The sequence below is a fragment of the Acetivibrio straminisolvens JCM 21531 genome (assembly GCF_000521465.1).
Taxonomy (GTDB): domain Bacteria; phylum Bacillota; class Clostridia; order Acetivibrionales; family Acetivibrionaceae; genus Hungateiclostridium; species Hungateiclostridium straminisolvens.
In genome coordinates this window covers 1-57,671 of sequence record NZ_BAVR01000017.1, presented here as the reverse complement: position 1 = coordinate 57,671, position 57,671 = coordinate 1, and the positions used below count along the sequence as shown (strand labels likewise).

The following is a 57,671-nucleotide window of genomic DNA, read 5'->3' as shown; positions in this document are numbered from 1 at the left end:
CAATGGTGTCCATCTGTAGTCGTGAATCTTGTGATGCACCATTCCTGCTATGGAAGCATCTTCTTTATCAGTAACCTGCATCTTCATAAAGAACTCGATTTCCCATCTTGCTTCATCAAGGATGTCCGGATAACCGTTATTTTTTCAGGTATGTTCATTCCGCCGTCTATATAAGCACCTTGATTTGCAAGACCCATAATTTTTGCTCTTTCATACATGTTCATCAATGTCCAAACAGCAATACCGCCGTTTACAACATACTTACCGTGGTCACCGGCATCATACCATCCGCCGACTACGTTCTTTGTATAGCTCTTCTGAGGTATTCCTGCATATTCATCGGTCTGAGGCCATGTAGGAACACTTGTATCTCCCGTGTTCGGAGCAATACCAATGTGTCCTGCAGGTCTGGTCCACTGTTCTCCTCCTGCATACGGCATTTCAATCGGAATACCGCTTCTCTTGTGATAGAAGAATGTCAAAGCATCAAATTTCATCTTTGAATAAATTTTTGTGCTGATATCAAAAGGATGACTGTAGTTTGTATCGGTATTTACAGTAGGAAGTTTAAAATGATAATCTGTTCCTTCTGTTTTAAAGTCTGAGAAATCAATCCAGTGTACATTATCCTTTGAGTCTTGGTCAAGTCCCTTCGGTATTGTGTTACCTTCCATAACAACTTGACCTGATGAGTTAAGAAGTTGCCATTTCAAAGGACTAGTTGAATCGGATACAACTGTTGCAAATTTCTTCGCATGTGGCAAATATCCTACTTGGTTAACACGTACATCAGGTTCCGGAAGTATAAATACCGGAGGTTTTGTAAACTCAGGATCGTAAAGGGATACATCATCAAGGTAAATATTGAAAGGTGTACCTGCAGCCAATTCGCCACCTACATGGAATGTGAATTCACATGTATCATCAGTAGGCTTATCCATTACGAAAGTCTCTTCAACTGTAAGTTTCTGTCCTCCTGCTGGAATGGAATATGGAGTCCAATTGTTGTTGAAGTATTCTTCATAAGGTAAACCCATTTGACCTACTTTAATATACGCTCTGCAGCTTTATCTGCCCAAACTGTAAACTTAATCGTGTATGTATGTCCCTGCTCGAGGGTGATACCTCTGTGTCTCATCTGGACACTCCACTTGTTTTGTCCCGGTTCGAGAACTGTTATACGGAAAGCTCTGTTTCCAGGCTGTCCGGGAACATCAACAACTTGGAATTGACACTTTCCACCGCTGTCTTCACAAGTATGCCACGGATAGCAAAGACCGTTGTCAAATGTTCTTTCATACAAAAGGTCGTGGTCATAATCCGGCAAATTTGGAGAATTGTCTTTTGCCGCAAAAACGACCGACGGCAACATCATGGACAGCACAATTGCAAAAACAATGGCTGCACATATTGTTTTTCTAAAATTCATAATTCTACCTCCCATTAATTAATATAAAGCATTAGAAATTGAAGCTTTTTCTCTGCATTCTTTACAATATTCTTTTTTGTCCAATACCTTGAATATTATAAAAAATGCAACAACTTATTAAGTCCAGCATCAAACCAATAAATACCGGGTCTTATAGCCCTATAATAAGAGTACACCTCCTTTATAGTGTTTTTATTTATTAGTTTGAAAAGCTTTAAGCTTCACTCTAAACAACATAAATATTTATAATGCTATAAAAAAGTGCGCTGAATAAGTAGTGCTGAATAAAGAGTATTTTTTGATGGATTGATAAATAGGAAAACTACTTTAAAGATAAATAGATGTATTGGTACGTACAAAACAAGTTATAGAAACTCTATATTAAAAAATATAAAAAATTAATTAGTATGTATACTTTAAATATATTGGTATACGGTGCAAATGTCAAGTGTTTTTTGCAATTTTGATTTGAAAATCAAAGCATCTGCAGCATTATAGCCTTGTCTGGAGCATAACAATTTTTTTCTAAATTTTCTAATAATAATATGTACTTATATCATAACAACATGACGTGTTATGTCTAGTTTTGAATTTGCTATTAGTTTTTACATTTATCGAATTATTTTAATACAATAATTAACCTAAAAATAATGTACTATAAGTTAAATATATGGTATAATTATCAATAAGCTAAATTACGTTATTGAATTTCAACGCTGCACCCGACGATGTTTTCATTACACCTACTCTTCCCCGCACTGATTATACCTCAGGCAATACCTTTGCAAATGCAATTTTATTATACAGAGATATAAATTAATATTTTATACTGTATTTGTTTTTCATGTTATCATCTTATCTGCGGGCACTGTGTTATAAACCCAATGATTTTTTAAAGGAGTGATTTGTATGGGTAATAAGAAAGACATCAACTTATTACCGGAAGAATATCGTTTCGCATCATCAAGGCCATCATCGGACAAACGAAAAGATGATGGGGGAATTAAAGAAGTTGGGAACAGCATTAAAGGGCTTATGGATATAATATCATCAAAAGTGTCATCTCTTCAGAACGAAAAAGCTAAAGGCTCAAACTTGAATTTGTCAAAAGGACTTAAAGATAATATCACTGAAAATACATCTCAAAATTCCGAGAAACCTACCGGTTTACTTTACTCCCTCAAAAAAGCCAGACTCAAAAATCTGGAAGATATATTAAACCTTGACAAAAAAGACCTGGTAGTATCCAGTAAATTTAACTATGTATATTGCACGGATTTCGGAAAGGTTGTCATTATTGACAAAGACAGTGAAGGTCATGCGAAAACTGTTACCATAAAAGAAGCAGACAATATTTCCGTTAAGACTATCAAATTCCATAATGCGCACCCATTTCTTTACCCAAAATATGATGAGCGCAGTTTGCCCGGGCAGATTATTCACATGAGCAAGAATGAAATATGGTACATGGCTGACTCTGAGGCAATAATCGTAACGTTCCACAACGACAGTCCGAATTTTCTCAAAATCAGCCTCGGCAATTTGAAGCAACCTAGCAATATAAAAGCTGTTTTAAATTATATCGAATGTCATAAATTTCTCTATCAGAACAATAAAATAAAAACATTACTCTTGGAAGAAAGAAAAGTTAACACTGATGATATAATAAGGGTTCAATCCCATTATGCATTATATAAAGAAGACAGCAGTATCTACAGAGTCCTTTTGTTTGACGAGCTCAAAAACGTATCCAATGAATTTACCCTGACCGAGCTTCCGAATGTCAATGAAGAAGCATGGGATGTTCTGTTTACAAATGACATTTTTGAATATGTAAAAGAAAACGGTTATTCTTTCAGCAATTTCAGGCAGGACAATGACTATATTGAATACTGGCAGAATATCGGTTCAAAAAGTGTATGTGTTATGAGATGCAAAATTTAGCAATAATCCAAAAATATAAAAAAGTCTGATATTGGAGAAAAATCAGACTTTTTTTATGCAACTCTTTATATATCCGTCTTATGTCGCTTGTGTAATTGATTATTGGCTCATTCTTCTGCTTTATGAAAGCTAATTTCTAAGGCTGTTAAGAGGTGCCGGTATTCTTCCTCCTCTGTTAATAAAATCCTTGCTGCTGAACTTGCTAACCTTCATTACCGGACCGGAACCCAACAGACCTCCGAATTCAACAACATCTCCAACCTTTTTACCCGGTGCAGGAATTATTCTTACCGCAGTCGTCTTGTTATTTATTACTCCTATTGCAGCCTCATCCGCTATAATAGCTGAAATTGTCTCCTCGCTTGTGTCTCCCGGAACCACTATCATGTCCAAGCCTACAGAACACACACAAGTCATTGCTTCAAGCTTTTCAATAGTAAGTGCACCTTGCTTAACTGCATCAATCATACCTGCATCTTCACTTACAGGAATAAAAGCGCCACTCAGCCCGCCAACTGAAGAAGAAGCCATCGTACCTCCTTTTTTGACAGCATCATTAAGTAGTGCCAAAGCAGCAGTAGTTCCGTGAGTCCCGCACTTTTCAAGGCCCATTTCCTCAAGAATATGAGCAACACTATCTCCTATGGTTGGTGTAGGTGCAAGGGACAAATCGACTATACCGAAGGATACTCCCAGCCGTTTTGAGGCTTCTCTGGCAACCAACTGCCCCATCCTGGTTATTTTGAACGCGGTTTTTTTAATAGTCTCCGAAACAGTCTCAAAATCAGCTCCCTTTACTTTCTCAAGGGCGGATTTAACAACTCCGGGACCGCTAACTCCCACATTTATTACACATTCCGGTTCTCCTACTCCGTGAAAAGCTCCCGCCATAAACGGATTGTCCTCCGGAACATTTGCAAAAACAACCAGCTTGGCACACGCCAATCCTCCACTATCGGCACTAAGGTGAGCAGCCTTTTTTATAACATATCCCATCTCCCTGACTGCATCCATATTTATGCCAGCTTTGGTACTTGCAACATTAACTGATGAACAAACCTTTTTTGTACTGCTCAAGGCTTCCGGTATAGAAGCTATGAGTTTTTTGTCTCCAACAGTATAACCTTTTTGAATCAACGCTGAAAAGCCGCCAATAAAATTGACTCCGACCGCATCTGCCGCCTTGTCCAAAGTCTCGGCAAACTTTACATAATTCTCCTCATCACTACTTTCGGCTACAAGCGAAATTGGGGTGACGGAAATTCTCTTGTTTACTATTGGAATACCATACTCCTTTTCAATATCCTCTCCAACCTTTACAAGATTTGCCGCAAGCCTGGTAATCTTGTTGTAAATTTTCTCCCTTGATTCATTTGCACTGGAACTGGCACAATCTCTCAGGGATATTCCCATTGTAATTGTCCTTATGTCAAGATTTTCCTCCTGAATCATTTTTATTGTTTCAATTATTTCAAAAGGCATTAACACCTGAATTTCCCCCCTTATATACGATGCATGGAATTAAAGATATCTTCATGCTGAATCCTAACTGAAAGCCCCATTTCAACGCCTTTACTCTCAAGTTGGTCGGACAACTCCGAAAATTGAATAGAAAGCTTGGATATATCTACAAGCATCACCATGGTAAAAACATCCTGCATGGTGGTCTGAGAAATGTCCAAAATATTTACATTGCAATTGGCAAGAATGTTGCTGATACCTGCAATAATGCCAATTTTGTCCTTTCCGATAACAGTTATAACAGCTCTCATCACAATTACCTCCCTCTTATAAAGAGTATTATACTATCGGGAGACTGTAATATCAATACCGTAAAATCAATTGTCAGCATTCTCGTCGATAATAAAACATTCTTTATTTCTCAACATTTTTTCAATTTCCTCTGCAGGCAACGGTTTACTGAAGAGATACCCTTGAACCTTATCGCATCTCTCCTTTTTAAGGAATAAAAACTGCTCTTTTGTCTCAACACCTTCCGCAACAACAGTAAGATCAAGTTTGTGGGCAAGGCTGATAACTGTTTTTGCAATAGCCTCTTCTTTAGAATTGGCCGTTATGTCGCGCACAAAACTCTTATCGATTTTGAGAGTATCTATAGGAAGCTGTCTTAAATAGTTTAATGATGAATAACCGGTTCCAAAATCGTCAAGAGACACCCTTATTCCTTTTTTTCTCAACTGGTTTAAAACATCTATCGTAAAACTCAAGTCTTGCATAGCAGTACTCTCTGTTATCTCGAGCTCCAAAAGCTCCGGTTCCAATCCTGAGTCACTTCGAATTTTATCAATCACTTCAACAACGTCATTCCGTTGAAATTGCCTTGCAGACAAATTTACCGATATCAAACGCGGCTCCAATCCCGAGTCAATCCATTTTTTGTTTTGCCTGCATGCAGTTTTAAGAACCCACTCTCCGATAGCCACTATAAGACCGGAATCTTCTGCTATGGGTATAAATTCCATCGGAGGTACAAGTCCGTAACCCGGATGATACCATCTTAAAAGTGCTTCAAACCCCACAATTTTACCGGTTTTGATGTCAATCTGAGGTTGATAAAAGAGTACAAATTCTTCTCTCTCTATTGCCCGTCTCAAGCTGTTTTCAATATCCAACCTCTGAAGCACCTTTTGATTCATTGACTCGGTATATAACTGGTAGTTATTCCTTCCCAACTCTTTGGCTCTATACAATGCCGTATCCGCATTCTTGAAAATAGTTTGCTGATCTTCTCCGTCATTGGGATAAATACCAATACCCATGCTCGCAGTTATATAATATTCCTTGCCTTCAAGTATCCACGGCTTCTGGAATTTCTTTAAAATTCTGTCGGCAGCTCTGGTGGCATCGCTTATTTCCTTTATTTGAGGCTGAATAATTATAAACTCGTCTCCACCAATCCTCGCAACCGTATCGACTTCCCTTAAATAGCCCTTGATTTTTTCCGCAACCTGCTTTAAAAGCATATCTCCAACCGAATGTCCCAGTGTATCGTTGATCGCCTTAAAATTATCAAGGTCCAATATAATAAGCGCACACATCTCATTATTGCGTTTTGACTGAGCAAGAGCCATATTCAACCTATCGGTAAACAAGCTCCTGTTAGGAAGTCCTGTAAGCGGATCATAATACTCCATATTATATAGAATTTCTTCCTTCTTTTTAATTTCCGTAATATCTTTTAAAGCAATTACCGCTCCGATAATCACACCCGAATCGTTTCTGATTGGTGCGGCGGTACCTTCCACAAGCTTTTTTCCGTGCGGGGTCATCAGACTCAAGTCAGTTTCAAGTTTTATCAGTTCTCCATGATTTATGACTTTTTCAATTGGAATTTTGTATACATTTTCATTCTTATTTACCAAACCAGAAAGCAGCTTGTCCAGCTTCCTTCCTGATATTTCATCTTCAGACAAACCCAAAAGTTTTTGAGTCTCATAATTGCTGAAGGTTACAATCGCGTTTTCATCAGTTGTAATCACTGCTTCTCCGATACTTAATAAGGTTATTCGGAGCCATTCATGTTGCTTGCGAAGTTCCCGGTATGCTTTCGATACTTTTTTCTTAAGGTGCCTTATGTAAACTTGTAAAAGGACCAAAAGAACAAACACTACAAACATTCCGGCAAAATTTTTAATTTTCTGCTTTGTTTTGTAATAGTCCGAATGTCGAAAAAAATGCTTCCTAAACAATTCTTCATATGTACCGCTCTTTTTCACTCTGTCCAAACGTTCGTTAATATATTGAACAAGCTGGGGATTCTTTTTGCTCACTCCATAAGCAACTTTAACAGGAAAAAGATCAGTCTTGTGGGTAATTATTTTACCCGTTAACCCTTTTTTAATCAGGAAGTGATTCACTGCATCCTGATTCTCAAAAATTACATCTATTTCTCCATGATTTAAAGCCTCTACCGCCTCTTCGACATTTGTAAAACACGTGTAATTGCTAATACCTACAGTATTTTTTAAAATATGTTCACTGTACTGTTCTTTTCCAACACCCACACGATACTTTCCAAGGTCTTTTATGTCAATACGCTCTTTTCTCTCTTTGGAATAAATAGATATATATATACTCAAAACCGTATCGGAAAATAAAATATCTTTTTTCCTCTCTTCGTTTACCACAAGCAGTCCACAAGTATCTATTTCTCCATTTTTCAGTTTTTCATAAACTTTTTCCCATGTGTCAAATTTATACTCAAATCTATAGTAATTGTCTGAGAATATGAGTTGGTTTAACTCAATTTCAAACCCATGGATTTCATCATCCTCTAAAAACTTAAATGGAGGACCGTATAATTCTGTTTCATAGATAATTGAATTTGCCCCAGCATACACTGGCTGAAAAAATACCAGTAACAGCAAGAAAATGCAAAGATTTATTTTCAAACACTTGATTATCATCTTATTCCTCCGGATTAAGATTATAAAGCATAAAATTCATACGAAACAATGTTGGACCTGCAATGCTTGAATATAGAAACGATACATAAATATTAATCAACAAATACAGCTTTTAAAGCTATACATAAAAAGGACTATATAATTATATTATATATAATCTTTGATGCTTTTTTCAACCTATTTTCAATAAATATGACCTAATTTGCATATAATATTCCGAACAAACGTTTGATTTTCCCTTTACCTTGTGGTAAAATTTATTTAGCAACTTTCGGGAGGTACATTTTATGGAGCTTCAAAAAAAGCTTGAAATATTATCTGCCGCCGCAAAGTACGATGTTTCATGTTCTTCCAGCGGCAGTAACAGAAAAAATACAAAAGGCGGACTTGGAAATGCAGCATCCTGCGGTATATGTCACAGTTGGGCGGATGACGGAAGGTGCATTTCCCTACTAAAAATTCTTCTTTCCAATTACTGCGTATATGATTGTGCCTACTGTGTCAACAGAGCCAGCAACGATGTCCCGAGAGCTGCTTTTACACCCCAAGAAGTAGCCAGTCTTACCATAAACTTTTATAGGCGAAATTATATTGAAGGTTTGTTTCTCAGTTCTGCAGTAACAAAAATCCCAATCATACGATGGAGCTCTTATATGAATCACTAAGGATTTTGCGAAAAGACTATAAATTCAATGGATATATACATGTTAAGGCCATTCCGGGAGCTGACCTTGACCTTATTGAAGCTGTCGGGAAATTGGCTGACAGAATGAGCGTCAACATTGAGCTCCCTTCCGAAAAAGGACTTAAGCTTTTGGCTCCTCAAAAAGATAAACATGCTATACTAAAACCAATGAATTTTATATCTTCCAAAATAGCCGAAAAAAACGACGAAAGAAAGGTATTCAAAAACGCACCTTTGTTTGTTCCCGGAGGCCAAAGTACCCAGCTCATCGTAGGAGCTACCAAAGACAACGATATTAATATCCTAAAACTTTCAGAAAACCTATACAAAAAATACCATCTGAAAAGGGTCTATTATTCGGCATATGTACCTATATCCACAAATCCGCTTCTGCCTGATTTAAAGACTCCTCCGCTCCTTAGAGAGCACAGGCTTTACCAGGCCGATTGGCTCTTAAGATTTTACGGTTTTTCAGCGGACGAGCTCTTAGATGAGAACAATCCCGATTTTGACCCTAAACTTGACCCTAAAGCCAACTGGGCAGTTAATAATATTTCCCACTTCCCTGTTGAAGTAAACCGTGCAGATTACGAAATGCTGCTTAGAGTTCCCGGCATTGGAGTGCGTTCTGCCAAAAAAATCATTATGGCAAGAAAAGTAAAATCATTATCTTTTGAAGACCTGAAAAAATTGGGTGTTGTTTTAAAACGCGCAAGATTTTTCATTACCTGCAACGGAAAGTATTTTTATAACTATGACATGGATCGGCTTTTAATAAGGCAAAACCTGATTAATGGCTGGGAAGGCAGCGAAAAAAAGCAAGAATGGGAGCAAATCTCTATTTTGTCCCTAATACCGGAAAAGCCCACTCTTCAAGACCAAATAATGAGTATAACCGGAGAAATATAATTATGCAGGTGATATACAATGGTAAACTATTTCTATGACGGAACCTTTGACGGACTTCTGACTTGCGTATACGAGTCATATTACAGTGTTGAACGTCCTGACAAGGTTTTTCGCTCAAAAAATGTACAACAAAGCATCTTGGATAAGAATATAGATATTGTCACCGATAGTGAAAAAGCTTCAAAAGTTTATCAAGCCATACATAAAAAGATTTCATATGATGCCTTGAGAAATGTGTACCACGCATATTTGTCCGAGCTTGATGACATCGATACTTACATATTAGAATATTTAAGACATGGCTTTAAAATAGGCAAAACCGTAGACCTTTATCTCACTTCCGAAGAAGTGCTAAAGGTTCATTCGGCTGCCAAAAAAGTACGTACTGAAACTCATCTTATGCTGGGTCTATTGAGGTTTAAAAAGCTAAATGGGGGCATTTATTATGCCCCTACAGCCCTGTCTACAATATTACTTTCTTAATATTCGATCATTTTGTCAGGCGTCTGTCCGACCAATTCTGGGTAATCCACGACACCAAAAGAAACCTTGCCGCTGTATACAATATGGTAGAATGTGTTTTCACAGACCTCCCTTCAGAACTTCAACACCAATCTAATGCTGTCGACGACGAGTTTGAAAAACTTTGGAAGAAATACTTTGACAGCATATGCATAAAGAATAGGATCAACCCCAAACTACAAAAGCGCAATATGCCCACAAGGTATTGGAAATACCTGGTCGAAAAACAATAGACACAAGCTTTACATTGTCATTTTAAGAATTTTTCTCTTTATAGCTGTCATATCTGAAGAATTAATCTTCCCATCATCATTCATATCTGCTGCCTGTTTTCCAGTAGGAGTTGGAAAGTCATCAACCAATTTAAGCAAAAACCTTTTCATCCACATAGCATCAGTTGAGTTAACACTACCGTCACCATTTACATCTCCTTTTTCTATTTCGGGAGAAGGGGATGGTGTCGGTACAGGCGTGACAGTAGCAGTCGGTGATGGCTCAGGAAAATCACCGCCATAATATTCGGTTACGGTAATTCCGTTTGAACCTAGAGGTATCTGATGGTCAAGACCTATAAACTTTCCATCGGATGTCTGCCATAATGAAGGTTTTAGCAGAGCATACTTTTCTTCATCCCAAGTGATGAAATCATAGTATACCAGTCCGCCGGTATCACCGGAATTTGCATTATAGCACCAAAAAGTATGGGATATTTTATTTTCAATCATATAATCTCTTATCGCAGTCATCCATTTCTCGTTGTCTCCGCCATCCATGAATCCTCCCCATTCACCCACCAGCAATGGAGCAATGTTTTCTTCGTGTATGTACGCCCAGTTATCTCTCCAGCAATCATTATACAAGGTGTCTTTGTTAAAGCCTTCGTAAAACCAAGATTGTTTGTGTACAAGGGGACCATAATCATGAGGCGAATACACAAGCTGTTTCTGATGTTTGCCAAGATTAATGGGATAATCCCTAACTCCTCTTAAATTTCCTCCCCACCAGTTGAAGAAATATTTACTCTCTTTCCCCCATTCATCCACTGCTGTATAATCATAGCCAGGCTTTGGATAAACCTCAACTCCCTCTACACAATAAGGATATTTGGGTTTATTGCAAGGATTCTCTTTGCACATGTCTCAGCAGCATGTTTCCAGTTGTTCAGATCGGTAGAACCGTCCCACTTGGCCATTAGTTCACTACCAGGTGTACCGTGGGCTCATTCTTAAGATCTAGCGCAAGGATTGTATCATCATTTTTATATCTTTCCGTTAACCATTCTAGAGTCGAAATCCATATCTCTGTTGTAAATTGACCATCATACCATACAGGATAGATGTGTCCCATAGCATCCGTTGCTGGACTGTGTATGTCCACCATAATCTTTATTCCGAATTCCTTACAACACTGAACGGCAAAGTCAAAAAGCTCAAGGCTGTTCATACCTTCCAACTCCGGATTTACAAAATCATTAACATTTGCTGAAGGATACACTCCCTGAGACCACTGATATAAAAGTTCGGTTGAAATAGGGACTCTCAAAAAGTTTATTCCCCTATCTGCCATGCCTTTGATAGCCTCTCGCATATTACAGCTCCATACTCCATCAAACACATTTGTACCGGTATTGAACCCAAACCAGTTGCAGCCTGTCAGCCAGACCTGATTACCGTACATGTCTACTATCTTATTGCCCTCAACATGCAGCCAGTCATCATTATTTGGGTCGGCTGCAATGGTTGGAGCCCTATAAGATGCCGTTGGTGACAAGCTACAATCAAGATTGCCAATGCCAGCAACAAAGCTTTAGTTTTTTTCAATTTTATTACCCCCTTAAAAAAATTTTAATAATTATTTTTATAGTAAATTCGTAACAAAATTAAGTTTAAGGGGAGCTAATTATGGCTCTCTCCCCCATTTTAAAATTCCGGAAATATATGCTGTAATCTTATCCCAGTCCATATATTCATAATAATGGGAATTAAATGAATAATCATCCGCTTTATTATACTGTGTATTGTCGGTTTTTGAAAAACGTGCATTAAGTTCAACGCTTTCGCCGGGCTGAAGCTCTCCCGCACCTTTGACAAAACCTATTTCAACATAGGTATCTGCTCCGGTTTGAGGTGAATTCATTTTAACAAACCTTCCGGTTACATTATGAGCACCTATAGAAGACCAATCACAGTTAAACCTCTGCTCACTATCGCTGTCAATAGTATAGTAATATCTTAATTTCAGGTCTGAAAGGTTAAGGGACGTATTCCCGGTATTTATAATATTTAATCTAACGTAAATTACACCGGTTTCGGACAATGTATTGTTGTTGTAAAACCTTACCTTGACACTCTGTTCTTGGCCCGGTGTATTCATTGGAGTATCGATAGGTTTAACCGGTATCTTCGTAGGTGTAGGTGTAGCCGTAGCTTTAACAGGTGTCTTCGCGGGTGTAGGCGTAGCCGTAACTTTAACAGGTGTCTTCGCGGGTGTAGGCGTAGCCGTAACTTTAACAGGTGTCTTCGCGGGTGTAGGTGTGGCCGTAGCTTTAACGGGTGTCTTCGTGGGTGTAGGTGTGGCCGTAGCTTTAACAGGCACCTTGGTTGGTGTAGCTGTGTACTTTATTGGCGCCTTCGTTGAAGTAGCTGTAGGCTTAACCGGTGTCTTCTCCGGTGTTACCGTAGATTGCGCCGGCATATCTGTCGGTGCAACTGTAACCGATGCTTTTGTTGGAGTTGCCGCAGGTTTAGCCGATGTCTCTGTCGGAGTCATTGTAGCTGCAACCGCCTTCGTTGCCGTAGCTACCGCAGATACACTCGGTGTGCTCACCGGCTCAATTGATGCTGTTGCAGTCTCAACCGGTAACAACTTATCCGTCTCAATAACCAAACCAAAGTTTGATCTAAAAGCAAATCTTCCAACGGTTCCGACACAATAGCCTCAAGGGTCACGTCTTTTCCTTCCTGTTTTGCCCTTTCATAAATCATGTACTTACCCACGGATACTTTATTTTCAAGAGCTTTCTTCCTTTGCTCTTTTGATGCAAATACAAACCTCATTTCAATATTAACATCCAAGCTCTTGAAATCTGACATTAAATTATAAACAAGCTTGTCTTCGAAATCGTTTTTCTCCTTTGGCTCTTCACTGTATAGCACCGCCGAAATCAATACTATATTCTTTTTATCATCCTCTGTGATAAAGCCATACTTTCTTGACTTATCAATCAAGTCTAAAATTGCATCCTCCAGCAAAGTATCCTTATATGTTAACTCTTCCAAAATCTTTTTTCCGTCCTCATTAAGGGGCTCAGCACCTATAATAATGCCGTCTCTGTTTACTGCAAATTCAACACTGGGATTTACATCCACATCAATATAAGCAAAAGTAGCTTCAAAGTTAAGCAAGCTAAAATATGTAAACATAAATACAAAAACAGCAACTACACCTGCAACAACAGCAGAATACATAAGACCTGAACTTTTTTTATTGTCTTCAATTACATCTTGTTGACTAAATATAATCTTCTGTCCCAAAAACATACCATCCCTGGTATTTATTGCTTTAAACTCTCCAGTTTCCGTAACAATTATAGTCTTCTTCTTTTTTATTTTTATTACCACCCCAAGATTCATTATTGTCCCCCCCTTTCTTCATGTTCTTTGAAGAATTGCTTTATCTCATCAAGGCCGCTTCTTAAAACTAGGCTCACCGCTATAATGAACTTTCTGTTCCTTTCTACAGTTTTTCGGTGAACACTAACAAAGCCCATTAATTCAGATAACGGGATGCATTTTTTACGAAGCATTTTTTCAAATAACTTATCATTTTCTGCCAAAACCCTGGCTATATTGATACAAAGTTCCCTTGAGTCCTTATGTTTCGGTGAATTCACCACCAGATCCTCAAGGGTAATTCCAAACTGTTTTAACTGCTGTTCTAATTGCAGTATCTCTTCTTTTACTTCTATATTCTCATAAAGGTAATGGCTATCGGAGACTAGATATTTTTCTTCGAAATCGTTTCTTTCTTCAAAGTACGAAAAAGGTATGACATTGCTGTATTTCTTATTTTTTCTTATGTAATCAATAATTCTATGGTTAACCACCATATTGCAATAATTCGTGAAATTCCCATTTATATCGGGATTAAATCCATCTATAGCTTCATTAAAAGCCATAAGCCCTACACTATATTCCTCGCTAACCTCCGGATCAACATATCTTCCGATAGTACTGGATATAATCTTTAATAAATACGGTTTATATTTCTTTATAAATTTTTCCTTTAATTCGACGTCTCCATTTTTAATCTGTATGACAATATGATTGATAGAATCAATGCGAGACTTTCTTCCTCTTTTCTTTATTCCATACATTAAGTCGGGCTCAAACAAATAAACCACCTCTAAATAGATTAATGCGATGTGGCAACAAACTTTTAGTTGGACGTTTATATTAAATTCGATAAAATTATTCAAAATCCCTTTAAAATATCGCAAAACTAATTAAATTGATTTGTTATCGCAAAAAGGGAATATCCTTTTGAAGGATACTCCCTTTTGCTGATTTCATTAAGTCAAATTGGATTTCAAATTAATTAATATACAATATATCTGTCAACTGGAAGTCCACTACCAAATCTACGAATTCTTTAGTTTTGAAATTATAAATATACAAAATCTTTTTATTTGTAAACGGTGTCTTTGGTTCCTTTTCTACTCCATACACAATATAGTAATCACCTTTTGCTTTTATGACCTTATCAGCATCAAAATAATCTCTCAACTGCTCGCTGTTTCTGGAATTTATGTAATGGAATGAATCCACTTTGCTGTCGGTATCGGTACCTGATGCAAATATAAAGTCACCAATTTTTTCCCAGTAGTTCACCTGAAAGTTTCCTAACAGTTCTTCAAATTCGTTTGAATAAAGATAAACCTTGTTCCTCTTAATATCTGCCTCATAGCCATTTATAGCAAGACTTCCTCCCAATTCATCCCAAACCTTTGTTTCCATTCCTAATACCAAGTTTCTAATTCTCAAATTAGGAGCGGAAACATCTTGATCATATATCAACAGTGCCTGCCTTTTGTTGCCGGTTATTCTGTCAATGTCCTCAGCAGCTATAAATGTCCTTTGTCCAAGCGTTTTAATGTTGTTTATTTTGACTATATCACGGGCCAAAGATATTTTGTCTTTATCATATATATAAAGCAAGTAGTCCTTGTTATCTTTGTCTTCTAAATGCATCAATAAATTGTCATCCTCAATCAAAAAGCTTTTTAATGTTACACCAGCATATATCGTTTTAACATCTGACAATTCCAAGCATCGTGTATTGGGATATGTAAACAGAGTCTCCGGCTTTATACCTGAAGGAATACCAGTAGTCCTAAACGACTTTGCAGTTATTATACTTTTCGTCTGATTTAAGGCTATAAACAGCTTACCATTGTAGTCTACAATACCATCTACTTTTACCGAATTACCCTTCTTCATACCTACATCTTCGTATATCGAAGTGGGAACAAAGAGGTCATAAATAGTATATTTTGCTGTATTTTTTGATGTGTTTCTTAATACCAAAAAATAATTTTTTCCATCTCTTTTAGCTACCGTAACTATGTTATTTGAACCGTCCTTATCTTTAAACTGTACTGTTCTGCTAAGGTCAATATCAAGATCTTTATGTATTTCTTCACACTTGTTGCCATCATAACATATAAATGGTTTAGCATTTCCCTCTGAGCTGTCTCCGCCAATAAAAAGAATATTGTCCTCAATCATTGTTTCCCTAATAATAAACTTATCGTGCAATAACTTCGGATTCCATGAAGATTTGTCAAAAACCAAGAGAGAATATCTTCTCAAATCATCATATTTGTTGATTATCAGTTTATCTTTATAAATTACATACTGACCCATTGCAAAATTATCTGCAATAAGATAAATATTCTTGCCGTCAAATCTGTACAGACTGTCCCTCTTTTGTCTTCTGTCATAGCCGTGTAAAAGAAGGTTTCCGTTGAACTCTACCTGTCCCTTTATCTCAAAGTTGTTTATAAGAACTTCAAAATCGCCGTTTCTGTATGTAACAAGATTATTTGTATCGTTATCCTTATCGAACAAAGTTATAAGGAGCCCTCCATTATAGGTAATGGCATTTTTGATTTCATTCCCTTTTAAAGAAATGGAACTAATCGCCTGGCCGTCATAAATATATACCATTGGTACTTTTCCTTTTTGGTCATAAAAGAGAATAGTACCGGTATTAAATTTCCCCACTCTGCTTATTGAAATGGATTTATCCTCGGGATTCCAGTTTACAAAAGAACCGGAATTCTCAGCTACAAACCGAAGCGGAACAACAGTACTGGAATTCACTATTGTAGGTGCAACATCAAGAGGAATCTCATATCCGTTAACAAGAGCCTTGTTAGAACCTATTGTAAGTTTTATCACATTTCCGCTGTATGTCGCAGTAACAGTTTTAGTTGCTCCATCCCAATCAACGGTATAACCCAGTTCCTCAAAAATTGCCCTGAAAGGAACCAAAGTTCTCCCGTTAGATATGAAAGGTGCAACCTCAAGTTTCTTTGAAACTGTTTTTGAAGTATAATTCTTTTTGTCAATAGTAAACTTCAAATCAATAAAGTCAGAAGTAACAACCTTTCTAGAATCGTTTTGCTCAGTTTCAGCCGCATATCCGCAGATAGCCCCCGTTGAAATTACCGTCAGAAAAACAAGAAAAATCAGCCCTCTGCCCAATACTTTTGCCAAACGATTTTTTAACATGCTTCCCCCTCCAAATCCATAGAAATTAATGAATTGCAAACCTGTATCAGACCAATATGAATTTTATGCAAATCATTACACATATATCAGCTCATAAGTTAAATATTAGCATACAATTATAACCAAGTCAACATAGATAATACAGCACAAACAGGGCTAACTGCCCCTTTTAGGCAATTAACCCTGTTCTAAACCTTTTCGTGTAATATAATTTTTTTAATTGCAGCAACATAAATTATGATATTTCTTCTGCTTTTTTCTTAAGCTCCTGCGACAAATTAAGCAAGTTGGCAGTTTGTTCCAGCAACGACTCTTGGCATTTTATCTGCTCGTTCATTGCTGTACTAACATCAGATATATCTTGAATATTCGACTCGGAACTTGCACTTATATATTCTATTGTAGATACTATTTCCCTGACAAAGTCGTCTATATGTGTAAATACCTGCTTTATACGAGATACATTTGACGTTATGTCATTCAAAAACTCAATATTCTTGTCAAAGCTTTCCGTTACATCCTTTATGGAATTCTCGGTATTCTCAGCAACCTTATCCAACTTTAGTACGACCTTGTTGGTATTATTAATTTTTTCAATCAGATTTTGAATTATCTGGTCTATGTTGCCTGACAGGTCTTTTGTCTTCGAAGCCAAGGTTCTGGTTTCTTCCGACAACAAATGGAATGTCTTTCCCTGGGCTCCCAATCTGGCTGATTCAATAGCTGAATTTAATGCAATCAACTTTGTTTGTTCCGAAATCTCCTTTATCTGCCTTGTAAATTTTGTTATTTCTCTCGAGGTTTCAATAAGCTCTTTAGATTCTGCACCTATTTCATTCATTGCAGTTCTAATATTTTGAGACATTTCATGCAGCAAACTTACCGACATCCTATTATCTTCGCTGATTTCCTTAGATTTTGAGATTATAAGATCTACATCTTTCATGGTGTCTTTTGCCTGATTTACTTCATTTTTTGTTAAAGCAATCTGCTTCTCACCTTCTTTTACAATCTCACCCTGTTGAAAACTCTTTTCTTTTATAACTTCCAAAACAGCATTTGTTTGCTCAATAGAAGCATATGTCTCCTGAATCTTTGATGATACATTTGAAGATGCATCAACCGTAACATCCGAAGCATGTTTAACACTCATAATCAATTCATTCAGATTACTCAGCATCTTCGCAAAGCTTTTACCGAGCTTACCTATTTCATCTCTTCTCTCTTCTACCTTAAACTCTATCGATAAATTACCGTCGCCCACTTTTTCCATCGTTCTTACCAATTTCTTTATATTCTTTGTAATATCCTTATTAATATATTGAGATAAAAGTATTCCCACTGCCAAACAAATCAACCCGATAATTATTACCTGTGCCGAAACTCTGTTGACTCTTGCCGTAATCTTATTTATATCTGTTACAGTTACAAAAGTCCATCCTAACTTCGTACCGTTAATTTCATCTATCGATGAAAAGTTACCAGCATTTCTTTCCCATGCAACTTTGTTGTAAATGCCCCGTTCGGTTCAGATTTGACCCTTTTTAATATCTCTTCGTTAATATAAGAACTCTGTTCCTTTTCTTCCTTGCTCATTTCATCGATAGATAAAGCCATATGTTCTCTTTTCATGGATTCATTACAATATTGTAGTCGTTTCCAACAATATACATAATCCCATCATATGACAAATCTACATCACTAAATACTCTTCCTAAATTTTCATAGTTGATATAGAAGAATAACTGCCCCTGACTTTTAAGCTTTGTCTTGGAAAAAATACTCTTTGCCAAAGTAACTACTTTACCGGATAAACCGGTTGTATCCTGATGAATTTCAACATCCTGTATATATGGATCATACCACTTTGAATTTTCTCCACTTTCCAAAAAAGTTTTAACGCTTTCAATTTCTTGGATATTCGTATTGTGACTCAATATCTGTTGTCCGGAAATGGAAGTTATGTAATTATTGGAAATCGCTAAAATACTGTAAAAATGATTGCTTTTTTGCTCCGTATAATCTGTCAATAACGCTTTCAACTGACCGGAATATCTACTTTGCAATACCTCATCCTCTACCTCGTTCAAATTTGAAATAATATCCGCTATTTGCTCGTCCCTGCTTAAAACCATAGCCTCCTGTTCTACCGTTTCAAGGAGCATCCGCATATTCGAACTAGTTTGCTTTGAAACCTGCAATGTCCCATCTTTTGCCTGCTCAATGAGGATATTTCTCACAATTCCAAATGAATAAAAAATCACTATCGATAAGGATACTGTAAGAACTAAAGTAACAATTACATTGAGTTTAATTCCTATACTTACATCTTTCAACCTGAAAAAGGGCATAAAAATGCCTTTTCTTTCATTGGTCTCTTTCTCGTCTGAATTCTTTATGAAATGTGATTTTAATATCACCATTTCTTTGAATTTCTTCAATTTTTTTAAACTTAAGGTTTTAATTCTGTTAAAAAAACCTTTTACATCAAACCTGATTTTCATAATTTGCATCTACCCTTTTGGTGTAGTAAATACCCTTCAACAAAATCATCGTCTAATTATTCAGTACGTATTACAATTAAATTTTGAGAAATTCAAATGACTTCTTGTCTGCCATTATGCAAAAAACATCAGTTAAAGACAGCTTACAAAGCTGCAGGCAGGCACACATTATAAAAGAATACAATTAATTATTCGCAATGCGGAAATATTGCCGTATTTTTCAAGCACACATTAATGTAGAAAAATTATACTGTAAGCGGAAATGCAATATTATAACTATTTACCTTCTATCTAAATTATAACATAGATATTCTCTTTTGTTAATAACAATATATTACAGTGCATAGCATTTATTAAGATATTTATCGCTATGGTTGACAAAAATTACATATAGGCATCTGTTCCATCTCGTTTATCAAGAAGCAATTATATTTGTATATGCTTGCTTCCAGCTGTCACAACTGTTTGACACCTATTTTTTTTGACTGTATAATTTAACTGAGTATAGCAACTTGTTGTATTTAGCTTCATTATATTGACTTATTGGCAAAAACAGAAAACAAATTTTAAGTATGCTGTTCGAGTAATCACTACACTGAAAAAGGAGGATATGTATGACCTCAGTAAAAGAATACAAATGCCCCAGTTGCGGTGCAGGTTTGGATTTTGACCCCCCTTCTCAAAAATGGAAATGTCATTATTGTTTCAATGAGTACGAAAAAGATCAGTTTGATATATCTGATAACGAAGAAATCCTCAATGAGGAAATGCCCGAATTGGACTCATATATTTGCAACAGCTGCGGAGCTGAGTTAATTGCCGATAATACTACTTCTGCCACCTTCTGCATTTATTGCAAAAGTCCTGCAGTTATAAAATCAAGATTTTCCGGTCGATTCAAACCTAAAAGTGTAATTCCTTTTAGATTGACAAAAGAGCAGGCAAAGGAAATCTATCAAAAGTGGATAAAAAAACGCATATTTGCTCCCAAAGAATTTAAACTTAAAGAAGAAGTTGACAAAGTAACCGGAATTTATGCTCCTTTCTGGTTGTTTGACTGCAAAGCGGACGGATTCATCAGCGGAGAAGCCACCAGGGTCAACTCTTGGAGCAGGGTGATTACAGATACACTCAAACAAAATATTACCGTATCGTAAGAAGAGGCCATGCCCGTTACAAAAGAATTCCTGTGGATGCATCCAAAAAGCTGGACGATAAATACATGCATATGATAGAACCCTTTGATTACAACGATTTAAAAAACTTTTCCATGAAATACATGTCCGGTTTTATGGCCGAAAAATATGATGTTGAGGCAAATGATGCTGCGGCTATCCTCAAAGACAGAGTAAGAGATTACCTATCGGAAAGGCTTAGAGGCACTGTTAATGGTTACTCTTCCTGCAGCATAACAAGCAAGAATGTAAACATATCCGAAGTAAAAGGGAACTATTCAATGTTGCCGGTTTATCTTCTTGTAAATAAATACAAAGACAAAAGCCATATATTCATGGTAAACGGACAAACCGGCAAGGTAGTTGGGGACACTCCCCTCTGTCTTCCAAAGCAAATACTCTTTGCTGTTGCAGTTTTCTTAATTGTATGGATTATAGGTGTGTTTGGAGGTGCCTTATTTGCATAAAAAGACAAGAATTTTAGTATTGGCTCTGTTCTTTCTTACTTTTATTTCATATATTGCACAAATCATAGCTTTTGCCGAAAGCTCCAACAATGTTATAGACTATTTAAATTATCTTACCGATAGTGAAGTTTTAACTCTTCAGACTGAGATTGACAGCATTAAAAAAAACTATCGGCTTGATGTTGTTATTGTCATTACCGACGACACTCAAGCAAGTCTTCCCGCGATTTTGCCGATGATTTCTTTGATTATAACGGATATGGCATAGGCAGCGACTACTCCGGTCTGCTGATGCTTGTCAACATGCAAGATAGAGAAATGTTGATATCTACATCCGGCAGAGCTATTGATATTTTTACAGACAGCAGAATTACCAGAATGGAAGACAATGTAATCAGTTCTCTTTCCAACGCCGATTACTATAATGCATGCAAAACATTTATCAGGGATGTCAAAAACTATGCCAATGCCGGCGTTCCATCGGGACAATACAGGGTTGAGACCGAAATAACATATGCTAACAAAGTATCCCGTAGGATGAAATCCTTACCAATATATATAACTGCCCTTGTTATATCATTGGGGGCTACATTGATTTTGTCCTTGTCCAGTAAAGGTAAGGTTACAATAAATTCCGGCACTTACGAAGAAACCGGTTCATTTGTACTTTCCGAAACAAGAGACGATTATATTAGAGAATCGACAACACGAACCAGAATCAATGACAGTTCAAGTTCGGGGGGAAGCGGAAAAAGCAGTACCCACATTGGAAGCAGCGGCAGAACACATGGCGGCAGCAGCAGCGGCAGAAAATTCTAACGTTAGATTTACCAAGCCTGTGAAACTGCCGGATTTCACATCAAGTAGTTTCACAGGGCTTTTAAATTATACTCAAATCACGATTACTCAATTACCACTGCAGTACCCGAAGCCGTTACCATAAGCATATTTCCTCCCTGTCCGAGCACCTCATAGTCAATATCCACTCCTATTACCGCATTGGCACCCATCTGGGCTGCTCTCTCTTTCATCTCCCGAATTGCTCCTTCTCTGGCATCAATCAATTCACCTTCATAAGACTTTGAACGACCACCAAAAAAGTTTGTAAGACCGGCGGCGAAATCTTTTATAAAATCCACACCGGAAATAACTTCTCCACAAACTATTCCTTTATACTCAACAACCCTTCTGCCTTCTATCCCATTCGTTGTGGTTATAATCATCTAAAATCCCTCCAATTTAAAATTTTGAACTGCAATACAATTACATTATATAATAGATATATTATATATTGCCATCATCAAACCAATATTACTTCTATTTTTTCTTATAATCATTAGCAAGGCAACATAAATTTCATTTCATTGTTCAAATTGACTATTATATAAATTGGCATAAAAGCCTTTTTGCGAAAGCAACTCATCATGAGTACCCTGCTCTATAATATCACCGTCTTTCATAACGAGAATAATATCTGCTTCTCGTATTGTAGACAAGCGGTGTGCAACAATAAAACTTGTACGGCCTTGCATAAGTCTTGCAAAAGCCTCCTGGATTTTAACTTCGGTACGGGTATCAATGGAAGACGTCGCCTCATCCAGGATAAGCATCGGCGGCAAGCAAAGCATTACGCGGGCAATACTGAGCAATTGCTTTTGTCCCTGCGAAAGGCTTCCTCCTTCTTCACTGATTACGGTGTCATAACCGTATTCCAGCCGTTTGATAAAGCTGTGAGCATGAGCAGCCTTTGCGGCAGCAATAATCTCTTCTTCCGTTGCCTCGGGCTTGCCCATAGTGATATTTTCACGAATAGTACCGGATTTCAGCCATGTATCCTGCAATACCATGCCATAGTTTTCTCTTAAGCTGTTTCGGGTAATGTCCCGAATGTCTATTCCCTCCACTTTTATGCCTCCGGAATCAACATCATAAAAACGCATCAAAAGATTAATCACTGTAGTTTTGCCGGAACCGGTGGGGCCTACAATCGCCACACTCTGACCGGGTTCTACTTTTAAGTTTAAATTCCGAATCAAAGGACGTTCAGAAACATAAGAAAAAGCCACATTATCAAAAAGGACATTGCCACTCGCTTTCTCAAGTATAATTGCATCTTCCGCATCCGGAATTTGAGGTTTTTCTTCAATCAACTCAAAAATACGTCCGGCACAGGCAATAGCATTTTGCATCTCGGTAATCACACCGGAAATTTCATTGAAAGGTTTTGTGTATTGGTTTGCATAACTTAAGAATATGGAAAGACCGCCAACTGTCATTGAACTGCCCACATCACCGCCAATAACCGCTATTGCTCCTGCAAGGGCAACCGCTGCATAGACAAGGCTGTTGATAAAACGGGTCAACGGATTGGTCAGGGATGAAAAGAAAACTGCTCGAAGTGAGCATTTTTCAAGCCTTCTATTAATCTCATCAAACTTTCTAAGTACTTCTTCCTGATAGGAAAAAGCCTGAACTATTTTTACATTGTCAATCATCTCTTCTATAAGCGAGGTTTGTTCGCCGCGGGTTTCGGACTGCAGCTTAAACATGGAATAGGTACTTTTTGCAATAAAATTTGCAACAAAAAGTGAAAGCGGTGTAAGAACAACTACAATAAAAGTAATTTTTACATTTATGGTCAGCATAAAAATCAATGTACCGATAATTGTAACAACACCTGTGAAAAGCTGGGTAAATCCCATCAAAAGTCCTTCAGCAAACTGATCCGTATCAGCAATCACACGGCTTACAATTTCACCGTGGGGATGAGAATCTATATATGAAAGGGGCAAAATCTCAATTTTTCGAAAAGCTTTTTTGCGAATATCCCGCACAACTTGGTAAGTAATATTGTTGTTTATTGTGTGCATAAGCCATTCGAGTATTGAAGTAATCCCAACGGCAAAAGCTATTTTGACAAGAATTTTAGCCACCGCTTCAAAATTAACATTGTCCGGTCCTATGATATAATCAATGGCATTACCGATGAGAATAGGCACATAGAGAGTTAAAGCAACTGTAGACGCAGCAAGGACAACGGAAACCGATAGTAGGATGCGATAGTTTTTAATATATTGAAAAACCTTTCGGATGGTATCTATTTGAATCTTCTGACTTTTCATATATTATTTTTCCTCCTTCTTGAATTGGGAGTCATAAATTTCACGATATACCTCACAAGTTTCAAGCAACTCGTCATGCTTGCCTATGCCGGCAATTTCTCCGTCGTCGAGAACAACTATTTTATCCGCAAATTGAATGGATGAGGTACGCTGTGAAACAATGAAAAGGGTCGGATTGTCCGGCATCTCGCGAAGAGCCTTCCGAAGAGCTGCATCGGTTGCAAAATCAAGGGCCGATGCACTGTCATCAAGGATTAAAATTTCAGGTTTCTTGACTAAAGCACGAGCTATGGTAAAACGTTGACGCTGACCTCCCGAAAGGTTTTTTCCCCCCTGTTCGATAGCAAAATCGAGACCATCCTTCTTTTGAGCCACAATTTCTCCAGCCTGAGCCATATTAATGGCTTCCATAATCTCTTCATCGGTTGCATTATTATTTCCCCAGCGCATATTTTCCCGGATACTGCCTTTAAAAAGCACAGCCTTTTGGGGTACGATACCGATTTTGTCCCGAAGCTCTTTTAACGGATAATCCTTAACATTAGTGCCGTCCACAATAACCTCTCCCGAGGTAGCATCATAAAATCTCGGAATCAAATTCACCAGTGAAGTTTTACCGGAACCTGTACCTCCAATAATTCCAACCACCTCTCCCCGGCGAACGGAAAAATTGATATCCGTTAAAGCTTCACCGCCGGCATTTTTGTACTTTAATCCCACATGACGAAATTCAACAGCATATTCGGACCCACTGTTTTGAGATATGGATTCTTTTTCAATTAAACTGGATTTTACATCAAGGACTGCACTGATACGATTTGCACTGGCAACAGCCTTTGTAATGCTAATGATCAAATTTGCAAACTTTATAAGTTCAACAAGAATCTGGGACATATAATTATATAGTGCCAGAACCGCACCTTGCGTAAGAACTCCCGCTGATACTCGAATTGCTCCAATATGGATAAGCCAGATAATGGCAATATTGATGATGACATAAGTCAAAGGATTCATTAGTGCAGAAATCCTGCCTACAAATTTCTGTGTTGCAGTTAATTCTTCGTTGCGTTTGTCAAATTCTTCAATTTCTTTTTCTTCAAGACGAAACGCCCTGATGACTCGAACGCCCATCAGGTTTTCCCTTGTTGAATTCAACACTCTGTCAAGCCTATGCTGTACTTTCTTGTAAAGGGGAATGGACAGCAGCATAATGGTAAAAACAACTATAAAAAGCGCCGGAATCGCTACAACAAAAGTAAAAGCGGCCTTAGCATCTACGGTAAACGCCATAATCATTGCACCAAACACAATAAAAGGCGAACGCAGCAAAAGTCGCAGTGTCAGATTTATTCCGGTCTGCACCTGATTCATATCGCTCGTCATACGGGTAATCATACTGGATGTCCCAAGGGTATCAATCTCAGTATAAGATAAATAACTGATATGTTTAAATAGTGCACGGCGAAGCTTTGTCACAAAGCCGACTGATGCTTTGGCGGCAAAGTACTGGGCTGTTACCGAACACACCATTCCTACAACACCTAAAAGCATCAAAATCAAGCACATTTTAATAATATATACTTTGTCAGCCCGCCCAATGCCAATGTCAACTATAGATTTGATAACAATAGGCACAAGCAATTCAAACGATGCCTCCAAAAGTTTGAGCAAAGGGCCAAGGATACTTTCTTTTATATGCCCCTTTAAATAAACCAACAACTTTTTCACAACCGTCCTCCAAGCTGCTTTTTTTACACATATATATTACCATGATTTATAGTGTACTGTACGTGTAAAAATAATTCAACTATGGAGCTTAATTTTAAGAGTTTATGTATAATTGATTCTAACTATATAATTTTATAAAAATTCAAAACTTATAACACGATTTACCTTATCTATTTCTCCCGGCAGTTTTTAATTATATTTTCTATGAATTCTTACGAAAGATTAAAATCTCTCCTATCCTGTCAAAATAAATAAAAAATTCTCTTCCTCACTATAATATCATTTTGGCATACGCGGCTATAATTAACAAGAATACCGTCTTGCCAATTTATGTGTTGGGATTAATTCTTATAGATCAAAAAAGCACTGGGGTGAAGGTTCTCCCAAGTGCTTTTTGAGAAAAGCAAACTCATTCCAAATTCTCACAGTACCAGCGGGGGCCTCCGGCACTTACAAGAATTATATTTGAATTTGCAGTAAAATCGCCGGTTCGAATTGCAAACTTAACTTCCTTTGTAAGAGTATCGCGCAAAGTAGAGTGTTCTACAATTTCACAAGGCATGTTTTTGTCAAACAAACTCAAATATTCTTTATACCTTGATGGACTTACATCAATTGTTGCCTGACTTAGAATGAGTTTTTCAACACTGAAATGTTTCAGTAGTACTTTTAATACATCGATAGTTGTAGGAACGTTTATATCAAGTGAAATGTCGATAACTTTTGTAGTGTTGGGTATAGCCAGTCCTGCATCTGCAATAAGAATGCGGTCCGTATGTCCCATTTTGGCAAGTTCTGCAACAATATCCCTATTTAAAATCCCTGTTTCAATCAATTCTCGTCCACCTCATTCTTTGCGCTCATAGCAATTTATCAGAATTTCATACATCTCATCAATTGTTGCTACACGAGGATTGTTGAGATAGTCCCCTAAAACCTGGCCATCGTCTGCTATTTGACGAATTTGCTCTTTAGTTACATTCATATCTTTAAATCCAATCCACAAACCTATTTTTTTAAGAAAATCATCAATTGCCCTACAGGCTTCTTTTGCCGCCTCTTCATCAGAAAGTTCATTCAATTCCGGATTAAGTATTCTTCCAACTTTTGCAAACTTTTCAACTGCCCATGCATATGTGTACCTTGTAAATTGGGGATATATTATTGCCAAAGCCTGACCGTGAGATACATGGGGAGCATGTCCCCCAACTTGCATTCCCAGCCCATGGGGTAATGTTACTCCTGCGTTGGAGTTGGTAAGTCCCCCCAACGTGTCGGCCCACGCCATCTTCGAACGGGCTTCCATGTCCTTCGGATTTTCCAAAGCCTTCGGCAAATATTCCCGAATTATTTTAATCGCTTCTATCGCCATCATCTCAACCAGCGGACTTGTGTTGACCGAAAGATATGCCTCAAAATTATGGCAGAACGCATCAAAACCGGTTTGTGCAGTTACACTTTTGGGCATCGTAGCTGTTACCTCGGGGTCAACTATCGCAACTTTGGGAAAGATGTTTCTGTGCCAGATTGCCGATTTATCCTGTTCACTTGTTTTTGTAATAACAGCACATTGGGTACACTGGCTTCCGGTTCCCGCTGTTGTCCCTATTGCAATAATGGTAGTGTTGCAGATGTAGGCCCTGGAGTATGGCAATTATAATCCCAAGCAGTCCCCGGGTGAGTTGCCTCAACCGCAATGGCTTTTGCAGTATCCATTGAGGAACCTCCCCCCAACCCGATAACCACATCAACACCGAATGCCTTTGCAATATTTGCTCCTTCCGTTACAACATCAGTAGTGGGGTTTGGGATAACGCCGTCAAAATGCACTACCTTCAAACCGCTTTTTTGGAGGGATTCCTTTACTTTTTCATAGAGCTCTTTTACTTCCGGAAATTCCGGTACGGTTACCAGCAAAGCTTTTTTACCGTATCGAGCAGCTATTTGGCCAATTTCCAGAACTCTGCCGCATCCGAAAACAATCTCAGTAGGTGCATAATAGTTAAAAGCTTTCATAATCTATTTTCCTTTCATGTTGATTTAATTTTACTTTTACTTCTTTGGATAGTACTCATCAACATTATCCTTAGTTACTATTACAACACCTGTGTCAAGATTACCCGGAAGAGCCTTGTCCGAAAGACCGTTTGCTTCTGTATAGAGCATCATCATGCTCCAGTAACCCATATTGTACATTCCCTGGGCAACTGTACCGTCAATTTCACCGCTCTTAACTTTATCAAGAACCGTTACGTCAACGTCAAACGCAAGAACTCTCAAATCTTTCTTTGATTCTGCAACTGCTGTCGGTCCTGCAGTACCTGCAACACCGTCTACGCAGAATACACCAACGATATCGTCGTTTGCCTGCAATGCAGCAGCGAGGTTGTCTGTAGCAACAGTTGTGTCACCCGCATCATTAACTTTAACCAGGGAGATTCCAGGAGCATTTTGCTTACACCAGTCTTCAAACCCCTGAACACGGGATTCACTGTTCTCTGCTCCGACTGTATACAGCACAGCAATTTTGCCTTTATTGTTTACCAAAGGTACCAAAAACTCAGCTGCCTTTTGGCCTGCTGCATAGTTACCGGTTCCAAGATATGCGGAACGGTTTGAAGTAGGAGAGTCAGAGTCAAAGCATACAACTGAAATACCTTGTTTAATAGCTGAATTAATTGTATCTGCCAAAGCAGTGGAATTAACTGCGGTTACTGCTATACCTTTTGGTTTTTGAGCAATAACTTGTTCAAGTACTGCAACTTGACCTGCAACGTCAGTATCTGTCTGCCCGGTATATTTTGCGGTTACGCCAATTGCATTTGCTGCGTCCTCAAACCCTTCGAAGCAGTACTTCCAATAGTCTATACCGGAAAGGAAAGTCACCATGTAGTACTCATCTGAAGGATTGCCTACATAACCGTTTGCTTGTCCGTCACCTGCACCGGTACCTGAATTGCATGCTGTAAATGTAAACAACAGTGTTACTGCAAGGATTAATGCAAAGAGCTTTTTCATAAGACTTCCTCCTTATTTTTTGCTATTATCTTTCAGTGCATGATGCACTAAAATCCTTAAGATTAAATTCACTTAGAAGATTTTGCTTGTGATTTTGCAGTTAATTTGTCCAATCCGAAAAATTTCATTATAAAACTTGCCTTTCCGCTCTTGCGGTGACTTAGATAGTCAATTGTAACAGCCAGTACAAGTATTGCGCCTTGCACAAACTCCTGCCAGTAAACTGAAATGTTCATCATAACAAGTGCTGAATTAACTATCTTTAACAGGAAAATTCCCATAACGGTTCCCAAAACACCTCCAGAACCGCCCGTCATTGATGTTCCTCCGATAACAGCCGCAGAAATTGCCGTGGTTTCGGCGCCTTTGCTGAGTTCAGGAGTTGCAACATTAAAACGTGCCAATGACAATATGCCTGCCAATGTGGAGATTAATGCAATTGTTACATATACACCGATTTTCACTCTGTCCACATTTATACCTGAAAGTCTTGCGGCATTTTCATTGCTGCCGACATAGTATATATTTCTGCATGCTTTCGAATATTTCAAAAAGATAAATGCAATTGCTGAAATAATTATAAATATTATGAAGAGCACAGGTATTCCAAAAATCGAGCCTGTCGCAAAATAGCGGAATGACTGAGGTAAATATCCTGAGACAGAAAGCGGCGAGCCCGTTGTTATAATATAAGCCATACCCCGTGCAAGATTCTCCATACCCAATGTGACAATAAACGGCGGCAAGCTATTTTTGAAATCATAAAACCATTGAAAAGACCTACAACCAAACCACTTGCAATACTAACAACACAAGCAACCCAAATGTTAACACCCTGCAATGCCAGGTAACCCGTTATGACACATGTCATAGCAGCAACACTGCCTACGCTCAGCTCTATTCCACCTAAAATCAATGCCATAGTCAAGCCAATTGCAAACAAGCCGTCAACAGAAACACTTAATGCTATTGATCTCATGTTGTTCGAGTTTAAGAACTTAGGTTGAATAATCGAAGTAATTGCCACAACCAAACCAATTATTAAAAATACAGTTACTTCGCGTTGTAAAAATAGCTTTTTTACTATTCCCGTTATTTTGCTTTTCATTGTCTTTCCTCCTATGACAAATTTGCTCCGGAAGCCAATTTCATTATATTTTCTTCAGATACCTGTTCTCCCTGTAGGAATCCTGCCAGTCTTCCTTCATGCATCACCGCAATTCTGTCAGCCACACCGATGATTTCCGGCAATTCACTGGAAACAATTATTACACCAACACCTTGTTCGCTTAATGAACGCAACAGATTATGAATTTCACGTTTGGCACCCACATCAATACCCCTTGTAGGCTCATCCATAATTATCACTTTGGGATTTGTTGAAAGCCATTTCCCAATCAGGCATTTTTGTTGATTGCCGCCGGACAAATTACTGATAGGATATGACAATCCCGGAATTTTTATTGACAATGCCTTAACATATTTGTCTGACAAACTGTACTCACGTTTTTTTATGATCCATCCGCGTTTTGAAACAGCTTCAAGGTTTGCACTGCTGATATTTTTTGCTATGCTCATATGCAAAAACAAACCCGAATTTTTTCTGTCCTCCGTAAGATAGCAAATTCCCCTTTTTACTGCATCCCTATAACGTTTGAACTTTTGTTTTTCACCATTTAGATAAATCTCCCCGTTCCGTATAGGTCTATTGCACATAATCCTCTCATTACCTCGCTGCGGCCTGCTCCTACCAAGCCTGCAAAACCTAGAATTTCTCCTTTTCTTAATGTAAAGCTTACGTTATCAAATCCATTCCCGCTTAAATTTTCGACCTTAATAATATAGCTATCTTCCTCAATTTTTGAAGCCTTATCCGGATAAAGCTCACCAAGGTCACGTCCTACCATTGCTCTTATTACATCTTCATGCGCAATTTCGGAAACATTCATGCAGCCAACATACGCTCCATCCTTTAAAACCGTGACCCGGTCGCATATTTCAAACACTTCTTTCATGCGATGAGATATAAACAGCGTCGATATGCCTTTTTTCTTAAGGTCTTTGACCACCTGAAACAGTTTTGCGGTTTCCTTGTCAGTCAAGGAACTGGTAGGCTCATCCAAAATAAGGAGCTTACAATTAAGGGAAATAGATTTTGCTATTTCAACCAGTTGCTGTTCACTGACTGTTAAATTACTCACAAGAGTTTTGCTGCTGAAATTGGCATCCAAAGTTCGGAGTATCTCATCGGCGTCTTCATAAAGTTTTTAAATCGATTTTACCGCCTTTGCTTGGCAGTCTCCCAATAAAGATGTTCTCAGCAGCGGAAAGATGCGGACACAAACAAAGCTCCTGGTGAACAAAACCTATTCCGGCATCTTGAGAGTCCTTTGGATTTTTGGGATTGAAAACTTTACCGTCAAATTTCATAATGCCTTCAGTTGCAGGAAAAACTCCACCAACAATATTCATTAAAGTACTTTTCCCGGCTCCATTTTCTCCGCACAAACCGTGTACCTCACCCTTTCTTACTTCAAGGCTAACACTATTTAGTGCCCGTGTCCCCGGAAATACTTTCGAGAGACTTTTAACTTCCAACAGTAAAGCATTATTCATGTACGCTCCTCCTCGGTTAACCAACTTCACCATAGTTTTCATCTGCCAATAAGCGGTCTATATTAAGTATTTCCTGTAAGAATATAATTAGAGTATAATTTTTGAATTGATATCTGACTTTTTTATGCAAAGGATAAAAATGATTATGAGTATTTGCTAAGAGGGTAATTACTTAGTTAACTTAACTAACTATAACTTTATTATATCCCCTTTGTTTACATAAAGTCAATGGCTATTTTGAATTTAGATATTTAGGCACAAAACAGATTGGACGCAAAAAAATATATAATAAAATTTATAATAAAATTCATTTGTGTAAGTACTTAGTTATTTGACAAAAAGTCAATATTATTTACTACAATCCATGCACCGCCTATGGCAGTAGCAAAAAGTCCACTCTTACCAACAACAATTTTAACATTTCCCCCGGCATAACGCATCTGATACTTGGATACAGCTTTTTTAATCATGTCTATAAAGAAGTCTCCATTTAGCGTTAAACCGCCGCACAAAATGATTTGCTCAGGGTCAAGCATGTTTATGGCAATTGCCAAGCCTTTGCCTATATAATCAGCCGCCTTTTTGACTATGGATTCAGCCAAGTTATCACCTTCTTTTGCGGCATCAAAAACCATTTTGGCTTCAAGCTTCTTCAAATCACCATCGCATTTTTCCACAATGCTGGTTTGTATTTTATTCGCAATTGCAATACGAGCTTGGCGTGCTATTGCTTCACCGCTTGCAATGGACTCAATACATCCATAATTGCCGCACGAGCAATACGAACCGTGATTTTCAACAATAATATGGCCAATTTCGCCACTTGTTCCACTTACTCCATAATATAAACCGTTTGGCAAAACTATTGCCGATCCGATACCGTATGCAAGGTTTACCCCAATAATACAAGATGTAGAATTGGGCTGCATATTCTTTATCTCCCTATAACCAGGGCACGGTTTGCATTTTCAACCAACACATTGAAAGGAAGTCTCTTTTTAAGCTCATCTTGCAAAGGAATATCATTCCATCCAAAGTTCGGGCTAAACAGTACCCTGCCGGTACCTCTCTCAATTAAACCGGGCATTGCAACACCTATGCCAACAACTCTGTCATGGGGTAATTTGGATTCGTTTATGCTGCTTATAGTCATCTCGGTTATCTGACCTATTAATTCTTCAGGTTCCACCGATTCCGTGGGCTTGCTTACTTTGTAAATAATATCCCTGCAGTTGTTCATCACAACTACTCTGACAGATGTTCTTCCTATATCCACTCCGATAAAGAAAAACCTGTCCGGTACTACCGCAAGCAATTCAGGGCGTTTCCCACCGCTAGATTCACCTTTTCCAACAGCGTAGATAATGCCTTTATCAATCAAATCCTCAGTAATGGACATGACCGCCGGAATGCTCAGACCTACTTCTTTGCAATAACAGCCCTGTTTATTTTATTTCCTTCAAGAATGCAATTGAAGACATTTATTCTATTGTTGGTAGTTACACTGTTTAAATCAAGCTTTGTAAACTTGCTCATTTTACCCCTCCCTTCCTGTATTTACACCAGCAAACAAGGCACATATTTCATTTTTTTACTTCCCATTGGACGCTTCTCTTACAAAAGTATCTATCGTACCTAAATCAGGCATTGCAGGAATTGCGCCTTTTTTAGTAGTTACAATGGCACCGGCAGCATTTGAAAACGCCAGAAAGTTTTCCCATTGCTGCGAGCATGTCTTGGATATCTCTTCCAACGACATATCTTTTAGCTGCCATAGCATGGCTCCCACAAACGCATCTCCAGCTCCTGTAGTATCAACTGTTTTTACATTGTATCCGCCATGGCAGGCATGACAAGCTTTAGTAAAAACGTAAGAGCCTTTTTCGCCGCAAGTAACAAAGATGACTGACGGACCGAGGCCAAGCAGTTTGCCTGCCCCCTGGAAAAAATCCCTGCTTTGGGTCAAAAGAAAAAGTTCATCTTCACTAACTTTCACCAAATCGGCATATTCCATTGCTTTTAACATGTATTTGCATGCTTCTTGTTCATCACTCCACAACGCCGGACGGTAATTCGGGTCATATGAGATTATCGCCCCGGCTTCTTTTGCAATTCTTGCAGCCTCTAAAGTCGCAGTACGGCTCGGCTCATCAGTTAAAGAGACAGCTCCAAAGTGCAAAAAACGACATGTTTTTAATAAATCTTTATTAATTTCACCTACATCCAAACTGACATCAGCACAATGCTTTCGATAAAAACTAAAGGATCTGTCACCCTTCTTATCCAGATGAACAAACGCCAAAGTCGTCATTTCCTTTGAACTCATCAAGAGGTTGGTTGTATCGATTCCGGCATTATCAAGAGTTGCTTTTAAGAACTGCCCAAAACCGTCTTTTCCTACTTTTCCGATAAAGGCGGTTTTTGCGCCCAGTTTTGAAAGCATTGCAAGAACATTCGCCGGAGCACCGCCAGGATTTGATGAAAAAAGAGGCAATCCATTTTCATTCGTACCAGCGGGCAAGAAATCTATCAGCAATTCTCCAACCGCAATCACATCAAGCATAAATTCCCACCCAATTATTTAATTAATTTTTTATTCAAATTAATTCTAATCCTCATCATTATTAACATCAACTAGAACTTTCATAGTAGTTTCACGATTATTGTCAATGTACTCATAAGCCTTTTCCCAGTCCTTGAAGCAAAATGCCGGCTCATCAATGGAGTTAAGCTCACTTTGCCCGCCTCAACAAGCTCAATGGCTTCCAAATAGTCCTCATGGCGATACATCATTGTTGTATTCAAATCCAACTCCTTGTCATTAAGCGTTGCAAGGTCAACCGTTGCCATATTCTCAAATACTGCAACCAGTACAATTATGCTTCCTTACGGGAATGGCGTATGGCTTGGCCTATTGTTATATTATTCCCAGCGCAGTCATATATAATGTCGGCTTTGTCAGGTCCAAAACAACGGAGCACAGCTTCTGCGAAATCCTCATTTTTGGTATTGACTGCAAAATCAGCGCCGCATTTTAGCGCTAATTCCAAACGGTAACAGCTTATATCTGTCACCATAACCTTCCTTGCACCCTTTGCTTTCAGGGTCTGTACAAGCAAGATTCCTATTGGACCTGCGCCAATCACCACAATGTCCTTATCTTTAACATCACCAACTCTGTTCGCCGCATGAACGGTAACAGCTAAAGGTTCAATCATTGCTGCCTCGTCATAGGAAAGATGGTCAGGGACAGGTGTTACATTTTTAGCATCAATAGCAAAGTATTCACTGCCTGCTCCAACGGTCTGGAATCCCATAACTTTTAGTTCTTCACAAAGGTTATATTTCCCTGTACGGCACGGATGGCATTTACCGCATACAACCTGCGGCTCTATAGTCACTTTCTGGCCAACTTTCAGATGTTCCACACCTTTTGCAACTTCAACGATTTTTCCACTTACTTCATGACCCTGAGTTACCGGATACTTTGTGAAAGGATGTTTGCCATGATTTACATGAATATCCGAACCACAGATGCCAATTCTCATAACCTTTATAAGTACTTGACCTGATTTTAATTCCGGTTTTTCCACTTCGCGGAACTCAATCTTTCCGGGAGATACCATTACCGATTGCAACATAAACATGCCCCCTGACTTACTTAATTTACTTACTTAACTAACTTAAGTATAACCTTTTTTACCCCCTCTTGTCAATATCTTTGATTTTCTATTATTTGCACTTTGTTGGTATTATTTGCTGACATAAAAATCCACCTATGCCTATAAACAACATAAGCGGATTTTAAATTCATATTTTTCTTGATAAAGCATTGTTTAAAATAAAGACTTAGTTAACAAAGTTTAAAACACCACACTAATATTTAACGCCATTATACAACAACCTAAGAATAGTATTAACGGTTTCAGGTGAAATTTTTAAACTCTTTGCTCATTTCATCATTTTCTACCACTCTGCCTTTCCTGCCTTTTTGCATATATTTCATTTAACCTTTCTTAGTACAGGCAATTCCTGCACTTTTTTAATTATTAACTTCACTCCTGTCCCAATACTTTTGCCTACGACAAGCTTACAGTTTTTTTAGTAAAAATCAACCAAAATCAATTATGTTTATATCTTCTTTTGCTATCAACATGTGCTATTTTCATCGATTAGATATCAAATATTTTTCCATCTAACCAACTCGTACTCAAACTTCAAAGTTCTTATTTTGCTTACTGAAAACATTGCATATAGCAGCATTTATACATCCCGATGCCGCAATAACCAAAATATCTACCGGCGCAAGTACAATACCCGGCAAGCCATCAAATAAAAATCCGGAGCCAAAACGGTACAAATGCCCACTTAAAAGCACCATCTCACCGATATACATAACAATTGTAACAGCTGATGCTACAAACGATGGAAGCAATACCGAAAGCGTTTTCTTCTTCCCAAGCAGAAACGAACCGGCATATACGCCTGCTGTCACGCCAAACACAACAAAGAACAAGCTCATAAGCACCGCAGAAATTGCAGATACCGTAATTTCTCCATCCCTGAAAAATGCAGTAAAACATGCAAAAATGCATAGTCCCAGAAATAAAGCAGTCAATACCGACTGAATAACCAACGCCTTTAGCCTACTTTTATTCTTTGTAATAATCATTTGGGCAAAACCATAAAAACAGTTTACAAGAGCAAATATTAGAACTACTGAAATAGCATAAAAGTGAATTTTAAATGCCGGACTGTAATCTCCAATGAGCACATCAACCGGCCTCCATGTCCTTGTCTTAAAGTTTTCCGGCGGTACATAGCACATAAACATTTGCCAGCTTTCAAGAGTTGTCTTAATAGTATCTGTAACAATGACCATATTCTCGAGCAAAAGTTCCGATACAAAGAAGACCAGAAGAGATATTGCTGTAGCTACTGCCAATGCAAACTTTTTGGCATACTTCATCATAACCGGTAATAATAAAACAGCAACTATAATTGCCAAACTAATTGGTGTATACGGTATTATGTACTTAGGATAGTTTTCTGCCAAAACCGTTCCGTCCCGTACCATATCATCAATAACTTTCAACCCCATAAAAATGGATAAATCGATGCAATTAACACTCCAATCACAGAAAACAGATAAAACTTTTTAAATTGAGTCATTTATACCCCTCCTTATAAACCAAATCAGCATATATTTCTCTGAACGGAATATAATCCTCCAGCCTGGAACTGGTAACTCCATGCATAATATCGTCCCAAGTCACTTTATCATCATTTACCAGCACATATCTTGCAAACGAAGTAAAAGTAGAATAGGGATTTTCGGATTCTCCCTCGTACTTTACAAGATATTTATATTCCGACGCATGCAATTTTTCCTTTTCGTAGTGGACCACACGAAATGTTTCCCCGTTATAATCAACTTCTAAGATAAACATCATCGGATAATCATCTTTTATGCTCTCATAATATTCCGGATCGTAATCCGACGGGTCTCCGATTGTGTAATAGTGAACAACCCGGATTTTGCAAGGTATTTTCTTCGAGGACAAATCAACAAAATTCTGCCACGCTTCTTGTCCGCAAGTTGCATCACCGTCCTCTATCACGACATAACCCTCACGTTTTGCATCCTTCAATGTAAAACTGTCGGCTACATATTTCAGCTCCTTCCATTCATCGGGCAATAGTTCCGCTTTGTCGCAACCGGACAGCATAAGAATAAAAAACACTACGGCGCAGCAAGTATAAAGGATTCTTTTCATATCCTCCCCCCTTTTTAAGAAGCATTTGTCAGAAGCACATATCCGATTGCAGCAGCAAATACTATAAAACTTACAACCGAAATGATTGACAGCTTTTTATAGGACAGAATGCGGTCGATGCGCACCCGTATCTTTGCCCCACCAAACGGTGAGACAAAAACATTTGTGCTTTCCGCACAATCAACAAGAGCCAGTGCATAAGCCTTTTTCTCATCTTCTCCACAGTCTGCCAGCACTTTCTCATCACAGGCAAGTTCCGTATCTTCCAAAAACTTTTTTAAGAACAACCAAACGAAAGGATTAAACCAATGAATAGAAGCGGAAATAACGGCAATGACACGCCACAAATTATCCTTACGGCGAATATGAGCCGATTCATGGGCTACAACGTAATGCAAATCCCGTAACTCATAACTTTTCGGCACAATAATCTTCGGACGGAAAACACCGTATATTGCAGGCGAGGTTATTTTATCCGAAACATAAATATTATCCCGTAAAAGACCGGCATCTTTTAATTCAGATTTTGTAACAACGTAAAGTATTGAGAAAACTAAAACCAGAGCAATAGCGACAATAATCCAAACTATCGCTGCAATACCGATTAAGCTTTCAATCATATTCACCTTGTAAGTAATCGGAAAGTAATTATCTGCAGCCATAATATAGTTTGCAAAGGTAAAATTCAAAGCTCCATCATATAAAACCACACTCCTAGTAGTAAAAAACTTTGAAATCACCGTCATCAAACTATATTTGCTTGGAATTCCAACCGGAATCCACATTCTAAGAAAAGGAATCACCCATAATATATGTACCAAACGCCGCGGTAACTTTTTTATCTTTCCTAAGAGTAAAACAATAACACCCACAACAGACGCCGATATACTCATGTTGAAAAGGTAATAGAATACTTCAGAAAGCAACACCTTCACCTCTCTTCAATCATCTTTCTAAGTTCATCCAAATCATCGGAAGAGAGTTTTTCATCCTGAAGCAAAGCAGAAAAAAGAGCTTTTTTCGAACCGCCGAAAAACTTGTCTATAAGGCTTTTTGTCTCTGCCTTACACACATCTTCACGAGAAATCAGAGAAGTACAGATAAAGCCTGGTTCTTCTCTTTTGATATATCCCTTGCTCTCAAGCTTTTTTATAACAGTATAGGTGGTATTTTTGTTCCAACCAATCTGCTCAGCAGCAATAAGACTTATCTGCTTTGCACTAATCGGTTCATTTTCCCACATAATCTCCATAACTTTAATTTCGCTATCAAATAGCTTTTGCATTTCAACTAACACCCCAATCAGACTATCTCTATAGTCTAGACTATCATAGTAGTCTAATATTGTCAATAGGAGTCAATAAAATATCCCGGGTATAAAAATAAAAGCAGCAGACAGGTTAAAATACCTTGCCCACTGCTTTTTGATTAGAAATATATAAATCATTTTATACTATCTATTACTCCCACTCAATAGTTGCCGGCGGCTTGCTTGTTATATCATACACAATTCTGTTAATATGCTTAACTTCATTTACAATCCTATTCGATATTTTCTCAAGAATGTCATAAGGAATCCTTGCCCAATCGGCAGTCATAAAGTCTGTAGTGGTAACCGCCCTAAGCGCAAGGGTATAATCATAAGTCCTTTCGTCACCCATGACCCCAACACTTCTCATTCCCGTAAGCACTGTGAAGTACTGGTTAATCTCCTTGTCGAGTCCGGCATTTTTTATTTCCTCTCTGAAAATATAATCGGTATCCCTGAGTAGATCCAACTTCTCTTTTGTAACCTCGCCAATAACCCTGATAGCAAGTCCGGGTCCCGGGAACGGCTGTCTCATGACAATATCTTCGGGTATTCCCAGCTCTATTCCCACTTTTCTTACCTCATCTTTGAAAAGGCTACGGAGAGGCTCAATTATCTCTTTAAAATCCACATAGTCAGGAAGACCGCCTACGTTGTGATGACTTTTTATAACGGCAGCATCGCCAACTCCGCTTTCAATTACATCCGGATAAATGGTTCCTTGCACCAAAAAGTCAACTGCACCGATTTTCTTCGCTTCCTCTTCAAACACCCGGATAAACTCTTCCCCAATAATCTTTCTTTTTCTTTCCGGGTCCGTGACTCCCTTGAGCTTTTCTAAGAACCTGTCCTCCGCGTTTACCCTTATTAAATTAATATCAAACTGGTTTTTGAATACTTCTTCAACCTGATCCCCTTCGTACTTTCTAAGAAGACCATGATCGACAAAAATACATGTAAGCTGCTTTCCAACTGCCTTGTGAACCAAAACCGCTGCAACAGAAGAATCAACACCTCCGGAAAGAGCACACAGAACCTTCTTGTCTCCTATCTTCTCTCTGATGCTGCTGACGGAATGCTCTATAAAGGAAGCCATTTTCCAATCCCCGGAGCATCCGCAGATTTTGAAGAGGAAGTTATTTAATATATCTCTTCCTTTTGGAGTATGAACAACTTCAGGATGGAATTGAACACCATACAACTTCTTTTCGATGTTTTCCATTGCTGCCACAGGACAATTGGAGTATCCGCACATTTTACAAATCCTTCGGGAAGATTATTGACATAATAAGTATGGCTCATCCAGCAGGTTGATTCCTTTTCGATTCCCTCAAAGAGTTTGCTGCCGGTATCAAAGATGATGTTTACCTTGCCGTACTCACGCTGCTCTGCTTTTTCCACAGTTCCTCCAAGCATATAGCTCATAAGCTGCATACCATAGCAGATACCCAAAACCGGAATTCCCAGCTCAAAAACTTCCTTGTCGCAAAATGGGGCTTTAGGATCCAGTACCGATGCAGGACCTCCAGTAAAAATAATCCCCTTTGGATTCATTGACTTTATTTTATCAATAGAAGAGTTGTAAGGTAAAACCTCACAATACACATTTGCCTCTCTGACTCTCCTTGCAATGAGCTGATTATATTGTCCTCCAAAGTCGAGAACGAGAATTAATTCATTATTCAAGCTAACATCTCCTTCAAATAAAACTATGATGTTTTATTATATCAAATTCAACACATAATGCAAAACAAAAATTAATAGCATATATAAAAAATATGTAGAAAAAAAGGAGTCAAAGAAATGACTCTGACCCCTGTATCTCGAATTTATTTAATCTATTATAAATTATACTCCCTGTGCCATCATAGCGTTTGCAACTTTCAAGAAACCTGCTACGTTTGCACCCAAAACAAGGTTGTCTTCCTGACCGTATTCTTTAGCAGCTGCTCTTGCACTTCTAAATATATTAACCATTATATCTTTTAACTTTGCATCAACTTCTTCAAAGGACCAAGAATATCTCATGCTGTTCTGGCTCATTTCAAGTCCGGAAGTAGCAACACCGCCGGCATTTGAAGCTTTTCCGGGAGCATAAAGAACTCCATTTTCCATAAACACATCTATAGCTTCAGGCGTACATGGCATGTTTGCACCTTCTCCTACTGCATAACATCCGTTTGCAACAAGAGCCTTTGCCGCATTTCCGTCAAGCTCGTTTTGTGTTGCACACGGAAGTGCAACATCACACTTAATTGTCCATATTCCCGAACATCCTTCTGTATATTTTGCATTAGGATGATACTTCACATATTCACTGATTCTCTTTCTTTCTACCTCTTTTATTTGTTTAACGGTATCAAGTTTTATTCCATCCGGATCATAAACATATCCGTTTGAATCGCTCAATGCAACTACTTTAGCACCCAACTGCTGAGCCTTTTCTGTTGCATAGATAGCAACATTACCTGAACCCGATATTACAACAGTAGCACCCTCAAAGGATTTACCCTTGATTGTCTTCATTGCCTCTTCCATGAAGTAGCAGAGACCATAACCTGTAGCCTCAGTTCTTGCAAGGCTTCCTCCCCATGTCAATCCTTTTCCGGTCAAAACTCCGGTAAACTCGTTTCTTATTTTTCTGTACATACCGAACATATAACCTATTTCACGGCCACCTACACCGATATCTCCGGCAGGAACGTCGGTATCCGGGCCTATATGTCTGTAAAGCTCTGTCATAAAGCTCTGGCAGAATCTCATGATTTCTCCATCGGATTTTCCTTTCGGATCAAAGTCACTGCCACCTTTACCTCCCCCCATTGGAAGGCCAGTCAAAGAATTCTTGAAAATTTGCTCAAATCCAAGGAATTTTATAATTCCCACGTTAACTGAAGGATGGAACCTAATTCCTCCTTTATAAGGACCTATTGCGCTGTTGAACTGAACTCTGAATCCTCTGTTTACTTGCACCTTTCCATTGTCATCTACCCAAGGTACTCTGAAAATAATCTGTCTTTCAGGTTCAACAATCCTGTCAAATATTCCTGCTTTTACGTACTCGGGATTCTTTTCAGCAACTATTTCCAGCGACTCCAATACTTCTTTTACTGCCTGATGAAATTCAGGTTCGTTCGGATTTCTTTTAATGACTTGTTCCATCACATTAGACAATAACTTCATTTAAAATTCCTCTCCCATCTTTTATTACTTTTATTTTTATTAAATATTAAATAGAGATATTTGCATATATCAGCAAATTACTCCCCGTAATAACGTGACCAAACCAATATACACCTTTGTACTGTATACGGTATACGCCATTGTATACCCTCAAAATAAATGTTTGAGGAATTAACAAAAGGACATTTTGAATTATAACAAAAACATTTCCAAATTGCAAGAGTTGAAATGAATAATTTCGAAATTTAATATCAATCCCACTTTTATCCTTCTGTTCGAAGCGTCTATTTATCTCGAATTAGACAGCTTGACAATTTTTTTTATTAAGTTTACAATTATAAATTTATGCAAGAAATCATCCAACAAACTTCATTTTGCTTTGTTTACGATATTTCATCTGTTGTATACACCATATTTTCAAAACAATACCAAATAACAAAAACACTGCTCATATATTGCAATTGACTTAAAGAGCATCAGAAGTTAAAATTAAAATAACCTTACGATTGAAAAAGGGAGGCCTTAACCATGTTCAAAATAGTTAAAAAGAAGATTCTTAACCCACAGGTTAAGTTGATGGAAATATCCGCTCCACATGTGGCAAAAAAAGCAGAACCCGGACAATTTATAATCTTGAGGGTAAATGAAAACGGTGAAAGAATCCCTCTTACAATAGCTGATTTTGACCGCACCAAAGGTACAGTAACGATAATATTCCAGGAAGTCGGAAAGACTACAAAAGCATTGGGAGCTCTTGAAGAAGGAGACGAATTGTTGGATTTCGTCGGTCCTCTCGGAAAAGCATCCCACTTTGAAAATGTAAAAAAGGCAGCCGTAATAGGCGGAGGTCTCGGGACGGCAATAGCATATCCTCAGGCAAAAAAACTCCACTCTATGGGTGTGGAAGTGCATTCGATAGCAGGTTTTAGAAACAAAGACCTGATAATTCTTGAGGATGAAATGAAAGCCGTAAGTGACAAACTTTTTATAACTACTGATGATGGTTCCAACGGCAATAAAGGCTTTGTAAGCGACGTATTAAAGAACCTTATTGAAGAAGGAAATAAATACGATTTGGTTATTGCTATCGGTCCGTTGATAATGATGAAGGTTATAAGCAACCTCACAAAACCCTACGGTATAAAAACTATTGTAAGCATGAATCCCGTTATGATTGACGGCACAGGTATGTGCGGAGGATGCAGAGTTACCGTAGGCGGTGAAACCAAGTTTGCATGCGTGGACGGACCTGATTTTGACGGACATCAGGTCGATTTTGACGAAGCAATGAGAAGGCAGACCATGTATAAAAAAGAAGAAACCCTTTCCATGGAAAACATAATTGCAGATTGGGGGTAGAGAAAAATGCCTAACATGTCAATGAAAAAAGTTCCCATGCCGGAGCAGGACCCTAATGTCAGAAACAAAAACTTTTTGGAAGTCGCCTTAGGATATACCGAGCAAATGGCAATGGAAGAAGCTCAAAGGTGTCTTAACTGCAAGCACAAACCTTGTGTTGACGGTTGTCCTGTAAACGTAAAAATTCCGGAGTTTATACAACTGATAGCTCAGGGAAAATTTGAAGAAGCCTACAATAAAATTAAAGAAACCAACAATCTTCCTGCTATTTGCGGAAGGGTTTGTCCACAGGAAACCCAGTGTGAAAAGTTTTGTGTCAGAGGCATAAAAGGTGAATCTGTTGCTATAGGAAGACTTGAAAGGTTTGCAGCGGACTGGCACATGAAAAACGGTACCGCTTCCCATGACAAGCCCAAAAAGAACGGCAAAAGGGTGGCCGTAATCGGTTCCGGACCCGCAAGTCTCACCTGTGCAAGTGACCTGGCCAAACTCGGCTATGAAGTGACAATCTTTGAAGCCTTTCACGTGCCCGGCGGAGTATTAATGTACGGTATTCCCGAATTCAGACTTCCAAAGAAGCTGGTTCAAGACGAAATCGATACCATCAAGCAGCTGGGTGTGGAAATCAAAACCAACATGGTTATCGGTAAAGTTTTCTCCATTGACGAACTCAAGGAAGAAGGATATGATGCCATATTTATCGGCTCGGGTGCCGGATTGCCTTCTTTCATGAAAATCCCCGGCGAAAACCTCAACGGTGTTTACTCTGCAAACGAATTCCTCACTAGAATAAACCTTATGAAGGCTTATGATTTCCCCAATTGTGATACCCCTGTGAAAGTAGGAAAGAACGTTGCTGTTGTGGGCGGAGGAAATGTTGCAATGGATGCTGCAAGAAGTGCCAAGAGACTAGGTGCCGAAAATGTTTATATAGTGTACAGGCGTTCGGAAGCAGAAATGCCTGCAAGGCTTGAAGAAATTCACCATGCAAAGGAAGAAGGCATTTTGCTCAAGCTTCTTACAAATCCCACAAGAATTCTTGGTACCGATGACGGCTGGGTAAAGGGTATTGAGTGCGTTGAAATGGAACTGGGCGAACCGGATGCATCGGGAAGAAGAAGACCTGTGGTAAAGGAAGGCTCCGAACATGTCCTCGATGTCGAAACGGTTATTATAGCTATCGGTCAGACTCCAAACCCCTTGATTACCTCAACAACACCGGGACTGGATACAAAATGGGGCGGAATTATTGCCGATGAAAATACCGGTGCCACCAGCATCGAAGGTGTATACGCCGGCGGAGATGCAGTAACCGGTGCTGCAACCGTTATTCTGGCAATGGGAGCAGGCAAAAAATCTGCAAAGGCAATCGACGAATACCTGAAAAGTAAAAAATAAAAAAAGGATTATAATTGTCATACTATAAAAAAGGTCTCTATTTGCTGTTCTTGCAAGAGACCCTTTTATTTTTGTCTTATTATTATACTTTTTCGCTTATACCGTTAACGGCCCTTCCGTTCAAATAATCAAACTTCTTGCCCTGATACCTGTTTTCTTCCGTCATTTTCTTCTCTATGCTGTCATGTATCTTCCACCAACTCATTGCCCAATTGCAAAACAAGCTTCTTTCTTCCGGAGCACGCCCGATTAGCCTTTGTACGACAATAGACGGGTCTAAGTACTCAAGAAACAATACTGCCCTTTCGATATATTCTTCCATTGTTACAGGCTGTATCTCTCCCCTTTCGTACATTTCACCCAAAACCGTATCTTTTAAAATATAAAGGGAATGACATTTTACCTGGTTGACACCTAAAGCTGACAATATCCTTGCACCTTCGATTACATCATCCATTGAATCCATGGGTATGTCCAGTATGTAGTGGGCGCAAGACTCCAATCCGTATGCCTTTATTGCAAGCACGGCATCAATAAATTCTGCAAGCAAATGTCCCCTGTTAAGGATCTTCAAAGTATGGTAATTCACCGTCTGAAGGCCAAGTTCTATTACTATATCCACCCCTTTTGACTGCTTTATTTCTTTTAGAAACGAAAGATACGAATCCGCAATACAGTCAGGACGGGTGGAAATATAGACAGCTACAATGTTTTCCGCCAAAGCGTCATTAATATACTTTTTAAAGTCCTCCAAAGGAAGATAAGTATTTGTGTAATTCTGAAAATACGCAATAAACTTCTCCGATTTATAGTTCTTCCCAATATACCTGGAGTTTAACTTAAGCTGTTCTTTTATTTCAAGAAAATTGGGAAGATTCTCAAAACCTGCTCCCTCTTCCCCGCAAAATATACATCCCCTGCTGCTGATTCTGCCGTCACGGTTCGGACATGTGACCGGAAGGTTCAAAGGAAGCTTGTAAACTTTTGCGCCATATTTTTCTTTCAAATAGTTTGAAAACTTATTGTAAAGCATTTTCATTCCTTTCTTCAAATATCAAAATAGCTTTGCATACGGCATCATATACCTTCCACAAAGGTATTTTCAATTCCTGAGCAACCTTTTTACAATCCTCAAATTCCGGCGAATACTTCTTGTAATCCCCAAGGAACGATTCCTTTACCCTTATTCTACCAAACTCAGTATTCACATACTTCATATCCCTTTCGAGAATATACCTTTTGGCAATAGTCTTTCTTATTCCCAAAGTAGTCGTTTCTGTCAGAATAATATTTACAAGCTTCTCTTCCTGCTCCCTGTCAGAAAGCACCGTCAAGACAACCCCCGGTCTGTTCTTTTTCATGTATACGGATGTATAAAACACATCCAATGCACCGTTTTCAAAAAGCCTGTTCATAACATAACCGAGAATTTCCGGATTCATATCATCTATATTGGTCTCAAGTACACAAATCTCATCATCATTTTTTTCTTTATGCTCAACATTTCCCAAAATACATCTTAAAGCATTAAAACGGCCAGTCTGTCTCTTACCGGCTCCATATCCAACGCTTTCGATAGTCATTGGAGGCATGGAACCAAACTTTGAGACCACACACTTTATAATCCCGATACCCGTAGGAGTTACCAATTCTGTGTTTACGTCCTCAGTTATGTAGGGTATGTTGCTATCCTTAAGCATTTCCAAAACTGCAGGAACCGGAACCGGCAACTTTCCGTGCCTACACTCTATAAAACCTGTTCCGTCATGCATCGGTGATGAGTATATTTTATCAACCTTTAATAGGTCCAAGCAAATTGCAGCACCTACAATATCAACAATGGAATCAATGGCACCGACTTCATGAAAGTGAACATCTTTTATGGATTTATTGTGAACTTTGGCCTCTGCCCGGGCAATTTCTCGGAATATTTTCTTACTAAGTCCTTTTACGCTGTCTTTCAAGCTGCTTTTGTCAATTATATTTTCAATATCCGCCAAATTGCGCTCACAATGATGATGGTGTCCGGTATGATGATTACATTCCTCTTTTACAATAACGTTCACATCGGTTACAGCTATCGAGTTTATTATCTTTTTTTCAATAACAATATCAAAGCCGTCTAAGTTTAATCCCAAAAGCTCCCTTTTAAAAAGCTCAACATCAATTCCCAAGTCCAACAGGGCACCTAAAATCATATCCCCGCTGGCACCGGAAAAACAGTCAAAATACAGTATTCTCATATCCTTTTCCTTTCCTAAAGCTTATTTATCATACTTGCCAAAAATCCCGCTCCAAAACCGTTATCGATATTGACCACACCGATTCCGGCGGCACAGCTGTTTAACATCGTCAATAGAGCGGAAAGTCCTCCAAAATTCGCACCATATCCCACACTGGTAGGAACGGCTATTACAGGCTTATCCACAAGGCCGCTGACCACACTTGCCAAGCTCCTTCCATTCCCGCCACCACCACAAGGACATTTGCTTCGCGGATCACATCCAATCGGGCAAACAGCCTGTGAATTCCTGCAACACCAACATCATAAACCCTCTCAACCCTGTTTCCCATTGTCTCACAGGTAACTGCAGCTTCTTCAGCCACCGGAATATCCGCCGTCCCCGCAGTTACAACAGCAATCATCTTATCAACTTTCGGTATGTCCCTTTTCTTTACAACCACAATTCTGGCCGCTTCATAGTATACAGCATCCTCGGTAATTTCCTTAATAGCTTCAAAGCACTTGATGTCGGCCCTTGTAGCCATAATGTTGTTATTTTTCTCCATAAGTCTTTCTACTATCTTTTTTACCTGCTCCACAGTTTTCCCCTGACAATAAATCACCTCAGGGTATCCGTTGCGAATATTCCTGTGCTCGTCAACTTTTGCAAAACCCAAATCTTCAAAAGGAAGATTTTTGAGCTCCGTTAAAGCATCATCAACTTCAATGCTTCCATCCCTGACGCTTTCCAATATTTTTCTAAGGTATTCAATCTCCATAAATACATCTCCATATGTACAGGATTTTATATCTATAAAATATCTATAATCTTAAAATATCTATAATCTTTTGTGCCGCTTCATTCGTAAGTGTGCCCTTTTTTCGTGCAACCTCAACAGTCTTTCTTCCCATTACTTTATACATGTTTTCAAGTTCTTTGTCCAGTGCATTCAGTGCCTTTACATGCTCTCCGACAACACTGTGATCTCCTCGCGATATAGGCCCTGTAAGTGCTCCAATACTTCCAAACCTCTCAATATTATGAACCGTGTTCTTTATCAGCGGAAGAAACGCCTCATTAGCGGTTTGGCTGTCAAATCCAATACTTTTCAACATTTCATAGGCAGCATAGGAGAGGGTCACCGTATAATTGGATATAATGCATGCAGCAGCATGATACAAAGTTTTATCCTGCTCTTTTATTTTTATTAATCTGCCCTCAAAGGATATTACAATTCTTAAGGCATACTCTAAAACTTCCTCACAGCCTTCAAATCCATAATATATATTGTATAGCTTCTTCCATCCGCTATCCTTGTCCGCTATGGACTGAATGGGATGAAGAGAGCCGGTATATGCTCCTAAGTTCTCAAGAGGTCTTAGAGCTTTTGTTGTAAGCGCACCGCTCAAATGAATAAAAGCTTTGGAGCAAAGAATATCCTTATCAACTTTTCGAACAATTTCCTCCGCAACCTCTAATATATTATTATCAGATACCGAAATAAATATCACCTCAGAGTTTTTTACAGTGTCTAAGAGATTGTTTTCAAAGGCTATGCCCAGTTTTTGGCAAAGATATTCCTGTGAATCACCGTTTCTGCTGTAAACTCCCGATAGGTTAAAACCGTTGCTTTTAAGCCCTTGGGCAAGAGCACAGCCTACTTTTCCCGCTCCGACAATACCTATATTCATATAGACACCACCTCCTGCCATATATTCGGTTTCTGTCTGGCTCCATTTTCAAAACTAATCAATAGAATAATACCACAATTTCTAAATTTTATTAATAGGATTTATCGTATATATTTTTTAAGTATTTGTTTCACTTATTTTACAAAGAAACAACAATTGTTGTATATGACGTTTAATTTTGATATTATACATAATATAGAGGACGTATTGCTGTATCTTCTAGTTGATATAAAATAAATAAATTTATAACGGTAAGAGGATAGTGTTACATATGAAAAAGACTTTGCTATTGTTTATAGCCCTAACGGCAATGATTATGTTAAGCTTTTCCGTTGTCCGGGCAGATATTAGTTTGAATTTATATTACAATGGGGAAATTCATTCTTTAAAGAATACTGTCGTAAATCAAAACGGCAGATATTTTCTTGATGCTGATGAAATAGCTCAAATACTGGGTTTGAAACTTAAAGCCGACTTTTCAAACCAAACTCTTTCCATTGATGACGGAAAAGCAATAAGTACATATTCTGCAAGACCTTTGGACCGTTCCATAGTTACACTGGCAAGTTACAACCCCAATATGCCCGAGATAATTAATGAAAAATTCTATTTCCCTTTTGAGTTTATAGAGGAAAAATTCAATCTGACTGTAAAATACGATAAAGAATACGGTTCTGTATATTTTCTTAAGGGTAATGATCTTAAAAATTTTAAAAATATCACTCACGGATATCTTTTAAAGATTCCTTCCCACAGTAGCATTGACCTTTCAGGGCCTTTTGACAACTTTAACGATAATTCGGTTGTGCTAATTGATAAGAAGGGAGAGTTTAGTTATTCAATAAACTGCGATAAGTTAGACAGCACATCTATTGCCGGCATGCGCCTAATCCTCAATGATTACACCTCTTCCGACGAGCAGATTTTTAATGCGATAAGCAATTATACCAAAAGCTATTTTAGAGCCATGCAGGCACTTTATAAAAACGAATTTCTGTTTGGAAAAACCGATGCGGCATTAAGTGAATCCAATATGAAAGTTTTTGCTGACTATAGTGAAAATATTTACGGTCAGCTTTCTAATGTTGTGCTGTACAACACAATAAAAAGCAACAAATATTCTACCTCTGAAGAAACCCACATTATGATAACAATTCCAATCTATTCTAACATGTCAATATACACGATTAATATAAACGGAAAAAGAGGTTTCTTAACCCAAGATAATATAAGCAAAATCCATGAGCTTCTCAACGCCCTCAAAATACCAAACTTACCGAATAGCAAAAGTTCACTAAAAGTATTCAATCACATCAAAACCATTAAAGATGTCAATTTAGGAATTTACCCGGTGCTTTCCGACAGCAATATTGAATATACCGAATACCGAAACTTGCAACAGAACTACAAAATTCAATATCCGTCAACATTTATGCCCTATCTGCAAAACAGCATTGTAGACAGCCTTGGCTCTATAAGCTTTAAGGTTGACTACAACACTCATATAGCAATTTCGACAGAAGCAATACAAGACCCGGATACGTGCATCCAAGAAAGACTTAACCTAATAAAATCTTCCCCTTCAGTAAAGACAGATACTGTCGAGGAAGGAAACAGCTTGTTGTCCGACAGGAATTTCCATTATATTAAATATGAAATGAAAGAAGGACCCGATTTATATTACATTCAAGATTATTATACAATATATTGCTCAAAACTTTATAGGATTGAGTTAAACAGTAGATTGAGCAAACCTTCGGATGCTGTAGTTGATGAGTTTATAAAAATCGTTAAATCAATAGAGTTTTTAGAACCTGCCGAGAACCTCTTTTCGGCAGAAGTCAGTCTTAAAAAATACTTAAATGAATATGAGGGATATTCCTTCTCTTATCCGGATACCTGGGAGCTAAAGAACAAGTCCACAGACATTAATTTCGACAGGTTTTCCATAGTAAGCCCCGAATACTCCGGTCCCCTCGATATTTGCATCAATGAATCCGAATCCTTAATTGATGCCTCTACCGAGGAATTGTTAAGACTCTTTGGCGGAAATGACGCAGAACTTTTAACAAATTACGCTACAAACTACTATGCCCCTTACGGAACTAAAAATACAAAGATATTAAACACTACTTCAAAAGTTGAAAATGGTATTATCTATATTTACAAATTGATAAATTTCCTAGATGAAGGTCAAAGACACAAACTCGGCTATTCCGTGGACATAATAAGAAAGGGCAAAATTTACTCTTTGTTTTTATCTGTCAGTGACTATTTATGTTCTAACGGAAGCCTTATAGATAAAGAGCTTGGTCAAGCTATAAATGCCATAGTAGAGTCCTTCACTCTTGAAGAAACAGAGGAAAGCTTAAAAAGAGAGTCTATGGGAGAGACCCGAAACCGGAAAGTAGTTTTTTTAGAAAACTGCTTCAAGTTGATTCTCGGAAGATCGACAATCCTTACCCATGCCAGAACTTTAGACTCAAATGATGATATTCTTGTACAGATAAGCAACTGCAAAGAAGCAGGAACCTACAGATTAAAGTTTGACTATGAAGGAAAAAACTTTGAAATCATAAGCGCCGTTATGCAAAAGGATGCTGTAAATTCCTCGGAATTAAAACTTAGGGAAATGTATGGCAAGAAGCTGGTTCACAGCATTATACCCGACTATGAAAATATGACAATAACAATCCGGTACTCCGACGGTATTGATTTACCTGTTTCTGAAAAAAGCTACTTTATTGACGTAATACCATCGGAAGACGCTTTGATATTCGCCTGGCAAGAAACTATACTTCTTTAGAACTTAAAGACAAATGTACATCCTATCTGGAAAACTACCTTTTAACCAATGTGGATATGCAAATTCCGAAAAGCTACAATCATTCGAAAAAATATTCGAACAAAAGCAGATATGAAGCTTATTTTATCAATGTATTCGCAAAATACGGCAGCAAATCGGGATACTTTTTACTAAAAATTGATCCCTTGTCGGACAGCATAAGCACCGCAGGTTTTGTCCCTGCAAGCTAAGCAACCCATTTCATTCCAAGAGGCCAATAAAAGCTCGGGACATCGAGTCCCTTCGCTTTTGCCTCTTTCATTTCATTCCAAGAGGCCAAGTATAAAAGTCTGCAGCTTTAAGGCCACAGACTTTTATCATATCATATCATACGCTATTTTGCTTTATTATTGTTTCTTTTGCATACTCGAAAGATAAGAATTTATAAATCCATCCAATTCTCCATCCATAACGGCATCCACATTTATCTCTTCATAATTGGTCCTGTGGTCCTTTACAAGGGTATACGGGCAAAACACATACGATCTTATCTGGCTTCCCCATGCGATTTCCAACTGTATTCCCTTCAAGTCCTCTATCTTTTCCTTGTTCTCCCGTTCTTTAAGCTCCATAAGCTTTGATTTCAGCATTCTCATAGCAGTATCCTTGTTTTGAAACTGCGAACGCTCGGTCTGGCAGGCAACTACTATACCCGTAGGTATATGGGTAATTCTTACGGCCGATTCGGTTTTGTTTACATGCTGACCTCCCGCACCGCTCGAACGGTAAGTATCAATGCGAAGGTCATCCGGGTTTATGTGAATTTCAATATCGTCGCTCAATTCCGGCATAACATCCAGCGAAGCAAAGGATGTATGCCTCCTTCCCGAAGCATCAAAGGGAGAAATTCTAACAAGCCGATGTACTCCCTTTTCGGATTTTAAAAAGCCGTAAGCATTTTCTCCAATAACTTGGAAAGTAACACTTTTGATGCCTGCTTCCTCTCCGTCAAGATAATCCAGTATCTTTATAGTAAATCCCTTTTTCTCTGCCCACCGGGTATACATTCGAAGAAGCATCTGCACCCAGTCTTGGGCCTCAGTCCCTCCCGCACCGGCATGCAGGGTCAGGATTGCATTGTTTTTATCATACTGTCCGGTAAGAAGTGTCTCAAGCCTCAAAGTCTCAAACTCTTTTCTAAAAGCCTTAAACCCTTCCTCCGTCTCCGAAATCACACTTTCATCCTGCTCCTCTATTCCAAGCTCGCACAATGTGATTAAATCCTCCCACTGCGCAACCAATTTGTTGTATCTTTCCAGTTTGTCTTTAAGTGACTTGATCTTCTGCAAAACTTTCTGAGAGTTCTCAGTATCGTTCCAGAAATCAGGCTCCGAGGCTTTCTGCTCAAGCTCCTCAATTTGATTGCTCATACTGGCGATGTCAAAGAGATTTCCCCATTTCGTCCAAATTATTCTTATAATTATCTACTTCGAGCTTAATCTGTTCAAGCTCCAACATTTACATCAACTCCTTTAACCATATTTAAATCCCATTACGGTTTATTTTACAACAGATAAGAAATAATGTCCATGATAAAATTTAATTGGAAAACAATTTAGACATTTCTACATAAATAATCTCTGTAATATGGTATTAGCTTTTGAAATAACAATGTTATCGGATTATTCTTCCTTTGACTTGTTATTATTCTTAATTGAATTTATGAGAGGTTTTAAAACTTCTACTGGAAGACCGGCATCCTGAATTTCTTTTGCCAGCTTAATATACGGCAAATTACTCTCCTTTAAAATCCATTTCTTGATTTCCACATCGTCGGTGAAATCAAGCAGTCCCTTTGTCTCTTCATAGTTTTCGGTCATTTTTTGCTGGCTTAACTCCAGCTTGTATAACTCCTTTTCCCTTTCATAGGTTTCAGGAGTGTTATAGGTGTAAAAAAAAGAATCCCTTACCTGCGCATATTTTGCCAGAATTTTTATCGTTCCGACAAAGGGCATTCTTTCACCGCGAGCATACAGCTCAAGCATATCGGGAAAAATAAGTGCTCCCAATTTGGCACTAATATCCTCTGATAGTTCCTTGTATGTAAGATTTCCCCTTATTAAATCGATATTTTTCCCTATAGTTATTGCATTAACATCTCTGCAATTGGCTCTTCCTAACAAATAGTCAATAGAGACATCAAAATAATCTGCAAGCTTTTTTAGAACTTCATAGTCCGGTTCCCTTTTAGCAAGCTCATACGACGCCACTGCTTGTCGAGTAATGCCTAAATAATCAGCGATATCTTTTTGCGAAAGTCGCTTCTCCTCCCTAAGTTGTTTAAGCATTGCTGCAAAAGCCATCCCCATATCACCTCGAGACTATTTGACACTATTTTCTCACAATTACAAATACAAAGCAACAAAATGTTAACAAATTGTTGATTTTTTATTGACAGCAACAAAATGTTGCTGTAAAATAAAGTATATACAGAGGATACGATTAAAAAGAGAATTTTTTGTGAGGATTTCAAAAACATTTTACCACAGATTACCGACAATAAACAAGTTTTATAGCAAACTTTATTATTCATATTTAAATTGATGTGATTACGTTAATATAAAAATTTATATATATCAATTAAGATTACTTGGAGGGGGATGCATTGGACAAGATTGAGTCTTTAAGACAAAAACTTCATAATGTAATTGAGTCAGGTGATCACAATGCTATCCTGACAGTCAGTCAGGAGCTTGACGTATTAATTGTCAGGCATATGATTAATCAATTACATTTACGTGAATAATTTTTCCTTAATCTTTTATATATGGTTTATGTTTTTATATAGTACAAGCATTTTGCAAATGCTGCAATTAAATTTGTCATCCTGCACAATTTTATATATACGCATTTTTTTAGTTTTTTTGTACTATGTTTTACATAGTACTTTTTTTGCCTCTTTGAGTGAAATGAAAGAAGCAAAAGTGAAAGAACTCGATGTCCCCAGCTTTTATTATGCAAAAAAGCCTGAGGAACCGGGAATTCCTCAAGCTTTTTAGAATTAGCTTCCTATATTTTTCATTGCCATTCATTTCATTTTTTATTTCTTTCAATAAATCTCTTAATCCTCTTCATTGCCTCAATTATATTGTCCATGGAGCTGGCATAACATGAACGCACATATCCCTCTCCGCAATCTCCAAAGGCTGTTCCCGGCACAACTGCAACCTTTTCCTCCATTAAAAGCCTTTCTGAAAACTCATACGAAGTCATTCCTGTTGATTTTATGCACGGAAAGACATAAAAAGCACCTAGAGGTTCAAAACAGTCAAGCCCTGCACTCCTGTAGCCTTCAACCATGATCCTTCTTCTTCTGTTGTACTCTCTCACCATTTCTTCCACGTCATCATCACTGTTTCTTAGAGCCTCTATGGCGGCATATTGAGCAGTAGTCGGAGAACACATTATAGCATACTGATGTATCTTGTACATCTGTGAAATCAGGTCAGGATGCCCCAAACAATAGCCCAGCCTCCATCCTGTCATGGCATAGGCCTTCGAAAAACCGTTTATAACCAACGTCTTATCCTTCATCTCAGGAAAAGATGCTATAGATACATGCTTAGTCCCGTAAGTAAGCTCAGAATAGATCTCATCGGAAATAACTATTATGTTCCTGTCCTTAAGTACCTCAACAATAGCCTCCAAATCCTTTCTTTCCATAACAGCACCTGTAGGGTTGTTGGGATAAGGCAAAATCAACACCTTAGTTTTGTCGGTAATTGCCTTTTCCAAAAGCTCGGGAGTCAATCGAAACTCATTTTCAGCACTCAAATTAACTATCACAGGAGTAGCTCCCGTAAAAATAGTACATGGTTTATAAGCAACAAAACTAGGTTCCGGAATAATAACTTCATCTCCGGGGCCAACAAGAGCCCTTAAAGCTATGTCAATCCCTTCACTTCCTCCAACAGTCACAATAACCTGGCTCTTTGGATCATATTTTAAATTATATTTTCTCTCCTGGTATCTGCATATCTCCTCGCGCAGCTCTATAAATCCTGCATTGGGAGAATAGTGGGTATGACCTTTTTCCAACGAATAAATTCCGGCCTCCCGGACATTCCATGGAGTTACAAAATCAGGCTCACCAATACTCAAAGAAATGGCATCCTTCATTTCATTTACCAAATCAAAAAACTTTCTAATCCCCGACGGAGGTACCTGTCTGACAGATGGCAAAATCATGTCCCCAATATTCATAGTACAACTGCCTCCCTGTCATCTTTTTGCTTCTTTTCAAAAATAGTTCCCTTATCCTTATACTTTTTCAACACAAAATGTGTGGAGGTGCTCAAAACCGACTCCAAAGTAGACAATTTTTCAGCAACAAACAGTGCAACCTCTTTCATAGTCTTACCTTCTACAATAACAGTCAGGTCAAAACCTCCCGACATAAGATAGCAGGCCTTTACCTCCGGATATCTGTATATCCTTTCTGCAACTTTATCAAATCCTTCTCCTTTGGGGTGTAACTTTTACTTCTATCAAAGCTGTTACGGATTCTTTACTTGTCTTCTCCCAGTTTATCAGACTGATATACCCGAGAATAACATTATCTTCTTCATACTTTTTGATAGCTTCTCTTACTTCTTCAACACTCTTATTGACCATTACGGCTATTTCTTCTTCACTTATTTTGTTGTTACTTTCCAATATCTCTAAAATCTCTTCCATATATCTCCACTCCTTTAACTAAGAAATTATATAAGTAATATATATAATATAAAAAAATAATAAAAACTCCTTCATCCTATAAAACAAGGGACGAAGGAGTATTCCGCGTTACCACCCTAATTAGTACCTAAAAGGTACTCACTCTGCCAGTTCTTATAACAGTATATTGGACATATACTGCCATAAAGACCGTTCCTCTATAACGTGAGGCTACGTCTTCCTCTAATATCAGAGCTCCCAAATCAAATAAATGTCACGGAAACTCACATTTCTCAAGGAGAAACTCCAGGGCTGCCTTCCAAATAGACACTTTGCCGGGCTTCCACCATCCCAACTCTCTATGAAAGCATCTAAATGTACTCTTCCCTATCATCGCAGTTATTTAATATAAAATTATATTAAATTGAATTATACTATATCTTTTACCATAATGCAAGCAATAATTTTACTAATTTTTGCAACAGATAAAACACCTGTCAAATTCCATTCTTCGACTTAAGTATTGGATTTGCTCGCATATTCTTCCATAATTTCTTCAAGAATAACGTCGGATATTTCGTCCTCTTCTTCCGGCGTATCATCATTTGAATCGTCTTCACTCAAACCTTCCATACTTTCTATGTTTTCACTGGCAAATTCTACAACTTTCTCAAGATCAAACTCGTACTTCTTTAGCGTCTTGGTGATTTCTTGCTTCAGCGCCTTTATCTCCCGCTTCATATCTACGAGTTTTTCTTTTTCCTGTTCAGTCAGCTCGGACAATTTCTTTCTTTCTTCGATTGCCTTCTCTTTAGCCTCTTGCAATATCATTTCAGCTTTTTCCTGAGCTTTTATAAGAACATCGGCAATTTTTGCCCTGTCTGAGCTGATTTGCTCAGCCTTTCTTGCAATGTCTTCGTATTTAATCCTCAATTCCCTGCACTGATTTTTCAAAGCAGAAATTTCATTATCCTTTTCCTTCAGTTTATCGTCAAACTCTCTTAAAATTTTTTCAATATATGAATTTACATCGGTTTTCTTAAAACCAAATAATGCAGTTCCGAACCTTTTTTTCTCCTGCCATCTATGGTTCCTCCTAATTACAAATAATAGAATTTTTGATATTAAAATTACACAATACTATTCCTTATATATTCAATCTTTTTTCTAAAAATCCTTCTTAAATTTAGAAAAAATTATAACTCTAAAAAGCAAAAACCATACATTTCGACATAATGTATGGCCCTTGTAAGTGTACACCCTAAAATTACGGGTGTCCACCGGTAGTTACATATTCTAATCAACAATTATAAATGTTTATCGATAGCACTTGCAAGTTCTGCTTTTGATCTCGCACCGATAAGCTTTTCCACTAGTTCTCCGTTTTTAAATACCATTATTGTAGGAATGTTCATGATTCTAAACTTTTCAGTAACTTCACCTTCGCTGTCAACATTAAGCTTTGCCACTTTTGCTTTGCCGTCATATTCATCGGCAAGCTCGTCAATTATAGGCGCCACCGCTCTGCACGGACCGCACCATGGAGCCCAGAAATCAACCAAAACCACTTTGTCCGAATTTAATACTTCTTGCTCGAAGTTTTCTTTTGTTAAAATGGTAACTTTTTCTCCTGCCATTATTCTTCCTCCTAATCGTAAGTTTTTCAATATAGCTTATACATATTCATAAGCAAGGTAATATGTACCAATTACCCTTTTAGCATCCAACATTATATAGTATATATCATTAATAGTGTTTATAAATATGCTCTTTTATAAACATGTTATTTTATTCATACCCACTATCGAAAAAACAAAACATTAATCGATAAATTTTAAAGAATTTGTATAGATAAATTATATCCATAACATTGATATTTCTCAATAAA

General features: G+C 38.1%; 39 protein-coding genes, 12 pseudogenes and 1 other annotated feature (1 of these 52 running past the window's edge). Of the genes and pseudogenes, 11 read left to right on the top strand and 40 right to left on the bottom strand.

Features of this window, described 5'->3' with window-relative positions; translation table 11 throughout:
• A pseudogene (celK, locus tag JCM21531_RS06490) lies at positions 1-1,429 on the bottom strand (cellulose 1,4-beta-cellobiosidase) (it extends 1,220 nt beyond the left edge of the window).
• A 909-nt stretch (positions 1,430-2,338) separates the two neighbouring features.
• On the opposite strand from celK, the gene JCM21531_RS06485 reads away from it, so the two are divergent.
• Positions 2,339-3,373, top strand: a complete 1,035-nt coding sequence (locus JCM21531_RS06485) for a hypothetical protein (protein ID WP_038288437.1) — start codon at positions 2,339-2,341, stop codon at positions 3,371-3,373.
• 129 nt (positions 3,374-3,502) lie between these two features.
• Here JCM21531_RS06485 and JCM21531_RS06480 read toward each other — a convergent pair whose 3' ends face one another.
• The 3 genes from JCM21531_RS06480 to JCM21531_RS06470 form a co-directional block, all read right to left on the bottom strand.
• On the bottom strand, positions 3,503-4,861 hold the full coding sequence (locus JCM21531_RS06480; RefSeq protein WP_038288435.1) for a PFL family protein: 1,359 nt from the start codon (positions 4,859-4,861) through the stop codon (positions 3,503-3,505).
• 14 nt (positions 4,862-4,875) lie between these two features.
• A complete protein-coding gene (locus JCM21531_RS06475; RefSeq protein ID WP_038288433.1) occupies positions 4,876-5,145 on the bottom strand; it encodes an ACT domain-containing protein in 270 nt (89 codons plus the stop codon).
• 66 nt (positions 5,146-5,211) lie between these two features.
• Positions 5,212-7,800: an EAL domain-containing protein gene (locus JCM21531_RS06470; protein ID WP_038288431.1), complete on the bottom strand. Its 2,589-nt coding sequence runs from the start codon at positions 7,798-7,800 to the stop codon at positions 5,212-5,214.
• A 287-nt stretch (positions 7,801-8,087) separates the two neighbouring features.
• On the opposite strand from JCM21531_RS06470, the pseudogene JCM21531_RS06465 reads away from it, so the two are divergent.
• Both JCM21531_RS06465 and JCM21531_RS24360 read left to right on the top strand, forming a co-directional pair.
• Positions 8,088-9,394: pseudogene (locus tag JCM21531_RS06465) on the top strand (putative DNA modification/repair radical SAM protein).
• Positions 9,395-9,412: 18 nt separating this feature from the next.
• Positions 9,413-10,149: pseudogene (locus tag JCM21531_RS24360) on the top strand (TIGR03915 family putative DNA repair protein).
• Between the two features lie 9 nt (positions 10,150-10,158).
• On the opposite strand, the pseudogene JCM21531_RS06455 reads toward JCM21531_RS24360, so the two are convergent.
• From JCM21531_RS06455 to JCM21531_RS20995, 8 genes and pseudogenes are all read right to left on the bottom strand, one after another.
• Positions 10,159-11,736 (bottom strand): annotated as a pseudogene (locus JCM21531_RS06455) (cellulase family glycosylhydrolase).
• 79 nt (positions 11,737-11,815) lie between these two features.
• Positions 11,816-12,802 carry a cellulose binding domain-containing protein gene (locus tag JCM21531_RS21015; protein ID WP_243467325.1) on the bottom strand — a complete coding sequence of 329 codons (987 nt, stop codon included), beginning with the start codon at positions 12,800-12,802 and terminating at the stop codon, positions 11,816-11,818.
• Entirely contained in the window at positions 12,739-13,548 is an 810-nt protein-coding gene (locus JCM21531_RS21010) for an anti-sigma-I factor RsgI family protein (protein ID WP_243467324.1), read from the bottom strand. The genes JCM21531_RS21015 and JCM21531_RS21010 overlap by 64 nt, the downstream gene beginning before the upstream one ends.
• Positions 13,548-14,318, bottom strand: a complete 771-nt coding sequence (gene sigI / locus JCM21531_RS06440) for an RNA polymerase sigma-I factor (protein ID WP_407652296.1) — start codon at positions 14,316-14,318, stop codon at positions 13,548-13,550. The genes JCM21531_RS21010 and sigI overlap by 1 nt, the downstream gene beginning before the upstream one ends.
• A gap of 190 nt (positions 14,319-14,508) precedes the next feature.
• Entirely contained in the window at positions 14,509-16,710 is a 2,202-nt protein-coding gene (locus JCM21531_RS06435; protein ID WP_038288429.1) for a copper amine oxidase N-terminal domain-containing protein, read from the bottom strand.
• Positions 16,711-16,945: 235 nt separating this feature from the next.
• Positions 16,946-18,052, bottom strand: coding sequence for a methyl-accepting chemotaxis protein (locus JCM21531_RS21005; protein ID WP_243467328.1), 1,107 nt, complete (start codon positions 18,050-18,052; stop codon positions 16,946-16,948).
• A gap of 122 nt (positions 18,053-18,174) precedes the next feature.
• Positions 18,175-18,342, bottom strand: a complete 168-nt coding sequence (locus tag JCM21531_RS21000; protein WP_243467323.1) for a hypothetical protein — start codon at positions 18,340-18,342, stop codon at positions 18,175-18,177.
• Positions 18,339-19,214 carry a cache domain-containing protein gene (locus tag JCM21531_RS20995; RefSeq protein ID WP_243467322.1) on the bottom strand — a complete coding sequence of 292 codons (876 nt, stop codon included), beginning with the start codon at positions 19,212-19,214 and terminating at the stop codon, positions 18,339-18,341. Before JCM21531_RS20995 ends, JCM21531_RS21000 begins: the two co-directional genes overlap by 4 nt.
• 614 nt (positions 19,215-19,828) lie before the next feature.
• Between JCM21531_RS20995 and JCM21531_RS20990 the strand changes: the two genes are divergently transcribed.
• From JCM21531_RS20990 to JCM21531_RS06420, 4 genes are read left to right on the top strand one after another with little or no spacing between them, the layout of a single operon-like run.
• On the top strand, positions 19,829-20,371 hold the full coding sequence (locus tag JCM21531_RS20990) for a TFIIB-type zinc ribbon-containing protein (protein ID WP_243467321.1): 543 nt from the start codon (positions 19,829-19,831) through the stop codon (positions 20,369-20,371).
• Positions 20,320-20,856 carry a hypothetical protein gene (locus tag JCM21531_RS20985; RefSeq protein ID WP_243467320.1) on the top strand — a complete coding sequence of 179 codons (537 nt, stop codon included), beginning with the start codon at positions 20,320-20,322 and terminating at the stop codon, positions 20,854-20,856. Before JCM21531_RS20990 ends, JCM21531_RS20985 begins: the two co-directional genes overlap by 52 nt.
• Positions 20,849-21,124: a TPM domain-containing protein gene (locus JCM21531_RS20980; RefSeq protein WP_243467319.1), complete on the top strand. Its 276-nt coding sequence runs from the start codon at positions 20,849-20,851 to the stop codon at positions 21,122-21,124. The genes JCM21531_RS20985 and JCM21531_RS20980 overlap by 8 nt, the downstream gene beginning before the upstream one ends.
• Positions 21,121-21,675, top strand: a complete 555-nt coding sequence (locus JCM21531_RS06420; RefSeq protein ID WP_243467327.1) for a TPM domain-containing protein — start codon at positions 21,121-21,123, stop codon at positions 21,673-21,675. The genes JCM21531_RS20980 and JCM21531_RS06420 overlap by 4 nt, the downstream gene beginning before the upstream one ends.
• Positions 21,676-21,758: 83 nt before the next feature.
• On the opposite strand, the gene JCM21531_RS06415 is transcribed toward JCM21531_RS06420, so the two are convergent.
• The 18 genes and pseudogenes from JCM21531_RS06415 to gdhA form a co-directional block, all read right to left on the bottom strand.
• Positions 21,759-22,079, bottom strand: coding sequence for a putative heavy metal-binding protein (locus JCM21531_RS06415; protein ID WP_038288427.1), 321 nt, complete (start codon positions 22,077-22,079; stop codon positions 21,759-21,761).
• Positions 22,080-22,217: 138 nt separating this feature from the next.
• Positions 22,218-23,978, bottom strand: coding sequence for an ABC transporter ATP-binding protein (locus JCM21531_RS06410; RefSeq protein WP_038288426.1), 1,761 nt, complete (start codon positions 23,976-23,978; stop codon positions 22,218-22,220).
• Positions 23,979-23,981: 3 nt separating this feature from the next.
• Positions 23,982-25,706 (bottom strand): ABC transporter ATP-binding protein, encoded by a 1,725-nt coding sequence (locus tag JCM21531_RS06405; protein WP_038288424.1) that lies wholly within the window; start codon positions 25,704-25,706, stop codon positions 23,982-23,984.
• Between the two features lie 409 nt (positions 25,707-26,115).
• Positions 26,116-26,541 (bottom strand): D-ribose pyranase, encoded by a 426-nt coding sequence (rbsD, locus tag JCM21531_RS06400; RefSeq protein ID WP_038288422.1) that lies wholly within the window; start codon positions 26,539-26,541, stop codon positions 26,116-26,118.
• A 12-nt stretch (positions 26,542-26,553) separates the two neighbouring features.
• Positions 26,554-27,722, bottom strand: a pseudogene (locus tag JCM21531_RS25045) (iron-containing alcohol dehydrogenase).
• A gap of 36 nt (positions 27,723-27,758) precedes the next feature.
• The gene (locus JCM21531_RS06385) at positions 27,759-28,724 is read right to left on the bottom strand and encodes a substrate-binding domain-containing protein (RefSeq protein ID WP_038288417.1); all 966 of its coding nucleotides are present in this window, start codon (positions 28,722-28,724) and stop codon (positions 27,759-27,761) included.
• A 68-nt stretch (positions 28,725-28,792) separates the two neighbouring features.
• Positions 28,793-29,832: pseudogene (locus tag JCM21531_RS06380) on the bottom strand (ABC transporter permease).
• An 11-nt stretch (positions 29,833-29,843) separates the two neighbouring features.
• A pseudogene (locus tag JCM21531_RS25040) lies at positions 29,844-31,340 on the bottom strand (sugar ABC transporter ATP-binding protein).
• Between the two features lie 323 nt (positions 31,341-31,663).
• On the bottom strand, positions 31,664-32,269 hold the full coding sequence (locus tag JCM21531_RS06370; RefSeq protein ID WP_279378993.1) for an ROK family protein: 606 nt from the start codon (positions 32,267-32,269) through the stop codon (positions 31,664-31,666).
• A gap of 5 nt (positions 32,270-32,274) precedes the next feature.
• Entirely contained in the window at positions 32,275-32,739 is a 465-nt protein-coding gene (locus JCM21531_RS23600) for an ROK family protein (RefSeq protein WP_279378992.1), read from the bottom strand.
• Between the two features lie 192 nt (positions 32,740-32,931).
• The gene (locus tag JCM21531_RS06365; protein WP_038288414.1) at positions 32,932-33,903 is read right to left on the bottom strand and encodes a carbohydrate kinase family protein; all 972 of its coding nucleotides are present in this window, start codon (positions 33,901-33,903) and stop codon (positions 32,932-32,934) included.
• A gap of 45 nt (positions 33,904-33,948) precedes the next feature.
• Positions 33,949-34,981: pseudogene (locus JCM21531_RS06360) on the bottom strand (zinc-dependent alcohol dehydrogenase).
• 569 nt (positions 34,982-35,550) lie between these two features.
• On the bottom strand, positions 35,551-36,441 hold the full coding sequence (locus tag JCM21531_RS06355) for a hypothetical protein (protein WP_243467317.1): 891 nt from the start codon (positions 36,439-36,441) through the stop codon (positions 35,551-35,553).
• Between the two features lie 67 nt (positions 36,442-36,508).
• On the bottom strand, positions 36,509-37,117 hold the full coding sequence (locus JCM21531_RS06350) for a hypothetical protein (RefSeq protein ID WP_038288411.1): 609 nt from the start codon (positions 37,115-37,117) through the stop codon (positions 36,509-36,511).
• A 14-nt stretch (positions 37,118-37,131) separates the two neighbouring features.
• Positions 37,132-38,046 (bottom strand): M56 family metallopeptidase, encoded by a 915-nt coding sequence (locus JCM21531_RS06345; RefSeq protein WP_243467316.1) that lies wholly within the window; start codon positions 38,044-38,046, stop codon positions 37,132-37,134.
• A gap of 2 nt (positions 38,047-38,048) precedes the next feature.
• On the bottom strand, positions 38,049-38,402 hold the full coding sequence (locus JCM21531_RS06340) for a BlaI/MecI/CopY family transcriptional regulator (protein WP_038288408.1): 354 nt from the start codon (positions 38,400-38,402) through the stop codon (positions 38,049-38,051).
• 175 nt (positions 38,403-38,577) lie between these two features.
• A pseudogene (gene guaA / locus JCM21531_RS06335) lies at positions 38,578-40,112 on the bottom strand (glutamine-hydrolyzing GMP synthase).
• 162 nt (positions 40,113-40,274) lie between these two features.
• On the bottom strand, positions 40,275-41,609 hold the full coding sequence (gene gdhA, locus JCM21531_RS06330; protein WP_038288405.1) for an NADP-specific glutamate dehydrogenase: 1,335 nt from the start codon (positions 41,607-41,609) through the stop codon (positions 40,275-40,277).
• Between the two features lie 528 nt (positions 41,610-42,137).
• On the opposite strand from gdhA, the pseudogene JCM21531_RS06325 reads away from it, so the two are divergent.
• Both JCM21531_RS06325 and gltA read left to right on the top strand, forming a co-directional pair.
• A pseudogene (locus JCM21531_RS06325) lies at positions 42,138-42,982 on the top strand (sulfide/dihydroorotate dehydrogenase-like FAD/NAD-binding protein).
• Positions 42,975-44,366: an NADPH-dependent glutamate synthase gene (gltA, locus tag JCM21531_RS06320; RefSeq protein WP_038288403.1), complete on the top strand. Its 1,392-nt coding sequence runs from the start codon at positions 42,975-42,977 to the stop codon at positions 44,364-44,366. Before JCM21531_RS06325 ends, gltA begins: the two are co-directional and overlap by 8 nt.
• An 82-nt stretch (positions 44,367-44,448) precedes the next feature.
• On the opposite strand, the gene mnmL is transcribed toward gltA, so the two are convergent.
• The 4 genes and pseudogenes from mnmL to JCM21531_RS06300 all read right to left on the bottom strand — a co-directional run bounded on the left by mnmL (position 44,449) and on the right by JCM21531_RS06300 (position 48,282).
• The gene (mnmL, locus tag JCM21531_RS06315; RefSeq protein WP_038288439.1) at positions 44,449-45,399 is read right to left on the bottom strand and encodes a tRNA modification radical SAM protein MnmL/YtqA; all 951 of its coding nucleotides are present in this window, start codon (positions 45,397-45,399) and stop codon (positions 44,449-44,451) included.
• A complete protein-coding gene (gene larC, locus JCM21531_RS06310) occupies positions 45,386-46,609 on the bottom strand; it encodes a nickel pincer cofactor biosynthesis protein LarC (RefSeq protein ID WP_038288400.1) in 1,224 nt (407 codons plus the stop codon). Before larC ends, mnmL begins: the two co-directional genes overlap by 14 nt.
• 14 nt (positions 46,610-46,623) lie before the next feature.
• A pseudogene (larB, locus tag JCM21531_RS06305) lies at positions 46,624-47,369 on the bottom strand (nickel pincer cofactor biosynthesis protein LarB).
• A 43-nt stretch (positions 47,370-47,412) separates the two neighbouring features.
• The gene (locus tag JCM21531_RS06300; RefSeq protein ID WP_038288397.1) at positions 47,413-48,282 is read right to left on the bottom strand and encodes a Rossmann-like and DUF2520 domain-containing protein; all 870 of its coding nucleotides are present in this window, start codon (positions 48,280-48,282) and stop codon (positions 47,413-47,415) included.
• A 271-nt stretch (positions 48,283-48,553) separates the two neighbouring features.
• Here JCM21531_RS06300 and JCM21531_RS06295 point away from each other — a divergent pair, with 271 nt between their 5' ends.
• Positions 48,554-51,088 carry a stalk domain-containing protein gene (locus JCM21531_RS06295; RefSeq protein ID WP_243467315.1) on the top strand — a complete coding sequence of 845 codons (2,535 nt, stop codon included), beginning with the start codon at positions 48,554-48,556 and terminating at the stop codon, positions 51,086-51,088.
• Positions 51,089-51,474: 386 nt separating this feature from the next.
• Here JCM21531_RS06295 and prfB read toward each other — a convergent pair.
• Positions 51,475-52,585, bottom strand: a protein-coding gene (prfB, locus tag JCM21531_RS06290; protein WP_117407237.1) for a peptide chain release factor 2 whose coding sequence is annotated in 2 segments (ribosomal slippage) — positions 51,475-52,509 and positions 52,511-52,585 — 1,110 coding nt in all. Because the reading frame shifts where the segments join, the coding sequence is not laid out codon by codon here.
• Between the two features lie 164 nt (positions 52,586-52,749).
• Positions 52,750-53,430: a helix-turn-helix domain-containing protein gene (locus JCM21531_RS06285; protein WP_038288393.1), complete on the bottom strand. Its 681-nt coding sequence runs from the start codon at positions 53,428-53,430 to the stop codon at positions 52,750-52,752.
• Between the two features lie 302 nt (positions 53,431-53,732).
• On the opposite strand from JCM21531_RS06285, the gene JCM21531_RS06280 reads away from it, so the two are divergent.
• Positions 53,733-53,873, top strand: coding sequence for an aspartyl-phosphate phosphatase Spo0E family protein (locus JCM21531_RS06280; protein WP_038288391.1), 141 nt, complete (start codon positions 53,733-53,735; stop codon positions 53,871-53,873).
• Positions 53,874-54,160: 287 nt separating this feature from the next.
• Here JCM21531_RS06280 and JCM21531_RS06275 read toward each other — a convergent pair whose 3' ends face one another.
• The 4 genes and pseudogenes from JCM21531_RS06275 to trxA all read right to left on the bottom strand — a co-directional run bounded on the left by JCM21531_RS06275 (position 54,161) and on the right by trxA (position 57,420).
• On the bottom strand, positions 54,161-55,330 hold the full coding sequence (locus JCM21531_RS06275; RefSeq protein ID WP_038288389.1) for a pyridoxal phosphate-dependent aminotransferase: 1,170 nt from the start codon (positions 55,328-55,330) through the stop codon (positions 54,161-54,163).
• Positions 55,327-55,804: pseudogene (locus JCM21531_RS06270) on the bottom strand (Lrp/AsnC family transcriptional regulator). The gene JCM21531_RS06275 and the pseudogene JCM21531_RS06270 overlap by 4 nt, the downstream one beginning before the upstream one ends.
• A gap of 83 nt (positions 55,805-55,887) precedes the next feature.
• Positions 55,888-56,186: a binding site (T-box leader), on the bottom strand.
• 113 nt (positions 56,187-56,299) lie between these two features.
• Positions 56,300-56,737 (bottom strand): hypothetical protein, encoded by a 438-nt coding sequence (locus tag JCM21531_RS06265; RefSeq protein ID WP_243467314.1) that lies wholly within the window; start codon positions 56,735-56,737, stop codon positions 56,300-56,302.
• A gap of 353 nt (positions 56,738-57,090) precedes the next feature.
• Positions 57,091-57,420 carry a thioredoxin gene (gene trxA / locus JCM21531_RS06260; protein WP_038288385.1) on the bottom strand — a complete coding sequence of 110 codons (330 nt, stop codon included), beginning with the start codon at positions 57,418-57,420 and terminating at the stop codon, positions 57,091-57,093.
• Between the last annotated feature and the right edge of the window lie 251 nt (positions 57,421-57,671).

Excerpts from the sequence above, each read along its gene's own strand:
- JCM21531_RS06485 (WP_038288437.1), top strand. The coding sequence starts at position 2,339 with ATGGGTAATAAGAAAGACATCAACTTATTACCGGAAGAATATCGTTTC.
- JCM21531_RS06475 (WP_038288433.1), bottom strand. The coding sequence starts at position 5,145 with ATGAGAGCTGTTATAACTGTTATCGGAAAGGACAAAATTGGCATTATT.
- JCM21531_RS06470 (WP_038288431.1), bottom strand. The coding sequence starts at position 7,800 with ATGATAATCAAGTGTTTGAAAATAAATCTTTGCATTTTCTTGCTGTTA.
- JCM21531_RS21010 (WP_243467324.1), bottom strand. The coding sequence starts at position 13,548 with ATGAATCTTGGGGTGGTAATAAAAATAAAAAAGAAGAAGACTATAATT.
- JCM21531_RS06435 (WP_038288429.1), bottom strand. The coding sequence starts at position 16,710 with ATGTTAAAAAATCGTTTGGCAAAAGTATTGGGCAGAGGGCTGATTTTT.
- JCM21531_RS21000 (WP_243467323.1), bottom strand. The coding sequence starts at position 18,342 with ATGAAAAGAGAACATATGGCTTTATCTATCGATGAAATGAGCAAGGAA.
- JCM21531_RS20995 (WP_243467322.1), bottom strand. The coding sequence starts at position 19,214 with ATGAAAATCAGGTTTGATGTAAAAGGTTTTTTTAACAGAATTAAAACC.
- JCM21531_RS20990 (WP_243467321.1), top strand. The coding sequence starts at position 19,829 with ATGACCTCAGTAAAAGAATACAAATGCCCCAGTTGCGGTGCAGGTTTG.
- JCM21531_RS06415 (WP_038288427.1), bottom strand. The coding sequence starts at position 22,079 with ATGATTATAACCACAACGAATGGGATAGAAGGCAGAAGGGTTGTTGAG.
- JCM21531_RS06410 (WP_038288426.1), bottom strand. The coding sequence starts at position 23,978 with ATGAAAAGTCAGAAGATTCAAATAGATACCATCCGAAAGGTTTTTCAA.
- JCM21531_RS06385 (WP_038288417.1), bottom strand. The coding sequence starts at position 28,724 with ATGAAAAAGCTCTTTGCATTAATCCTTGCAGTAACACTGTTGTTTACA.
- JCM21531_RS06370 (WP_279378993.1), bottom strand. The coding sequence starts at position 32,269 with ATGCAGCCCAATTCTACATCTTGTATTATTGGGGTAAACCTTGCATAC.
- JCM21531_RS23600 (WP_279378992.1), bottom strand. The coding sequence starts at position 32,739 with ATGTCCATTACTGAGGATTTGATTGATAAAGGCATTATCTACGCTGTT.
- JCM21531_RS06365 (WP_038288414.1), bottom strand. The coding sequence starts at position 33,903 with ATGCTTGATGTGATTGCGGTTGGAGAATTGCTGATAGATTTCTTGCCC.
- JCM21531_RS06355 (WP_243467317.1), bottom strand. The coding sequence starts at position 36,441 with ATGGGGTTGAAAGTTATTGATGATATGGTACGGGACGGAACGGTTTTG.
- JCM21531_RS06350 (WP_038288411.1), bottom strand. The coding sequence starts at position 37,117 with ATGAAAAGAATCCTTTATACTTGCTGCGCCGTAGTGTTTTTTATTCTT.
- JCM21531_RS06340 (WP_038288408.1), bottom strand. The coding sequence starts at position 38,402 with ATGCAAAAGCTATTTGATAGCGAAATTAAAGTTATGGAGATTATGTGG.
- gdhA (WP_038288405.1), bottom strand. The coding sequence starts at position 41,609 with ATGAAGTTATTGTCTAATGTGATGGAACAAGTCATTAAAAGAAATCCG.
- gltA (WP_038288403.1), top strand. The coding sequence starts at position 42,975 with ATGCCTAACATGTCAATGAAAAAAGTTCCCATGCCGGAGCAGGACCCT.
- mnmL (WP_038288439.1), bottom strand. The coding sequence starts at position 45,399 with ATGCTTTACAATAAGTTTTCAAACTATTTGAAAGAAAAATATGGCGCA.
- larC (WP_038288400.1), bottom strand. The coding sequence starts at position 46,609 with ATGAGAATACTGTATTTTGACTGTTTTTCCGGTGCCAGCGGGGATATG.
- JCM21531_RS06300 (WP_038288397.1), bottom strand. The coding sequence starts at position 48,282 with ATGAATATAGGTATTGTCGGAGCGGGAAAAGTAGGCTGTGCTCTTGCC.
- JCM21531_RS06295 (WP_243467315.1), top strand. The coding sequence starts at position 48,554 with ATGAAAAAGACTTTGCTATTGTTTATAGCCCTAACGGCAATGATTATG.
- JCM21531_RS06285 (WP_038288393.1), bottom strand. The coding sequence starts at position 53,430 with ATGGCTTTTGCAGCAATGCTTAAACAACTTAGGGAGGAGAAGCGACTT.
- JCM21531_RS06275 (WP_038288389.1), bottom strand. The coding sequence starts at position 55,330 with ATGAATATTGGGGACATGATTTTGCCATCTGTCAGACAGGTACCTCCG.
- trxA (WP_038288385.1), bottom strand. The coding sequence starts at position 57,420 with ATGGCAGGAGAAAAAGTTACCATTTTAACAAAAGAAAACTTCGAGCAA.